This window comes from Pseudomonas sp. So3.2b (assembly GCF_019464415.1).
Lineage (GTDB): Bacteria > Pseudomonadota > Gammaproteobacteria > Pseudomonadales > Pseudomonadaceae > Aquipseudomonas > Aquipseudomonas shahriarae.
The window spans coordinates 5614818-5671269 of the sequence record NZ_CP080494.1 but is presented as its reverse complement, the minus strand read 5'-3'; the positions used below and the strand labels follow the sequence as shown (position 1 = coordinate 5671269).

General features: G+C 62.1%; 50 protein-coding genes and 3 pseudogenes (2 of these 53 only partly in view). 30 read left to right on the top strand and 23 right to left on the bottom strand.

The features are described from left to right. The 5 genes from K1X80_RS25580 to K1X80_RS25560 form a co-directional block, all read right to left on the bottom strand. Positions 1 to 631: the 5' portion of an OmpW family protein gene (locus tag K1X80_RS25580; RefSeq protein WP_057960754.1), read on the bottom strand. Its footprint begins 68 nt before the window's first position; 631 of the gene's 699 nt are visible here — the first part of the coding sequence; it begins with the start codon at positions 629 to 631; its stop codon lies beyond the left edge, outside the window. Between the two features lie 144 nt (positions 632 to 775). Then, on the bottom strand, positions 776 to 1294 hold the full coding sequence (locus tag K1X80_RS25575) for a DUF3299 domain-containing protein (protein ID WP_057438962.1): 519 nt from the start codon (positions 1292 to 1294) through the stop codon (positions 776 to 778). An 11-nt stretch (positions 1295 to 1305) separates the two neighbouring features. Continuing rightward, positions 1306 to 2571, bottom strand: coding sequence for an ABC transporter permease (locus K1X80_RS25570; RefSeq protein WP_057960753.1), 1266 nt, complete (start codon positions 2569 to 2571; stop codon positions 1306 to 1308). 1 nt (position 2572) lies between these two features. Then, positions 2573 to 3283 carry an ABC transporter ATP-binding protein gene (locus K1X80_RS25565; RefSeq protein WP_057438963.1) on the bottom strand — a complete coding sequence of 237 codons (711 nt, stop codon included), beginning with the start codon at positions 3281 to 3283 and terminating at the stop codon, positions 2573 to 2575. Positions 3284 to 3418: 135 nt separating this feature from the next. Then, a complete protein-coding gene (locus K1X80_RS25560; RefSeq protein ID WP_170059319.1) occupies positions 3419 to 4030 on the bottom strand; it encodes a DUF2796 domain-containing protein in 612 nt (203 codons plus the stop codon). A 135-nt stretch (positions 4031 to 4165) separates the two neighbouring features. Here K1X80_RS25560 and K1X80_RS25555 point away from each other — a divergent pair, with 135 nt between their 5' ends. Continuing rightward, a complete protein-coding gene (locus K1X80_RS25555; RefSeq protein WP_198792006.1) occupies positions 4166 to 4516 on the top strand; it encodes a hypothetical protein in 351 nt (116 codons plus the stop codon). On the opposite strand, the gene trxA is transcribed toward K1X80_RS25555, so the two are convergent. From trxA to K1X80_RS25535, 4 genes are all read right to left on the bottom strand, one after another. Next, entirely contained in the window at positions 4513 to 5385 is an 873-nt protein-coding gene (gene trxA, locus K1X80_RS25550) for a thioredoxin (RefSeq protein WP_057960749.1), read from the bottom strand. The two genes, K1X80_RS25555 and trxA, sit on opposite strands and share 4 nt — an antisense overlap. A 72-nt stretch (positions 5386 to 5457) precedes the next feature. After that, complete coding sequence (locus K1X80_RS25545) at positions 5458 to 6459, bottom strand: Abi family protein (RefSeq protein WP_198792007.1); 1002 nt, start codon at positions 6457 to 6459, stop codon at positions 5458 to 5460. Between the two features lie 263 nt (positions 6460 to 6722). Next, on the bottom strand, positions 6723 to 7376 hold the full coding sequence (locus tag K1X80_RS25540) for a methyltransferase (RefSeq protein ID WP_057960747.1): 654 nt from the start codon (positions 7374 to 7376) through the stop codon (positions 6723 to 6725). Beyond that, positions 7373 to 7828: a YbaY family lipoprotein gene (locus tag K1X80_RS25535; RefSeq protein WP_057960746.1), complete on the bottom strand. Its 456-nt coding sequence runs from the start codon at positions 7826 to 7828 to the stop codon at positions 7373 to 7375. The genes K1X80_RS25540 and K1X80_RS25535 overlap by 4 nt, the downstream gene beginning before the upstream one ends. A 139-nt stretch (positions 7829 to 7967) precedes the next feature. Here K1X80_RS25535 and nrdR point away from each other — a divergent pair, with 139 nt between their 5' ends. The 11 genes and pseudogenes from nrdR (at position 7968) to K1X80_RS25480 (ending at position 16184) form a co-directional block, all read left to right on the top strand. Beyond that, positions 7968 to 8432, top strand: coding sequence for a transcriptional regulator NrdR (gene nrdR, locus K1X80_RS25530; RefSeq protein WP_057439031.1), 465 nt, complete (start codon positions 7968 to 7970; stop codon positions 8430 to 8432). After that, positions 8429 to 9564: pseudogene (gene ribD / locus K1X80_RS25525) on the top strand (bifunctional diaminohydroxyphosphoribosylaminopyrimidine deaminase/5-amino-6-(5-phosphoribosylamino)uracil reductase RibD). Before nrdR ends, ribD begins: the two are co-directional and overlap by 4 nt. Positions 9565 to 9611: 47 nt before the next feature. Further along, a complete protein-coding gene (locus tag K1X80_RS25520; protein WP_120734218.1) occupies positions 9612 to 10274 on the top strand; it encodes a riboflavin synthase in 663 nt (220 codons plus the stop codon). 15 nt (positions 10275 to 10289) lie between these two features. Then, complete coding sequence (gene ribBA, locus K1X80_RS25515; protein WP_057438968.1) at positions 10290 to 11381, top strand: bifunctional 3,4-dihydroxy-2-butanone-4-phosphate synthase/GTP cyclohydrolase II; 1092 nt, start codon at positions 10290 to 10292, stop codon at positions 11379 to 11381. A gap of 90 nt (positions 11382 to 11471) precedes the next feature. Further along, entirely contained in the window at positions 11472 to 11948 is a 477-nt protein-coding gene (gene ribE / locus K1X80_RS25510; protein ID WP_003176356.1) for a 6,7-dimethyl-8-ribityllumazine synthase, read from the top strand. Next, the gene (gene nusB, locus K1X80_RS25505; RefSeq protein WP_057438970.1) at positions 11945 to 12445 is read left to right on the top strand and encodes a transcription antitermination factor NusB; all 501 of its coding nucleotides are present in this window, start codon (positions 11945 to 11947) and stop codon (positions 12443 to 12445) included. Before ribE ends, nusB begins: the two co-directional genes overlap by 4 nt. An 18-nt stretch (positions 12446 to 12463) precedes the next feature. Next, positions 12464 to 13429 carry a thiamine-phosphate kinase gene (gene thiL / locus K1X80_RS25500; RefSeq protein WP_220172558.1) on the top strand — a complete coding sequence of 322 codons (966 nt, stop codon included), beginning with the start codon at positions 12464 to 12466 and terminating at the stop codon, positions 13427 to 13429. Between the two features lie 66 nt (positions 13430 to 13495). Further along, positions 13496 to 14224 (top strand): ABC transporter substrate-binding protein, encoded by a 729-nt coding sequence (locus K1X80_RS25495; RefSeq protein WP_186625004.1) that lies wholly within the window; start codon positions 13496 to 13498, stop codon positions 14222 to 14224. A gap of 129 nt (positions 14225 to 14353) precedes the next feature. Next, positions 14354 to 14971, top strand: a complete 618-nt coding sequence (gene ribA / locus K1X80_RS25490) for a GTP cyclohydrolase II (RefSeq protein WP_057438973.1) — start codon at positions 14354 to 14356, stop codon at positions 14969 to 14971. Next, positions 14968 to 15387 carry a nuclear FMR1 interacting 1 family protein gene (locus tag K1X80_RS25485; protein WP_057960742.1) on the top strand — a complete coding sequence of 140 codons (420 nt, stop codon included), beginning with the start codon at positions 14968 to 14970 and terminating at the stop codon, positions 15385 to 15387. Before ribA ends, K1X80_RS25485 begins: the two co-directional genes overlap by 4 nt. Continuing rightward, complete coding sequence (locus tag K1X80_RS25480; protein WP_057439032.1) at positions 15387 to 16184, top strand: cobalamin-binding protein; 798 nt, start codon at positions 15387 to 15389, stop codon at positions 16182 to 16184. Before K1X80_RS25485 ends, K1X80_RS25480 begins: the two co-directional genes overlap by 1 nt. A 146-nt stretch (positions 16185 to 16330) precedes the next feature. On the opposite strand, the gene K1X80_RS25475 is transcribed toward K1X80_RS25480, so the two are convergent. The 5 genes from K1X80_RS25475 to K1X80_RS25455 all read right to left on the bottom strand — a co-directional run bounded on the left by K1X80_RS25475 (position 16331) and on the right by K1X80_RS25455 (position 22461). Beyond that, positions 16331 to 18226 carry a TonB-dependent receptor domain-containing protein gene (locus tag K1X80_RS25475; RefSeq protein ID WP_220172557.1) on the bottom strand — a complete coding sequence of 632 codons (1896 nt, stop codon included), beginning with the start codon at positions 18224 to 18226 and terminating at the stop codon, positions 16331 to 16333. 134 nt (positions 18227 to 18360) lie between these two features. Continuing rightward, positions 18361 to 20259 (bottom strand): 1-deoxy-D-xylulose-5-phosphate synthase, encoded by a 1899-nt coding sequence (gene dxs / locus K1X80_RS25470; protein WP_120734215.1) that lies wholly within the window; start codon positions 20257 to 20259, stop codon positions 18361 to 18363. A 110-nt stretch (positions 20260 to 20369) separates the two neighbouring features. After that, a complete protein-coding gene (gene ispA / locus K1X80_RS25465; protein ID WP_057444863.1) occupies positions 20370 to 21257 on the bottom strand; it encodes a (2E,6E)-farnesyl diphosphate synthase in 888 nt (295 codons plus the stop codon). Next, complete coding sequence (locus tag K1X80_RS25460; RefSeq protein WP_029299452.1) at positions 21254 to 21496, bottom strand: exodeoxyribonuclease VII small subunit; 243 nt, start codon at positions 21494 to 21496, stop codon at positions 21254 to 21256. The genes ispA and K1X80_RS25460 overlap by 4 nt, the downstream gene beginning before the upstream one ends. A 92-nt stretch (positions 21497 to 21588) precedes the next feature. Continuing rightward, the gene (locus K1X80_RS25455; RefSeq protein ID WP_120734213.1) at positions 21589 to 22461 is read right to left on the bottom strand and encodes a WYL domain-containing protein; all 873 of its coding nucleotides are present in this window, start codon (positions 22459 to 22461) and stop codon (positions 21589 to 21591) included. Between the two features lie 122 nt (positions 22462 to 22583). Between K1X80_RS25455 and K1X80_RS25450 the strand changes: the two genes are divergently transcribed. Next, positions 22584 to 22817 (top strand): hypothetical protein, encoded by a 234-nt coding sequence (locus K1X80_RS25450; protein WP_120734212.1) that lies wholly within the window; start codon positions 22584 to 22586, stop codon positions 22815 to 22817. 97 nt (positions 22818 to 22914) lie between these two features. Further along, positions 22915 to 24879 carry a hypothetical protein gene (locus K1X80_RS25445; protein WP_216311981.1) on the top strand — a complete coding sequence of 655 codons (1965 nt, stop codon included), beginning with the start codon at positions 22915 to 22917 and terminating at the stop codon, positions 24877 to 24879. Here K1X80_RS25445 and K1X80_RS25440 read toward each other — a convergent pair. The 3 genes and pseudogenes from K1X80_RS25440 to K1X80_RS25430 form a co-directional block, all read right to left on the bottom strand. Continuing rightward, positions 24876 to 25274: a MerR family transcriptional regulator gene (locus tag K1X80_RS25440; RefSeq protein ID WP_057438975.1), complete on the bottom strand. Its 399-nt coding sequence runs from the start codon at positions 25272 to 25274 to the stop codon at positions 24876 to 24878. The genes K1X80_RS25445 and K1X80_RS25440 overlap by 4 nt on opposite strands. Beyond that, positions 25261 to 25856, bottom strand: a pseudogene (locus K1X80_RS25435) (NAD(P)H-dependent oxidoreductase). Before K1X80_RS25435 ends, K1X80_RS25440 begins: the two are co-directional and overlap by 14 nt. Before the next feature lie 184 nt (positions 25857 to 26040). Further along, positions 26041 to 27060: an AraC family transcriptional regulator gene (locus tag K1X80_RS25430; protein WP_057960739.1), complete on the bottom strand. Its 1020-nt coding sequence runs from the start codon at positions 27058 to 27060 to the stop codon at positions 26041 to 26043. A gap of 228 nt (positions 27061 to 27288) precedes the next feature. On the opposite strand from K1X80_RS25430, the gene K1X80_RS25425 reads away from it, so the two are divergent. The 6 genes from K1X80_RS25425 (at position 27289) to K1X80_RS25400 (ending at position 36970) form a co-directional block, all read left to right on the top strand. After that, complete coding sequence (locus K1X80_RS25425) at positions 27289 to 28884, top strand: FAD-binding oxidoreductase (protein WP_169989760.1); 1596 nt, start codon at positions 27289 to 27291, stop codon at positions 28882 to 28884. A 4-nt stretch (positions 28885 to 28888) separates the two neighbouring features. Next, a complete protein-coding gene (locus K1X80_RS25420; RefSeq protein WP_057960737.1) occupies positions 28889 to 30478 on the top strand; it encodes a glycerol-3-phosphate dehydrogenase/oxidase in 1590 nt (529 codons plus the stop codon). 10 nt (positions 30479 to 30488) lie between these two features. After that, positions 30489 to 32078: an FGGY-family carbohydrate kinase gene (locus K1X80_RS25415; RefSeq protein WP_057438979.1), complete on the top strand. Its 1590-nt coding sequence runs from the start codon at positions 30489 to 30491 to the stop codon at positions 32076 to 32078. 107 nt (positions 32079 to 32185) lie between these two features. After that, a complete protein-coding gene (locus K1X80_RS25410; protein WP_198817879.1) occupies positions 32186 to 33496 on the top strand; it encodes a phospholipase in 1311 nt (436 codons plus the stop codon). 54 nt (positions 33497 to 33550) lie between these two features. Next, entirely contained in the window at positions 33551 to 35536 is a 1986-nt protein-coding gene (locus K1X80_RS25405) for a DUF1302 domain-containing protein (RefSeq protein WP_081044311.1), read from the top strand. Positions 35537 to 35596: 60 nt separating this feature from the next. Then, positions 35597 to 36970: a DUF1329 domain-containing protein gene (locus K1X80_RS25400; RefSeq protein WP_115129093.1), complete on the top strand. Its 1374-nt coding sequence runs from the start codon at positions 35597 to 35599 to the stop codon at positions 36968 to 36970. Between the two features lie 66 nt (positions 36971 to 37036). On the opposite strand, the gene K1X80_RS25395 is transcribed toward K1X80_RS25400, so the two are convergent. Beyond that, entirely contained in the window at positions 37037 to 37924 is an 888-nt protein-coding gene (locus tag K1X80_RS25395; RefSeq protein ID WP_057960733.1) for a GntR family transcriptional regulator, read from the bottom strand. Between the two features lie 207 nt (positions 37925 to 38131). Between K1X80_RS25395 and K1X80_RS25390 the strand changes: the two genes are divergently transcribed. The 3 genes and pseudogenes from K1X80_RS25390 to K1X80_RS25380 all read left to right on the top strand — a co-directional run bounded on the left by K1X80_RS25390 (position 38132) and on the right by K1X80_RS25380 (position 42711). Beyond that, positions 38132 to 40738 (top strand): aconitate hydratase, encoded by a 2607-nt coding sequence (locus K1X80_RS25390; RefSeq protein ID WP_220172556.1) that lies wholly within the window; start codon positions 38132 to 38134, stop codon positions 40736 to 40738. 31 nt (positions 40739 to 40769) lie between these two features. Next, positions 40770 to 41906: pseudogene (gene prpF / locus K1X80_RS25385) on the top strand (2-methylaconitate cis-trans isomerase PrpF); the annotation flags it as partial. Between the two features lie 67 nt (positions 41907 to 41973). After that, on the top strand, positions 41974 to 42711 hold the full coding sequence (locus K1X80_RS25380; protein ID WP_220172555.1) for a transporter substrate-binding domain-containing protein: 738 nt from the start codon (positions 41974 to 41976) through the stop codon (positions 42709 to 42711). 435 nt (positions 42712 to 43146) lie between these two features. Here K1X80_RS25380 and K1X80_RS25375 read toward each other — a convergent pair whose 3' ends face one another. Then, a complete protein-coding gene (locus tag K1X80_RS25375) occupies positions 43147 to 43758 on the bottom strand; it encodes a TetR/AcrR family transcriptional regulator (protein WP_029292295.1) in 612 nt (203 codons plus the stop codon). A gap of 116 nt (positions 43759 to 43874) precedes the next feature. Here K1X80_RS25375 and K1X80_RS25370 point away from each other — a divergent pair, with 116 nt between their 5' ends. The 7 genes from K1X80_RS25370 to K1X80_RS25340 all read left to right on the top strand — a co-directional run bounded on the left by K1X80_RS25370 (position 43875) and on the right by K1X80_RS25340 (position 53186). Beyond that, positions 43875 to 45653, top strand: coding sequence for an ABC transporter ATP-binding protein (locus tag K1X80_RS25370; RefSeq protein WP_198799905.1), 1779 nt, complete (start codon positions 43875 to 43877; stop codon positions 45651 to 45653). After that, complete coding sequence (locus K1X80_RS25365) at positions 45647 to 47374, top strand: ABC transporter ATP-binding protein (protein ID WP_220172554.1); 1728 nt, start codon at positions 45647 to 45649, stop codon at positions 47372 to 47374. The genes K1X80_RS25370 and K1X80_RS25365 overlap by 7 nt, the downstream gene beginning before the upstream one ends. Further along, entirely contained in the window at positions 47374 to 48306 is a 933-nt protein-coding gene (locus K1X80_RS25360; RefSeq protein WP_169989771.1) for an ABC transporter permease, read from the top strand. The genes K1X80_RS25365 and K1X80_RS25360 overlap by 1 nt, the downstream gene beginning before the upstream one ends. After that, positions 48303 to 49235 (top strand): iron chelate uptake ABC transporter family permease subunit, encoded by a 933-nt coding sequence (locus K1X80_RS25355; RefSeq protein WP_220172553.1) that lies wholly within the window; start codon positions 48303 to 48305, stop codon positions 49233 to 49235. The genes K1X80_RS25360 and K1X80_RS25355 overlap by 4 nt, the downstream gene beginning before the upstream one ends. Next, positions 49232 to 49996: an ABC transporter ATP-binding protein gene (locus tag K1X80_RS25350; protein WP_220172552.1), complete on the top strand. Its 765-nt coding sequence runs from the start codon at positions 49232 to 49234 to the stop codon at positions 49994 to 49996. The genes K1X80_RS25355 and K1X80_RS25350 overlap by 4 nt, the downstream gene beginning before the upstream one ends. Before the next feature lie 8 nt (positions 49997 to 50004). Continuing rightward, positions 50005 to 50937, top strand: coding sequence for a siderophore ABC transporter substrate-binding protein (locus tag K1X80_RS25345; protein ID WP_220172551.1), 933 nt, complete (start codon positions 50005 to 50007; stop codon positions 50935 to 50937). A gap of 65 nt (positions 50938 to 51002) precedes the next feature. Further along, positions 51003 to 53186, top strand: a complete 2184-nt coding sequence (locus K1X80_RS25340) for a TonB-dependent receptor (protein ID WP_408980316.1) — start codon at positions 51003 to 51005, stop codon at positions 53184 to 53186. Between the two features lie 443 nt (positions 53187 to 53629). On the opposite strand, the gene K1X80_RS25335 is transcribed toward K1X80_RS25340, so the two are convergent. From K1X80_RS25335 to K1X80_RS25320, 4 genes are all read right to left on the bottom strand, one after another. Then, positions 53630 to 54388 carry an XRE family transcriptional regulator gene (locus K1X80_RS25335; RefSeq protein ID WP_128593451.1) on the bottom strand — a complete coding sequence of 253 codons (759 nt, stop codon included), beginning with the start codon at positions 54386 to 54388 and terminating at the stop codon, positions 53630 to 53632. A gap of 224 nt (positions 54389 to 54612) precedes the next feature. Continuing rightward, positions 54613 to 55140: an inorganic diphosphatase gene (gene ppa / locus K1X80_RS25330; protein ID WP_003176323.1), complete on the bottom strand. Its 528-nt coding sequence runs from the start codon at positions 55138 to 55140 to the stop codon at positions 54613 to 54615. A gap of 111 nt (positions 55141 to 55251) precedes the next feature. Continuing rightward, positions 55252 to 56064, bottom strand: a complete 813-nt coding sequence (locus K1X80_RS25325) for a zinc-dependent peptidase (RefSeq protein WP_057438989.1) — start codon at positions 56062 to 56064, stop codon at positions 55252 to 55254. Positions 56065 to 56070: 6 nt separating this feature from the next. Next, positions 56071 to 56452, bottom strand: the 3' portion of a protein-coding gene (locus tag K1X80_RS25320) for a DedA family protein (RefSeq protein WP_038443607.1). 275 nt of this gene lie beyond the right edge of the window; 382 of the gene's 657 nt are visible here — the last part of the coding sequence; its start codon lies off the right edge, out of view; it ends in the stop codon at positions 56071 to 56073.

The following is a 56452-nucleotide window of genomic DNA, read 5'->3' as shown; positions in this document are numbered from 1 at the left end:
TGCCCGCCGCCAGGGCGTTGTTGTCGACGGTGGCCTTGGTGCTGATGTCGATGTAACGCACCTGACCGTTGATCATCCACTTGTCGTTGATCATGTAGTCCATGCCGACCTGTGCGGCCCAGCCCCAGGAGTTCTCGGCCTTGAAGTTGCTGAAACCTTCGCCCTGGGCGCGGCTGCCGACGTGTTCGTCATAGATCCAGGTGTAGTTGATACCGGCACCGATGTAAGGCTGGAACGGCGACTTGCTGTCCAGCGGGTAGTACACCACGCTCAGGGTTGGCGGCAGGTGCTTGAGGGTGCCGAGCTTGCCGTTGGCGGCGCCGAGGGCGGTGTTCTTGATCTTCACATCATGCTCGAACGGGGTGGCGGCCAGCAGCTCGATACCGACGTGGTTGGTCAGCATGTAGGCGAAGTTCAGACCCAACTGCGTGTCGCTGCTCATGGTCGCCTTGCCACCCAGGTTGGTGCCGGCCAATGGGCCCTGGTCAACCTTGACGCTGCCGCTGTCGGCCTTTGGGTTAACGGTGATAGCACCGGCGCGAACGAGGATGTCGCCAGCCTCGTGGGCGTGGGCGATAGGGGCGGCGAGTGCAAGCGCGAAGAGGGAAGCGCTGAGCAGTGACTTGTGCATGAGTGGCTCCAAAGGACGTTTTTAGTTGGCTGTGTCCAATGGTAAAGATCGTTGCGGCCGGGCCTTTGACTCAGCTCAATGAAACGGCGATCAGCCAAATACACCGCGCCCACATTGGGATTGCGGTGTTATTGCGGGCGGGGTTTAGTTCGGCAACTCGTAGATGTAGATCTTCTCGGCGTCCATCTGATAGCCAGCATCCGCCAGTTCGCTGGTAGACGGCTTGACCTGCATCTGGCCTTCGATCCAATACGGCTGGTACAACTCCTCCAGCTTCACACCAATCTCACTGCGCACATGCACGATCTGGTTCGACGGCGGGGGCGGCACGTGGATGCAGGCGCCGAAGTACGGCACCAGCAGAAACTCAGTGGTGCGGCCTTCCTCGCTGACCTCCAGCGGCACGATGTAGCCCGGCAGGCGGATATGCTGGCCGTTGAGGGTGGCTACCACCGGCGCGTTGGGCAAATCCTGTTTGGCCGCTGGCGCAGCTTCCGCCGCCAGGGCGTCGGCCATGTTCGACAGGTTGTGCAGCGGTGTCATGTTCGGCACCTCCACCGGGGCATCCGGCGGAATCATTTCTTGCCATGACAAGTCTCGGGGCGCCTCGGCCCAGGCGGGCAGGGCCACCATCAGTAACAGCGCAAGCAGGGCACGGCGCATCAAAGCCTTCCTTATAAACGGATCGACAGACCATCGGCCAACGATTGGCGATAGGCGCGCCAGGCCGGCACGCTGCCCATTAGCAGGGCGGCGACCAGAATACCGGCGAGCAGCGTCCATTCATACGGGCTGGGCAGCGCGAGCGGCAGATCCAGGCCGTAATTGGCCTGCAAATAGCCACGGGACGCGGCGATGCACACATACAGCAGGCCAACCCCCGCGACCACCCCGGCCAGCGCCAGGGCGAAGGCCTCGAAAATCAGCAGGCTCGCAATGTGCCACGGCCGTGCGCCCACCGAGCGCAGGATCGCCATTTCCCGACGGCGCTCATTGAGGCTGGTGAGGATCGCGGTGAGCATGCCGATCAATCCGGTCAGCACCACAAACAGCGAGATCACGAACAGCGCCTTTTCTGCGGTGCCCATCATGCTCCACAACTCTTGCAAGGCCACGCCGGGGAGGATCGCCAGCATCGGCTCGCCGCGAAATTCGTTGATCTGCCGTTGCAGGGCAAAGGTCGAGATCTTGTTATTCAAACCCAGCATAAACGCGGTAATGGCTTGCGGCGTGAGGTCCATATTGCGCGCCTGGTCGGCACTGATCCGGCCTTTGCCCTGGGCGGGCACGCCGTTGTGCCAGTCGATATGGATCGCTTCCATGCCGCCCAGGCTAATGTGCAGCGTGCGGTCCACCGGGGTGCCGGTGCGTTGCAGGATACCGACCACGGTGAAGGGTTTGTCATCGTGCTTGACCAGGCTGACCACCGCCACGCCGTGGGCCAGTACCAGCTTGTCGCCGAGCTTGTAATGCAGGGCGTCGGCCACTTCGGCGCCGAGCACCACTTCAAACGGGTCGGTATCAAACGCGCGGCCACTGGCCAGTTGCAGGTTTTGTTTGCGGCCGTACTGGTAGTGTTCGAAGTAGGCTTGGGTGGTGCCCATCACCCGGTAACCGCGATGGGAGTCGCCCAGGGACATGGGGATCGCCCATTTCACCTGCGGGCTGGCGGCAAAGTGCTCGAAGCTGTCCCAGCGGATGTTGTTAGTCGCGTTGCCAATGCGAAACACCGAATACAGCAGCAGGTTGACCGAGCCGGAGCGGGCGCCGACGATCAGGTCGGTGCCGCTGATGGTGCTGGCAAAGCTGGCGCGGGCCTCGGTACGCACACGCTCTACCGCCAACAGCAGGCACACCGACAGGGCGATGGCGAATGCCGTCAGGATCGCGGTAAAGCGGCGGTTTGCCAGGCTGGCCATGGCTAGACGGAACAAATACATCTCAAACCTCGAGCGGCGTGGCGGCGCGATTAAGCTCGGCCAACGACAGGTTGCGGTCAAACAGCGAAGCCAGGCTCTGGTCATGGCTGACGAACAACAGGCTGGCGCCCGCTTCGCGGCATTCGGCGAACAACAATTGAAGGAAGGCTTCCCGGGCGTCGTGGTCCAGGGCCGAGGTCGGTTCGTCGGCGATCACCAGTTCCGGCTGGCCGATCAATGCCCGGGCGGCGGCCACCCGTTGTTGCTGGCCGATCGACAGCGCATCGGCGCGTCGCCCAAGCAAATCAGGGTCCTTGAGGCCCAGGTGTGCGAGCAAGGTAGCGGCGGCCTGGTCGACACTGCCGTGGCGCTGGATCGCCCGCTGTGCGCGTAGCTTGGAGAAATGGCAGGGCAGTTCGACGTTCTCGCGGACTGAGAGAAACGGCAGCAGGTTGAACTGCTGGAAGATATAGCCGGTGTGGTCGACCCGAAACCGATCGCGGGCGCCGGCCGACAGTTTGGTCAACTCCTGGCCCAGCAGGCGAATGCTGCCGCGATTGGGGATCTGCACTCCACCCAGCAGGCCGAGCAAGGTGGTTTTGCCACTGCCGCTGGGGCCTTTCAGAAACAGGGTTTCCCCTGGCTCCAGGCGAAATGCCGGGATGTCCAGCAACTGGGGGTGACCGGGCCAGTTAAAGCCCAGGTCGGACAGTTCGATCAGTGCTTGGGTCATGGGAACTCAGTATCACCTGCAGAGCGCGGTCAACTGTGGAGGCGGGCTTGCCTGCGATGGTATCGACGCGGTGTCACTGATCCACCGCGTCGTCTGCATCGCAGGCAAGCCCGCTCCTACATCAACCGTGTGGAGTCAGAATTTCAGGGTCGCGGCCTGAGGCGTCGCTTCAACACCCTGCTGGCCGCTCGGGCCGATCAGTTGTACCTGAATTTTCTGGGTGGCGGGGAAGGTCTTGAAGATGTTCGCCAGATCGAGGTTTTTCAGCGCTGCGGGGCTGGCGCAGGTGAACTGGTAGTGGGCGTGGATTTCGCTGTGATCATGGTCATGGTCATGGTCATGGTCATGGGCGGCCGCGCCTTTGCCATCAGTGGCGTGGTCATGATCATCGTCTGGCTTGTCGCCAAACAGCGGGCTTTCCAGCTCCTGGCTACTGACCACGCAACCGGCGGCCTTGGGCAGGCTGAACAGCACTAGTGGTTGTTCCAACTGCTTGCGGGCGGCGGCGAGCTTGGCTTTGTCGGCGTCGGTGGTGGCCAGGTGCTCGAAGCCCACCAGATTCATCGCCGGGCTTTCCAGCTCCAGTTCCAGCGCCTTGCCGTCCAGCACCGCGTTCAGGCGGCCGACACCGTGCTCGTGGGCGTCCAGGCTGCCATGTTCATGGTCATGATCGTGGTTATGTTCGTCAGCGGCCTGGGCGGCCAGTGGCAACAGGGCAAACGGCAAAGCGAGCAACAGGCGGCGCATAGCGAGACTCCAGGGCGTGAATGAAGATTTTGTTATGTGATCTTATAACAAAAGAGTCGAGAGTTTGACCGCCTGCTTGGCGTTGCGCAAGGCACATGGGAGCATGCTCGTCAGAAAAGTGCTGGAGGACGAGCAATGATGCGAATTCGTGGAACCATCGGCGAGCTGCCTGTGGATTTGACCCTGGAACTGGACGACAGCGATTGGGCGCGGCTGGGCGTGCACCTGCAGACGGCCACGCCGGTGACGGGCGAAGTACCGGCTGCCCCGGCGCCGGTCAACCAGGACGAGAGCCTGTGGCAGGCCGCCCAGGACCTGCTGCGTGAGGCCGGGCAACTCAGCGGGTTGGAATTGTCGGATCGCCTCGAAGGGCTGGCCGGCAGCGCCCAGACGGGCAAGCGCCTGTTGGTGCGCCTGCGCCATAGCGCCAAGGTGAAGGTGTCCAGCGGCGGGGATACGCCGCAGTACAGTTGGATCGCTGATTAGTACAGCGCGGCGAACAACTTGCGGCGATACACCGTGACCAGCGGGTGGTCGTTGCCCAGCAACTCGAACACTTGCAGCAGCGTCTTGTGCGGCAGGCCTTCGTTGTAGCTGCGGTTGCGGATAAACAACTTGAGCAAGCCTTCCAGCGCCGCGTCGTATTGCTGGCGAGCCAATTGCTGCACGGCCAGTTGATACGCCGCTTCATCGTCCTGCGGGTTTTGCGCCAGGCGGGCCTTGAGGTCAGCGGTATCCGGCAGGTCGGCAGCCTGGCGCAGGAACGTGATCTGCGCCTTGGCGCCGGCGAGGGCGGCCTTGTGAGCATCGCTCTTGACCGCATCCAGCACGGCCTGCGCCTCGCCCAGTTCACCGCGTTCGGCCAGGCAGCGGGCGTAGAGGATCAGCGCGGCGGCGTTGGTGTTGTCTTCACCGAGCAAGGCCACCAGCACCGCCTCGGCCTCACTGATGCGGCCTTCGGCAAACAGCGCCTGGGCCTGTTCCAGCGGGTCCGCCTCAGCCGGTGGCGGCATCTGCACATGGGGCTCCAGCAGCGCGCGAATCTCAGACTCCGGCTTCGCCCCGGCAAACCCATCCACCGGCTGGCCGTCCTTGAACAGCACCACGGTCGGCAGGCTGCGAATGCCAAAGCGCGCGACAACATCCTGCTCGGCTTCGCAATCGACCTTGGCCAGCAGCAACTCGCCCTGATAACTCTCGGCAATCTGCGCCAGCAGCGGCATCAACGCCTTGCACGGCGCACACCACTCGGCCCAGAAATCCACCAGCACGGGTTTGTGGAACGAATTTTCGATGACAGCCTGGTCGAAGGTGGCGGTGGTGACATCGAAAATGTACGGCGTGGGCTCACTCATGGAGGTTCTCAATGACGCGTGGGATGGGGCAACTATAAAGACTGGCGGGCTCTATCGGAAGCAGCGCAAGGATCAAGCACGAGATACGTGCCAAAAAGGGTCCTGATACCAGTCACGAGGGAACCCCATCGCTTTTAGGTTGAGGTGGGGGAAGTCGCTGATCAGGTGATAAAGGTGCTGGTCCCAGTGAGTGTGGGAGCTTATCTGATGCATCAAATGGTTAAGCATGCAAAGTGTCGAAAAAATGCGGGTATGGGGCCCTGGCTGGAGCAGATGGTTTGGCCACGGGAAGTTGGCTTTCCTGGGTAATTCAGGACGAATACCCAGTTGCCGATTCCACATTCTTGAGTGATGGGCGCACATGTTTCGCACAGTGGTCAAGGTGTGAAGCCAGGACTGCAGCAGTGGCGCGGGGAGCCCCAGTCGCCTGGCAACGGCTTTTTTATCCGCGTCCTTGGCCAGGCCCTTGTAGAGATGGGAGAGGTCGCCCAGCGTCAACTCTTCCAGCATGGCCCAACCCGGCATGAGAGAGGGGTGGTCATAGGTATTTGGATAGTGGCGCGCGTAGCTTTCTTTGGCTCTTTGACGCTTGAGATGGTCTTTTCGATTGTCGTCTGTGTGTAGTCGGTCGACGCGCAAACATTCGCGTTCATAGTCACGGGTCGCCACAGACTGTCTGGTGTGTAGCGTTGCAAGCAGGCGCTGGTGGTCAAATGTCGGGTGAAAAGCCTGGCTGTCGATGTACCAATGGCTGCCGTAGGTGGGGCCCATGTGATTACTGATGACTGCACGGGAGGCGATCTCGACCCGCTCAATGGCATCCATGGTCAATAGGCGCAGGCGACGGTCAAAATCGTAGAGTCGTGCCAACTGGTGAAAATGGGTGCCGGCATGGAAGTGGTGGTCGATATCTTCCGACTGTTGGAAAGGCCGCATATAGGGGCTTAATCGAAAGAAACTGACCGATTGCAGGAAGCGCCGGGCGCCTGTTTCATCTTCAATGATCAAGCCCCGAGACTTGAGCAGCTCCAACTGGGCCGGGACATCAAGGGCTGGTTTGTCGAACGCCCTCATGCTGGAAAACCAGCAGGCATAAAAAACCCGCACAATTTGTGCTTGGTTGCTGGCGCAACCAGAGGCATGGCGGGTGTATTGCCAAGCAGATTATGCAACTGCCCAGGTTTTTGCAACGCCCTTGGAGGGGCGCTGAGCGGCGAAAAAACGGGGAAATGCATGCAGGTCGATCGTCCAGGCCGCGTGCGGGAGAACGCTATTTTCCATGTCCTGCCGGGCGCTGTCTTAGCCACTCTATTGCTGAAAATTTGTAACTGAGAGGCCTAGCGTCGTGAATGGTACAGACTCACCCTGCGAAACTCCCAAGGCTCCGCCAGGTCCGGCAGGGTCAGCGCCTCGAGGATGCCCAGCCGCTGATAATCCGCATGCTGGAAATCCCGTACCCGCGAGTCGGCGACCAGCGCTTCGCGCCCGCGGGTGAGGAATTGATCCAGCAGCGGCAGGTTCGCCCGGTCGTACAGCACGTCGGCCACCAGGATCAGGTCGAAACGATCGGCTTCGGCAAAGAAGTCCGCCGAATAGCCCAAGGTCACGCCATTGAGTTCAGCATTCGCACGGCAGGCGCCGAGCGCCAGTGGGTCCAGGTCACAGGCCACCACTTCCAGGGCGCCGGCTTTCACTGCGGCAATTCCCGCCACGCCGGAGCCGGCGCCAAAATCCAGGACGCGCTTGCCCGCCACCCACTCGGGGTTGGCGGCCAGGTAGCGGGCCAATGCCAGGCCGCTGGCCCAGCAGAAGCTCCAGTAGGGCGGCTCATGCAGGATGCGCCGGGTTTCCTCGGGGCTGAAGGCGCGGTCCATGTTGTCGGCGTCCAGCAGCCACAACGACAGGTCGGTGCCGGGCAACGGGCAGGGCAGCAGTTGCGCGTCGCCGATCAGTTCGCTCAAGGCCCGTTGCAGGTGCAGCGGTGGCGTCATGGGGCGCGCACGAGTTGCAGGGGCCCGGTGGTCTGGGTGATAGCTTGCTCGATACGCACCGCCGGCAGGTGCAGGATCAACTGCCCGGACTGGCTGGCGCGGCCACGCAGTTCAACGCGGGCGCCGGCGGGAAACGCTTGCGGGTTGAAGCGCAGGCGGAAGGCCAATGGTTTGTTGTTGCCGATCAGCACGCTGCTGGCGAGCAGTTGTTGCGGGCGGCTGCGCGCGTCGATCACCAGCAGTGCCAGCTCCACTTCAGCGCCGGCGGGCACACCCGTGAGGGTGCCGCTCACTTCACGCTGGTAGGCCGGCAATGGCCCCAGCGGTTCCTGGCCGGGGATTTTTTTCTCTTGCTGCGGCGTGGGTTGCGGGGCGGCTGGTTTTGGCGCTTCGCTGCTGCAGGCGACCAGAAAACTGAACATTGTGAGTAAAACCAGCGGTCGTAACGGCATGTACGGCTCCAAAAAGGGCAAAAATCCGTGAACTGAACATAAGAAACATAATAGTCAGCCTATATACCGTAAAGGCTATGGCTTGTCTTGCCACGGGGATGCGCTACCATGGCCCTCCCTTTTTTTGTTGCCTGCCACCATGCACTGTCCCTTCTGCGGTGCCAACGACACCAAGGTCATCGACTCGCGTCTGGTCGCCGAGGGCGACCAAGTGCGTCGCCGGCGCGAATGCCTGGCCTGCGGTGAGCGTTTCACCACCTTTGAAACCGCCGAACTGGTACTGCCCCGTCTGATCAAGTCCGACGGCAGCCGCCAGCCCTTCGACGAAGATAAACTGCGCGCCGGTATGCAGCGCGCCCTGGAAAAACGCCCGGTCAGTGTCGAGCGGCTGGAAGCGGCGCTGGCGCATATCAAGCACAAGCTGCGGGCGACCGGTGAGCGCGAGGTCAAGAGCCTGGTGGTTGGAGAACTGGTAATGGGCGAGCTGCAAAAGCTCGACGAAGTTGCCTACATTCGTTTCGCCTCGGTGTATCGACGCTTCCAGGATCTCAATGAGTTCCGTGAAGAGATCGACCGCCTGGCCCGTGAGCCGGTCAAAGAATGAACCCTCCTTCTGCAGAACAGGCCGTGCTCGACGCCCATTACATGGCTCGTGCCCTCGAACTGGCGCGCAAGGGCCTGTACACCACCCATCCCAACCCTCGGGTCGGCTGCGTGATTGTGCGCGACGGGCAGATTGTCGGTGAAGGCTGGCATGAACGCACCGGCGAACCCCATGCCGAGCCCAACGCCTTGCGCGCCGCGGGCGATAAAGCCCGAGGCGCCACGGTATATGTGACGCTCGAACCGTGCAGCCATTATGGCCATACGCCGCCCTGCGCCGATGCGCTGGTGACCGCCGGCGTGGCACGGGTGGTCGCGGGTATGCAGGATCCGAATCCGGAAGTGGCCGGGCGTGGCATGCAGCGTCTGGCCCAGGCCGGCATCGAGGTGCTCAGCGGCGTACTGGAAAGCCAGGCACGCGCCCTGAACCCCGGCTTCCTCAAGCGCATGGAGCATGGCCTGCCGTTTGTGCGGGTCAAGCTGGCGATGAGCCTGGACGGGCGCACCGCGATGGCCAGTGGCGAGAGCCAGTGGATCACCGGCCCCGCCGCCCGCGCCGCCGTGCAGCGCCTGCGGGCCGAGGCCAGTGTGGTGCTGACCGGCGCCGATACTGTGCTGGCCGATGGCGCGCGCCTGACCGTGCGTGCCGCCGAACTGGGCCTGGATCCGCAAACCACCGCCCTGGCCATGTCGCGCCCACCGTTGCGCGTGCTGATCGACGGCCGCCTGCGGGTGCCGCTCAACGCGCCGTTCTTCAAGGCCGGGCCGGCCCTGGTTATCACCTGTGTGACTGCGGAAAACCAGTTCCCCGTGGCCCCGAATGCCTGGTGGTGCCGGGTGTCGACGGCCAGGTCGACCTGCGCTCGGCGCTGGTGGCACTGGCGGCCCGTGGCGTCAACGAGGTGTTGGTGGAAGCCGGGCCAAGCCTGGCCGGCGCGTTTGCCCAGCAAGGCCTGGTGGACGAGTACGTGATTTTCGTCGCCGGTAAATTCCTCGGTTCCGCCGCCCGCCCCTTGCTGGACTGGCCGCTTGAGAAACTGGCCGACGCCCCCCAACTCAAGATCATTGAAATGCGCGCTGTAGGCGACGACTGGCGAGTCACTGCCATTCCGCTCCCCCCAGCGAGCGTATAATTGCGACCGGTCGCCCCGGCGCCCGCACTGTTTTCCAGGAGAAGGCCATGTTCACCGGCATTATCGAATCCATCGGCAGCATCCGCGCCATGACCCCCAAAGGTGGCGACGTGCGCCTGCTGGTTGAAACCGGCAAGCTGGACCTCGGCGACGTCAAGCTGGGCGACAGCATCGCCGTCAGCGGCGTATGCCTGACGGTCGTCGAACTGCCGGGCAATGGCTTTGCCGCCGATGTCAGCCGGGAAACCCTGGACTGCACCGCGATGAATGACCTCAAGGCCGGCAGCCCGGTCAACCTGGAGAAAGCCCTGACCCCGACCACCCGTCTGGGCGGCCACCTGGTCAGCGGCCATGTCGACGGCGTCGGCGAAGTGGTGGCACGCAGCGAAAACGCGCGGGCCGTGGAATTCCGCATCCGTGCGCCGAAAGAACTGGCCAAGTACATCGCCCACAAAGGCTCGATCACCGTCGATGGCACCAGCCTGACCGTGAACGCCGTAAATGGCGCCGAATTCGAACTGACCATCATTCCCCACACCCTCAGCGAAACCATCATGGCCTCGTACCAGCCGGGTCGCCGGGTGAACCTGGAAGTGGACTTGCTTGCCCGTTACCTGGAGCGCCTGCTGCTGGGCGAAAAGGCCGCAGAGCCTGCAGCCGGTAACATCACCGAAAGTTTTCTGGCCGCTAACGGCTACCTGAAATCCTGACCAAGGGGGTGCCGCGTGGCGCTCAATAGCATCGAAGAACTGGTTGACGATATCCGCCAAGGCAAGATGGTCATCCTGATGGATGACGAAGACCGCGAGAACGAAGGCGACCTGATCATGGCCGCCGAGTTGTGCCAACCTGAGCACATCAACTTCATGGCCAAGCACGCCCGTGGCCTGATCTGCATGCCCATGAGCCGCGAGCGCTGCGAACTGCTCAAGCTGCCGCTGATGTCGCCGCGCAATGGCTCGGGGTTTGGCACCAAGTTCACCGTCTCCATTGAAGCGACCACCGGCGTGACCACCGGCATCTCTGCCGCTGACCGCGCCCGCACCGTGCAGGCTGCTGCCGCGAAAGATGCCAAGGCCGAAGACATTGTCAGCCCTGGCCATATCTTCCCGCTGATGGCCCAGCCGGGTGGCACCCTGGCCCGTGCCGGCCACACCGAAGCCGCCTGCGATCTGGCGCGCATGGCCGGGTTCGAGCCGAGCGGGGTGATCTGCGAAGTGATGAACGACGACGGCACCATGGCCCGTCGCGCTGAACTGGAAGCCTTTGCCGCCGAACACAACATCAAGATCGGCACCATCGCCGACCTGATTCACTACCGGATGATCCACGAACGTACCGTTCAGCGGATTGCCGAGCAGCCGCTGGACAGCGAACTGGGGCATTTCAACCTGGTGACCTACCGTGATTCGGTGGAAGGCGACGTGCATATGGCCCTGACCCTGGGCAACATCTGCGCCGAAGAGCCGACCCTGGTGCGGGTGCACAACATGGACCCGTTGCGCGACCTGTTGATGGTCAAGCAGCCGGGCCGGTGGAGCCTGCGAGCCGCCATGGCAGCGGTTTCCGCGGCGGGCAGCGGTGTCGTGCTGTTGCTGGGCAACCCGGTGGATGGTGATGTGCTGCTGGCGCATATCCGCGAAAGCGCTGACCAGGTGCCGGTGAAAAAACCGACCACCTACAGCATCGTCGGCGCCGGCTCGCAGATCCTGCGTGACCTGGGCGTGCGTAAAATGCGCCTGATGAGCGCACCCATGAAATTTAATGCGATATCCGGTTTCGACCTGGAAGTAGTAGAATACGTGCCCTCCGAATAAAGGCCGGCGATTATCGCTCCTTGTTCGCGGTTCAAATATCACTAAGGGGCGCGTCATATACGCGTCCCGGCTCTTTAAGAGATTTGTCGAATGACCCTGAAGACCATCGAAGGTACCTTCATCGCCCCCAAAGGCCGCTATGCCCTGGTGGTTGGCCGCTTCAACAGCTTCGTGGTTGAAAGCCTGGTAAGCGGTGCCGTGGACGCCCTGGTTCGCCACGGTGTGAGCGAAAGCGATATCACGATTATCCGTGCCCCTGGCGCCTTCGAAATTCCACTGGTTGCGCAGAAAGTTGCCCAACAAGGCGAATACGCAGCAATCATCGCCCTGGGCGCGGTCATTCGTGGCGGCACCCCGCACTTCGAATACGTGGCTGGCGAGTGCACCAAGGGCCTGGCCCAGGTGTCCATGGAGTTCGGCGTGCCAGTGGCCTTCGGCGTACTGACTGTTGATTCCATCGAGCAAGCCATCGAGCGTTCCGGCACCAAGGCCGGTAACAAAGGCGCTGAAGCTGCCCTGTCTGCCCTGGAAATGGTCAGCCTGCTGTCGCAGTTGGAGGCCAAGTGATTTCCGACGAGAGCGATCGTTTCAACCCGCGCGACCCCCGTCCTGCAGACGCCGGCAAGCCATCGAAGAACGAAAAGCGCCGTGCTGCCCGTCAGTTGGCGACCCAGGCGCTGTATCAGCGTCAGATGGCAGGTACTTCGTTGAACGAAATCGAAGCACAGTTTCGCGTCGACAACGATTTTACCTTCGCCGACCTGCCGTACTTCCACGACATCCTGCACGGCGTGCATGCCAACCTGACCGAGATCGACACGGCCCTGGCGCCTTGCCTGGACCTGACCCTCGAAGAGCTGGACCCGGTTGAACTGTGCGTGATGCGCCTGTCCACCTGGGAACTGCTCAAGCGCGTTGACGTGCCGTACCGCGTAGTGATCAACGAAGGTATCGAACTGGCGAAAGTCTACGGTTCGACCGACGGTCACAAGTTCGTCAACGGCGTGCTCGACAAGCTGGCCCCGCGCCTGCGTGAAGCCGAAGTGAAGGCGTACAAGCGCTAACCTGCGCTTGACTCCCTGATGGGCGAGTTCGAGCTGATCCGCACCTACTTCGCCGCCGCGCCCTGTGCGCAAGGCGGCGAGGGCGTTGCCCTGGGGATCGGCGACGACTGCGCCTTGCTGGCAGTTCCCCCCGGGGAACAGCTGGCGATTTCAACCGATACCCTGGTGGCCGGCGTGCACTTTGCCGACCCCTGCGACCCGTTTTTGCTCGGCCAGCGCTCGCTGGCGGTGGCAGTCAGCGACCTGGCGGCCATGGGCGCCCATCCCCTCGCATTTACCCTTGCACTCACTACACCGACGGTCGCGGCCGATTGGTTGCAGCGCTATGCCCAGGGTTTGAATGCCATGGCCCAGCGCTGTGGTGTGGGCCTGGTGGGCGGCGATACCACCCGTGGGCCGCTGAGCCTGACCGTCACCGTGTTCGGCCGTGTCCCGGCGGGGCTGGCGTTGACCCGCAGTGGCGCGCAGCCCGGCGACCTGCTGTGTGTCGGCGGCGAGCTGGGCAATGCGGCCGGGGCCTTGCCGTTGGTGTTGGGGCAGCGTAGCGCTGCTGCGCAGATCGCCGAGCCGCTGCTGGGCCATTACTGGTCGCCGCAGCCGCAACTGGCCCTGGGCATGGCGTTGCGTGGCAAGGCTACGTCTGCGTTGGATATTTCCGACGGTCTGCTGGCAGATTGTGGGCATATCGCCAAGGCTTCAGCCGTAAGCCTGGTGATCGAGCGGCACCGTTTGCCGCTGTCGGCGGCGTTGCTGGCCTTTCTGGGGGATGATCAAGCACGCTCCGCAGCCTTGAGCGGTGGCGACGATTACGTCCTGGCGTTCACCTTGCCGCCCGCTGAGCTGGCGTCATTGCTGGCCGACGGTTGGCCGGTGCATATTGTCGGGCGGGTAGAAGCGGGGGCCGGCGTGAAATTGCTGGATGCCGGCGGCCATGACATCACTCCCGCCGTGCGCGGTTATCAACATTTTCGCGAGACTCCGTGACCCGCCGGGCTGCGCTACCCTTTACAGCGTTGTAGAAACGATCGCTTTACTCTGGAGGGCGTCATTATGGAGCTACGACGCTGGTTGCTGATTCTGCTGTGTGTGGTCGCGTCTCCCGTGTGGGCCGATGACACCCCCGAAGTGCCCGGCCAGATCCGTCTGGCCAGTGAAACCTGGAATGACTACACCAACGCCGATGGCAGCGGCCTGGCCTGGGATGTGTTGCGGGAAATCTTCGAGCCGGCCGGGGTCAAGGTCAAGATCCGCAGCGTGCCCTACACCCGTTCGGTCGGTCTGGCCCGGCGTGGCGAAGTGGATGCCTGGGTCGGCTCCTATCATGATGAGACCGAGGGCGTGCTGTACGCCCGCTGGCACTACGACTCCGACCACATCTACGCCCTGGGCCTGGCGGGCAGCCCGGCGCCGACCCTGGTGACCCTGGGCTCTTACCGCCTGACCTGGGTACGTGGCTACAAGTACGAGGAATACCTGCCCAATATTCATCGTTTCAACCAGATCGAACGACGTAGCGGGATTTTGCCGATGCTCCAGCATGGGCGGGCCGACTTCTACATTGATGCCCTGGCCGAACTGCAGTACATCCTCGGCCAGGCTGACGACCCATCGGCGTTCAAACTCACGCACATTGCCGAATTGCCGTTGTTCCTGGGGTTTACCGACAGTGAGAGAGGGCGGTCATTGCGGGGGGTATTTGACCGGCGCATGGAGTTGTTGGTGAAAAGCGGCGAGTTGAAACCGATTTTCCAGCGCTGGAACCAACCGTATCCGTTTTGACGCCCATAGAACCAAGGCAAAGGCCAATCGAACCTATTGATCTTTATCAGCGATAATTCAGCTTAAGCGTCTGTAGGAACGTGCTGTTACAATGCCCGCCTCTGTGAAATCTGAAATCAGGAGCACACGGTGCCCGTCGTTTTCGTCGCTGCTTCCAAGCTGCCTACCCCTTTTGCCACGTTCACCATGCATGGCTTTCTTGAAAAAGCCTCCGGGCGCGAGCACGTCGTGCTCAGCCTGGGCGATGTGGCCGATGGCGCCCCGGTCCTGGGCCGCTTGCACTCTGAGTGCCTGACCGGTGACGCACTGTTCAGCCAGCGCTGCGACTGCGGCTCGCAACTGGAAGCCGCCATGCAAGCCATTGCCCGTGAAGGCCGTGGCGTGCTGCTGTATCTGCGTCAGGAAGGCCGTGGCATTGGCCTGCTGAACAAGATCCGCGCCTACGAACTGCAAGACGGTGGCGCCGATACCGTCGAGGCCAACGAGCGCCTGGGTTTCGCCGCCGATCAGCGCGACTACGCCATCTGCCTGCCGATGCTTGAGCATTTGGGCATCCAGTCCCTGCGCCTGATGACCAACAACCCGCGCAAGGTCAAGGCCTTGACCGAGATGGGCATCACCGTCGCCGAGCGTGTGCCGCTGCACACCGGGCATAACCCGCACAACAAACTCTACCTGGCGACCAAGGCCAGCAAGCTCGACCATATGATGGGCAACGAGCATCAGGGCGAGGCAGACCGGGCGTGACGCGCGGTCAGGTCAAGCGGCGCCTGTCCTTCAGTTGGTGGCAGTACCTGGCGCTGGCGTTGTTGCCGTTGTTCGTGATCAATCTAGTATTTGGCCAGGGCGAGCCGTTGTTGCCGGTGCTGGCAATGCCATTCTTTATCGCCGGCGTTGCCTCGATGTTTGCCAGCCTGCGTTACTTCCATGCCTATAAACATGCACTGATCGCCACCTCCAAGGCCCTCGATACGCCTGAAGAGCCGGCCGCGTGGATCACCCTCGCGGCCCGTCGGCGTACGGCGCTGCTGGTCGCGGCGTTTCCCGCCTGGATCGGTGCACTGGCAGTGTTCGTCGGCCTGGAAGCGGTGCCGCTGTTCCTGCTGGCATTGTCGACCCTGGTGCTGTTCTACCTCTATCGCATCCCGCGTCAACTCGGCTGATGCGCCTCTGGCTGGCGGGTCTGCTGCTGGCCGCCAGTGCGTCGGCGATGGCGGTCGAGCGGGTGGTCAGCCTCGCACCTTCCTTATCTGAAATCGTCGTTGAACTGGGCGCCAGCGATCTGCTGGTGGGCGTACTCGACGGCGGTGAACGGCCTGACGCGCTGCGTAGCCTGCCCTCGGTGGGGCGTTATGGGCAGTTGGATCTGGAACGACTGCTCAGCCTGCAGCCTGACTTGCTGCTGCTCTGGCCCGGCAGCGTCGGCCCGGCCCAGCGCGAGCAGCTCAAGCGTTTGAACATCCCTGTTTACGTCGCCGAACCCCATAGCCTTGAACAACTGAGCAGCCAGGTCGAAGCCATCGCCCGACAGCTAGGCCGCGCTGATGAAGGTCGCCAATTGGCTGCCCGCTTGCGTCAACGCTTGGCCGAGTTGCGCCAGCGCTATCAGCGCAGCCAACCGTTGCGGGTGTTCTACCAGGTGTGGAACCAGCCGCTGTACACCGTGGGCGGTGGGCAGATCATCAGCGATGCGCTTAGCGTGTGTGGCGCGCGCAATGTGTTTGATGACCTCAAGCTGCCAGCCCCGCAGGTCAGTATCGAATCGGTGTTGCAGCGTGATCCCGAAGTGATCCTCGCGGCGGATCAAGCGCAACTGGACGATTGGAAGGCCTGGCCCCAGGTGGCGGCGGTGGCTCAGGGGCGTTTGCTGATCGTGCCGGATAAAGGGCTGGAGCGGCCCAGTGGGCAGATGGTGGAGGCGGTGGGCCGGCTGTGTCAGGTGATTGCGCCGAACCGTTGAGAGCGCTATCGCAGGCAAGCCAGCTCCCACATTTGACTGTATTCACACATCAAAAGGTGGGCGCTCGGCAGTGCAGAATATTTTGGCCACACCACAGAACACATGTGGGAGCTGGCTTGCCTGCGATGGCGTCGGCCCGGACAACCTCAGAGCTGCGGCGTCCACGTCACCCCAAGCATCCACGTCCGGCCTTCTTCTCGATATGGCTGATTGCTCTGGAAGGTCGGATCGTTATAGCTGTAACGCGCCCGTGTATAGCGGCGATCCAGCAGGTTATCGACCTTCAGCGACAGCGCCACTTCCCGATTCAGCGCCCAACCGCTGCGCAATCCCACCAGGTAATAGCCAGCGAGCCGATTTTTATTGTACTCGTCGTCGTAGCTGCTGCTGATGCCCTGCCAGCTGGCGCCCAGGCTCAGTTGATCGAACTGCCGATCCAGGTCCAGGTTCAGGGTGCGCCTGGCACGACGGGCCAGGGTGTGGCCGCTGCTGCGGTCGCGCGGGTCGATGATCGACAGGCCGAGGTTGCCTTGCCAGCCGAAGAACTCTTGCTTGAGGGCGGCTTCGAAGCCGTTGATGCGGGCGTTGGCGACGTTGTACGGAATGTAGTTATTCTGCTGCTGCGCGATGATGGCGTCCTTGAGGTCAGTGCGATACAGAGAGGTTTCCAGGCGTGTGGTGTCGGTCAGCTGGCTGCGCCATTGCAACTCATAGCTTTTCGAGTGCTCGGGCTTGAGGTTGGGGTTGCTGCCGCCCGGGTAGTACAGATCGTTGAAGCTCGGCGCACGAAAGCCTTCGCTGTAACTCAGTAGTAAGTCGTTATCGCTATTGACCGGCAAGGTCAGCGTACCGCTCCAACTGTTCTGCCCGCCAAATTGCTGGTTCTGGTCGCGGCGTAGCCCCAGTTCGGTGGAAAACCACTCCCCCTTGAAACGATGCTGAATAAACGCGGCACGGTTCCACCGGCTGTTTTCGTTGTACGGTTTGTCGCTGTGAATGCGGTCCTCATACCAATCGCCGCCCAGGATCAGGCTGTTTTGCTGGTTGAGCGTCAGGTCGTTCTGCCAGTTAATCGAGTCGCGATAGGTGCTGAACACACTGAAGTCAGTGCTGAGCTTGTCGCGCTTGGTGTCGCGGTTTTCACTGTGGCCCAGTTCCACACGGGTCTGCCATGCCTCGTTGAGTTGGGCGTCGATATAAGCGCTGGCACTGCTGACGGTGTAGTCGGTATAGGGTTTTTGGCCGAAAGTTTGTTTGCTGACGTCGTCGTAGCGCCCGGCGCTGTTATCAAATTCCGACTTGCCCCGGCTATCCAGCAGGTTGAAACCCACCTCCAGCTCATCGCTGAACTCATGGCTCAGGTTCAAGCTCAGCGACTTATTGCGATAGGCATCATGGTCGCGGTCGCTGGGGAAGGAGGTGTGGCTCCAGTCGATACCGGCGGTGTCATCCAGGCTCGCGCCCAGGTTGAAGCGCGTGCGTTCATCGCCGCCCGACAGGCCCAGGCTGCGTTCCCAGGTGTTGTGGCTGCCAAAGCCCAGCTTCAAGCGCGGCAGCAGGCCTGGTCCGGCATTGCGGCGGGTAAATACCTGGATCACCCCGCCAATCGCATCGCTGCCGTAAATCACCGAGCGCGACCCGCGCAGCACTTCTACCCGCTCAATCTGATCAATATTCAGGTATTGCAGGCCGCTGTCGCCGGACGTGCTATTGGCAATCCGCTGGCCATCCACCAGCACCAGGCTTTGCGCGGACTTGGTGCCGCGTATGAAAATCCCCGGCAAGCTGCCCCGGCCACCGGTGCGCGCCACTTGCACGCCGGGCACGCGGCTGAGCAGGTCGGTCAGGCTGGAGGGTTGCAGGCGGTCGATATCGTCCCGGGTAAACACGGTGTTGGCAGCACTGCTGTCATTGCGTGCCTGCACCTGGCGGTTGGCGCTGATCACCACATCGGGGAGCTTCAGGGCGGCGTCGCGGGTGTCGGCGAGCAGGTCCGCAGTGGGCAAGAGCAGGAGTGGCAGGGCAAGTCGAAGGTGTTTCATGGGCCGTCCATGGATTCCAAGGCAATACAAAACAAATGTGGGAGCTGGCTGGCCTGCGATCGCATCACCCGGTCTCTCTGAAAGACCGAAGTGTTTGCATCGCAGGCCAGCCAGCTCCCACAGTTTGGTCCGGTTTACAGGCCGAGCAAAGCCATGCGATGGCGAACCGCAGCCTCGATCCCCGCTTCATCCAGCCCACACTCAGCCAGCATCTGCGCGGGTTTGGCGTGCTCCACATAAATGTCCGGCAAGCCTAGGTGCAGCACCGACTTGAGGATGTTCTCCCGCGCCAGGAATTCGCTGACGGCCGCACCGGCGCCGCCCATGATGGCGTTTTCTTCAACGGTCACCAGCAATTCATGGCTGCCGGCGATCTCGCGCACCAGGGCTTCGTCGAGGGGTTTGACAAAGCGCATGTCAATCACGGTGGCGTCGATTTTCTCCGCCACTTTCAGGGCTTCGGCCAGTTGCACGCCAAACACCAGGAACGCGGTCTTGCTACCCTGGCGCCGCACGATGCCCTTGCCGATCTCGATCGGTTCCAGGTCTTTCTCGATCACCGCATCCGGGCCGTTGCCACGGGGGTAACGTACCGCTGCCGGGCCGTTGTACAGGTGGCCGGTGCTGAGCATCTTGCGCAGCTCGTTCTCGTCGCTCGGGGTCATCACCAGCATGCCGGGGATGCAGCGCAAGTACGACAGATCGTAGCTGCCGGCATGGGTCGGACCGTCTTCGCCCACCAAGCCGGCGCGGTCGATGGCGAACAGCACGTCGAGGTTCTGCACCGCCACATCGTGAATAAGCTGGTCATAACCGCGCTGCAGGAAGGTCGAGTAGATCGCCACCACCGGTTTGGCGCCTTCGCAGGCCATGCCGGCGGCAAAGGTCACCGCATGTTGCTCGGCAATCGCCACATCGAAGTAACGCAGCGGGAAACGCTCGCTGAACGCCACCAGGTCCGAGCCTTCCTTCATCGCTGGGGTAATGCCCACCAGGCGCGGGTCGGCAGCGGCCATGTCGCACAGCCATTCGCCAAATACACCGGAGTACTTCGGCCCGCTGGCCTTTTTTGGCGCCGCCACGGGCGCGTCCAGCGGTTCGAGCTTGGTGATGGCGTGGTAACCAATCGGGTCGACTTCCGCCGGGGCGAAGCCTTTGCCTTTCTTGGTGACGATATGCAGGAACTGCGGGCCCTTGAGGTCGCGCATATTGCGCAGGGTGGCGATCAGGGTCGGCAGGTCGTGGCCGTCGATCGGGCCGATATAGTTCCAGCCCAGCTCTTCGAACAGGGTGCCGGGGACCAGCATGCCCTTGGCGTATTCTTCGGTGCGGCGGGCAATTTCCCACGCGCCGGGCAGGCGTGAAAGCACTTTTTTGCTGCCTTCGCGCATGCTGGCGTAGGTGCGGCTGGACAGAATCTTTGCCAGGTAATTGGACAAACCACCGACATTGCGCGAGATCGACATGTCGTTGTCGTTGAGGATCACCAGCATATTGGCGTCCACTTCCGGCGCATGGTTCAACGCTTCAAACGCCATGCCGGCTGTCAGCGCGCCATCACCGATCACGGCAATTGCCTTGCGATCGCTGTTTTGCAGACGGGCGGCAATCGCCATGCCCAGGGCTGCGCTGATCGAGGTGCTGGAGTGGCCGACGCCAAAGGTGTCGTATTCGCTCTCGGAGCGGCGCGGGAAGGCGGCGATGCCGTCCTTCTGGCGCAAGGTAGCCATGCGCTCGCGGCGTCCGGTGAGGATTTTGTGCGGATACGCCTGGTGACCCACGTCCCACACCAGCCGGTCGTCCGGGGTGTCGAATACGTAATGCAGCGCGATGGTCAGCTCGATGACGCCCAGGCCTGCACCAAAATGCCCACCGGTCTGGCCGACCGTGTAGAGCAATTCCAGGCGCAACTCATCGGCCAGGGTTTCCAGCTCGGCTTCACCCAGACGGCGCAAGCCGGCCGGCGTGTTGGCACGGTCCAGCAGCGGCGTGGTCGGGCGCTTGCGGGGAATCTCTTGAAACGTCGTGGGCATCAGGCGAATCGTTATAGGTATAGAAGAGGCGGCAGTTTACCTCAAGCATCGCAAACTGCCCACGCAGAGCACCGAACTTGGCCGATATGCGGCGGTAATCGCCGCCGTAATCAGTGGCGGCGTTCGACGATGTACCGCGCCAGGTCACGCAGCGGCTCGGCTGCCGCGTCGAATGGTCGCAGGGCGGCCAGGGCCTGGTCGCGCAACTCCAGGGCATAGGCCTTGGCGGCATCCAGCCCTAACAGCGACGGATAAGTCGGCTTGTCACGGGCAATATCGGCGCCCTGGCGCTTGCCGAGGGTCGCGGTATCGCTTTCCACGTCGAGAATATCGTCCTGTACCTGGAACGCCAGGCCGATGGCCCGGGCATAGATCTGCAAAGCGGCCAACTGCGCCGCTTCGGCGCGACCACTGGCCAGGGCGCCGAGGTGCACGGCAGCCTCGATCAGCGCCCCGGTCTTGTGCCGGTGCATATATTCCAGGGCTTGCTGGTCCAGCTTGAGGCCGACCGAGCCGAGGTCAATTGCCTGGCCGCCGACCATACCGGCCGGGCCTGCGGCGGCGGCCAACGCAGTGACCATGCGCAGGCGAATCTCGGCATTCACGCCGCTCAAACGCGGGTCGAGCAGGGCACTGAACGCCAGGCTTTGCAGGCCGTCGCCGGCGAGGATCGCACAGGCTTCGTCAAAAGCCTTATGGGTAGTGGGCTGGCCGCGACGCAGATCGTCATCGTCCATGGCCGGCAAATCGTCATGCACCAGCGAATAGGCATGAATCAATTCCACCGCACACGCCGCGCCATTGGCTTGCGCGGCGTCCACGCCCAGCGCTTCACAGGCCGCATAGGCGAGCAAAGGCCGTACGCGCTTGCCGCCGTTCATCACGCTATAACGCATGGCCTCATACAGCCTGGCCAACTCCGGGCTTGGTGCCACAAACAGCGGTTCCAGCGCAGCATTGACCCGGGCCTGACTGCTGGCCTGATAAACGTCGATCATTGCGCTTGTTCCGCGTCGAAAGGTTCTTCGGCCAACTCCCCATCCCGTTCCAGCAACACCTGGACCTTCTGCTCCGCCTGCGCCAGAGCGCTCTGGCAATCGCGGGTCAGGCCAATACCTTGCTCAAACGCCGTCAACGAGTCTTCCAGCGACAACTCGCCGTTCTCCAGACGCTCGACCAGGGTTTGCAGATCGGCGAGGGATTGTTCGAAATCGAGTGCAACTTTTTTGCGGGCCATGGCGGCTATTCCGGTTGACGGTAAACGGGCGCGACACTAGCAGATAGGGGGGGGAGGGGCAAATGAGGGGCGCTTGAGCGCACCGGGGTTTTTCAGTCATACAGCCAAGGCTTCAGCTCCTGCAGGTTCTTCACCACAATCTGCTGGGCCTCGGGTTTGGGGTCGAGGTTCTTCGGATCAATCTGGTAGCGCTGCAGGACGTACTTCACCAGGGCCTGGCGACTGGGGATCACCAACTGCCCATCGAGCATGCCGAAATCCGCCTCGATGATTGCACGTTGCGCCGCCGCCAGGCGCTGGTCCGGGGTGATCACCAGGTTCACGGCGGTTTCCCAGACGTGGTCATCGCCGATCAGGTTTTCGGATTTGCCCAGCAACTCCGGTTCGCCGCGCAGGCGGCTGAGCACAAAGTCGCGGTATTTGCCGTTCTTCTCACAGTAGGCCCGCACGTGCCAGCGCATGCCGGTGTACACCAGGGTGTGCGGGGCAATCAGGCGCACCTCCGGCTCGGGGTTGGCCAGGGACACGTACTCGGTTTCCAGGCGCAAACCTTCGCGGCAAGCCTTGAGCAGTGGGCGCAGGATTTGTGGGCGGATGCTGCGGTCCGGCACCTCCAGCACCTTGGTATGGGCATAGGCCAGCGCTAGCCCTTCAATGTGTGGTGCGCGTTCGTTGTTCTGGTACAGCAGGTGTAAATAGGCGCTGGCGCTGTCGTCGATAAAGCGCGGCTTGAAGTGCTTGCTCGGGATGTAGCCCTTGAGCTGCTTGTCATATGTCAAGTTTCGGGGCGCATGTTCGGTGATGTAGGTGTTGATGTCTTTCGAGGCCTGCTGGCGGCTGATGCCAAAGCTCTGGATCAAGTGCCCCGTGGTCAGGCGGCCCTCCCACCAGGCGACGGTCTCGATCAAACGATAGCGAAGTGCCAGGTCCCAGCGTACCTGTTCGACGGATTGTTTGCGTTTCATGACCCCTCCCATATGTGCGATTACTTTACCTGTATCTGTCTACAGTGTAGACCTGTAATAAAACACGACATATCTTTTGGCTGTCTTCGAGATCGCTCGAACTCACTAAAAGGAAGCAGGACATGGGGATGTCGGAGGTTATTTCGACAAGTGCGTTGGTACTCATTGGCGTGATTTTGCTGGTGCTGTTGATGCAGTACCTGCGCCTGCGGGAAATCTGGACGTTCGTTGCAGGGTGCCGTTCGGCGGCACGCTGGGCAAAGATCCGCGAGATGGAAAACCGTGAGCTCAAGCGCGCTTTGCGGGCAGAGCGGGCGCGGGTCCAGGAGCTGAAGGTAAGGCTGGAGCTGTCTTGAAGGGTGATCGGGATAGTGGCCTAGTGCTATTCTGCCGCGCAACCTCCGATGGCCAGGCGCAATGACGCTGAAAAAAATCAGAAAGGGAGATAGGGATATGTCGTTGTTGGAGTTTTTGCAGGCCCAAAAATATTCAAGCTCGGGACGGGTTCATGTCGCACCCAACATCCCGAAAAAACTCTTGAGCAACGCCCTTTCTGCCTACGGCCTGACCGTGGACCCCAGCGAAGTGGTCGTGCTGATTGATGACACCATGTTCGCCAGCGGCAAGGACGGTTGCTTGATCGGCCAGCAATACCTGGCCATCCGCGAGAGCTTCAGCGACGCGGTGGCCTACGCCTATGACGAAGTGGACGCCCTGGAGCTCAAGGGCAGCAAACTCTTCCTCAACAAGCGTCAGGCGATTGCCTTCAACATGCCGGACAAAGACGATCTGCACGATTGCTTTTCCCTGTTGCAGGAATGGCTGCGGACCCGGGGCGGCGAGCAATCGGCCCCGGTGGCGAAGCCTGCGGCGGTAAAGGCCTCGGCCGGCAACCAGGAGCTGTCGGCGGCCCAGGTTGATTCAATTGTGCACATGACCCTCAGCCTGGCTGAGCGGCTGGGGCTGGAGCGCGTGTACGTGCGCCCGCACATCCCGCAGAAAAAGCTGCAGGCGGCGCTGGACTCCTACGGCGCCAACATGCGCGAAGACGAGGTGTTGGTGCTGATTGACGACACCCTGTTTGGCGGCGCCAAGGAAGGCGTGTTGATGGGCGAGAGCAAGCTGGCGGTGAAGATGGTCTTCGACACCCCGCGCCTGTTTTTCTGGCGCCACCTGGATTCGTTGGCAGTGGAAAAGCGCGACCTGTTCGTCAACTCGCGCAAGGTCGGAACCTTTACCCAGGTGGGTGAGAAAGAGCTGGGTGAGTTCTTCTCGGTGATCAACGAGGCACTGGGGGATGCCCGCCGTGGGCTGGTTGATCAGCCGGTGGTGGCGGTGGCGCAACCTGCCGTCGCAGTGGTCGTCGCCAAGCCCGAAGCCGAGCCTGTGCTTGTAGAGCCGGTTGCCGAAGAAATCCTCGCCTTGGCGGTCATCGAACAGACAACGCCTGACGATCCGCAGAAAAAAGTCAGCGGCAAGGACAAGCTGTTGGGCTACGTGGCCGTGGCCATCGAGCAGAACAAATCGAAGATCCTGCCGTTCATCAAGGACAAGACCGGCGAGGCATCCCTGGCGGCCCTGCGCGATGACGGCAATGTCGAGAAGCTCGGCGCATTTATCTACGCCTTTCTGCCCGGTGTCGTGCGCCTGGCCCTCAAGGAAGAAACCTTCGTGCGTTTCGTCCTCGACAACCGCAACAAGCTCCTCGATAAACTGTTGGCCGGCGAAGCCGAGCGGGTTGCGGCGCTGCAAGACATCACCCCGACGGCGCGTCTGGCCCCGACCTACCATGCCGAACTCGATGACTTGCTGATGGACGACGAGCCGGTGGTGCAACCGGGGCAGCGGGCCATTGAAAAGATGCAGGCGATCCTTGCCGACCTTAAGCAGGAACAGCGTGACGACCCGGATTCAGCGGTTATCTGGCAGTTGCCGATTAACTACCTGGGGGCGGTGATTCCCAAGGCGCAAAAACTGATCGGTTTTCCGGATGAGGAGATTGAAGAACAGATCTTCTACGTGCTGGCCTTTATGTACGGGTTTTCGTTTCACAAGATTCCCGAGTCGATCCGTCAGCAGGATGGCCTGCTCGAGGGCTTTCTGACCGGGTTCCTGATGATGTGCGAGAACTACCAGGAGCGCAGCCCCCACAGCAAGGTAAGGCCGGAGGACGACCAGATGCTGATGGCCATGGCCATGGCCAAAATGGCTACCAAGCAGCAACTCAATGAAATGGTCAGGAAGCTGCTGGATGAGCACAAGGGGGCCGCCAAGCCCGGCGACTTTGAAGTCGACGACATCATGCTGCTGCTGCGTGAAGCCAATGGGTTTGCCCAGCAATGGGTCGACCACCTGACGCGGGAGATCATCGCTGATGAACGCGCCCTGCAAAAAAAATGGGGCGATCTGCTGAACTAGCCGTTGCGCGCAGTGCCGGTTTCCACCAGACGTGCAAACTGGCACTGACCCTGGGCCTGCTCCAGGCTGCCCTCAAACGCCACCAGCCCTGCATGCACCTGTTGCAGGGCTTGGATCTGCGTCATCAACTCGAGCTTCTTTTGCGCGATCGCCTGGTTGGCGCGCTGCCACGGCAGCTCATCGCCACGGTGCCCGTGGAGAATTCCCTGCAACTCCTTGAGCTTGAAGCCCAACTGCTGCGCGCACTTGATAAACGTCAGCAGCTCCACGCTCTGCGCCGAGTAAACCCGATACCGCCCCTCGCGTTGCGGCGGTGGCAGCAAGCCGATGTCCTCATAGTGACGAATCGCCTTGATCGTCGTGCCTGACAACTGCGCGGCTTTACCGATGTACATGCAGATCCATTCCTAAAAGAGTGTGCCAGCCTTTTTCAGCCACTTGTCGCGCTGCGCCGCAGTAGAGCCCAGCACAGGCCCGAACATGATTGTCTTGATCGGCTTGATACCACACAACTCAAGGGTGGTCTTGCGCATCTGGTGCAGGCCGGGCATGTGGTAGAACCAGCGGTAATACCACGGCGGCGTATCCAGGGCCACCAGCAGATGGGCGGTACGGCCCTTCAAGAGCTTGTCGGGGAATGCTTTGCCCTTGCGGTATTTGAAGGCGAAACCGGGCAGGAACACGCGGTCGATGAAGCCTTTCATCAATGCTGGAATTCCCCCCCACCAGATAGGGAAAATAAACGTCAGATGATCGGCCCAAAGGATGTCGGATTGCGCCATGAGCAAGTCCGGCTCCAAGGCTTGTACCTGAGCGTAACCGTGGTGCAGGACAGGATCGAAGCTCAACTCGCCCAGATACAAGGTGCGCACTTCGTGGCCGGCGCGGCTGGCTGATTCGCGATAGGCAGAGGCTAAGGCGTAGCAGAAACTGGTGCTGGCGGGGTGGCCAAGAATGAGCAGGATGCGGCGGGTCATGGGTGGGGAGTCCTGAGGTCGGGGCCCGCAGGATGGCGTGTGACCCTAGGGGGAGAGTCAAGTACCCAGGAATGGCCTGATCGGGCGCTATCGCAGGCAAGCCAGCTCCCATATTTGATCTTCGTTGTGTTGAATACCGGGTTCACTCTGTTTGGTCAGGACCTGAAATGCAGTCCCCCAAACCCTAACTGCCCCGATGGGTCTGCCGATACTCGCCCGGCGGCACACCGGTGCGGCTCTTGAAGGTGCGGTGGAACGAGCGGGGTTCGGTGAAGCCCAGGTATTGGGCGATGTCCTGGATCGGCAGGTCGCTGTGCAGCAGGTAGTGCTCGGCCAGTTCCTGGCGCAGGTCGTCGAGGATCTGCTGGTAGGACGTGCCGGCCTGCTGCAGTTGGCGTTGCAGGGTGCGCACCGACATGGCGAACTGTTCGGCCACCTGTTCTTTGCGCGGCAGGCCTTCCTTGAGCAACTGGCGCAGGGCGTTTTTCACCCGCAGCGCCAGGCTTGAATCGTCCAGCGAGGCCATCAGGGCCAGGGCATGTTCTTCCAGGGTGCGCAGCAACTGCGCATCGGCCTGGCGCAGGGGTGTCTGCAGGTAACTCAAGGGCGCCACCAGGGCCGAGCAGGGTTGCTCGAACAGCACCGGGCAACCGAAGAAGTCCTCGTATTGGCTGAGCTGCGCGCCGTCCGGCAACGGGTGTTCGAGCAACACCTGGCTTGGCGACAGTTCGGTGTCGGCGATCCAGCGGGCATACACCAGCCAGGACGCCAGCACGTTCTCCACCATATGCCGGCGGATGCGCGGCTGTTGGTGGCGGCAGTTCCAGATCAGGCGGACTTGGTCATGGACCATTTCGGCGCGGCTGGTGCCCATGTCGCCCACCAGTTTTTCGAACGGCATGATGCGGTTCATTGCCTCGCCCAGGGTCGCGCAGTTCATGGTGATGTAGCCGAGCACGCTCCACGAGTTGGGCAACACGAAGCGCGCTGAATTGAGCCCGAACAGCAGGTCCCCGGAATGTTCGCAGAAATACTCCAGCAGTCGTTCGTGGGCTTCCACAGGCAGGCGCAGGCTGTTGTCGTCCAGTTGGCCAGCAGTGATCCCGGCCGCCTCCAGTGCGGGGGCGGTTGCCATGCCGAGCTGTTCGGCATGGCGCAGGTACTTCAGCAGAGGAGGGACGGAGGTAGAGCCGAGTGTCTGCATGATCGGGTTCCTGGCGGGGTGTTGCCGGCGGCAGTGCCTTGCGCGCGTCGATGGCACGCAAGGTAATTTGAAATCGTGACTAAAGTAAATGCTCCCGTGGATACATCCGGTAATACAGCGAGTGACCCAATTGGCTACTCCATCTGTCCCGATGCGACCGTGACAGCCCGCGCCGGCTGATTAGTATGGGAGCACTGAAAATCACAAGATCTGCTGGGAGAAACAGGCATGCGACGCTGGAACGGCTGGGGCGAAGAAACCACGCAGATGGAGATGCCCGCCCATGGGGCAGCGTTTCTGCGCGAGCGATTGGGCGACGGGCACACCCTGCCGGACGCCAGCCTGGACAGTGCCCTGGCCGCAGTGCCCGCGTCGCGGCTGGCGCCCCACGCGCTTTACAGCATCGAGCCCCGGGACCGCCTGATGCATGCCCGCGGTCAGAGCCTACCGGACTGGCTGGCCCTGCGTGAAGGTGCGCTGGGTCGGTACCCGGATGCTGTGGCCCTGCCGGAAACTGTCGAACAGATCCGCCAGCTGCTGGCCCTGGCCGACAGTGCCGACCTGTGCCTGATTCCCTATGGCGGTGGCACGTCCGTGGCCGGACATATCAACCCGCCGGCGTCCACGCGCCCGGTGCTGACGGTGTCCCTGGCCCACATGAACCGCCTGCTCGACCTCGACGAACAAAGCCTGATCGCCACGTTCGGCCCCGGTGCCAGTGGCCCCCAGGTGGAGAGCCAGTTGCGTGCCAAAGGCTACACCCTGGGGCACTTCCCGCAGTCCTGGGAGTTGTCGACCCTGGGCGGCTGGGTGGCCAGCCGCTCGAGCGGCCAGCAATCGCTGCGCTACGGGCGGATCGAGCAACTGTTCGCCGGCGGCACCCTGGAAACGTTCGCCGGGCCCCTGGAAATCCCGAGCTTCCCGGCCTCGGCCGCCGGCCCTGACCTGCGGGAAGTGGTGTTGGGCAGCGAAGGGCGCTTCGGCATCATTTCCACGGTCAAGGTCCGGGTCAGCGCGCTGCCCGAGGACGAGCGTTTCTATGGCGTGTTCCTGCCCGACTGGCCACAGGCCCTGCAGGCGATCCGCCGACTGGTGCAGGCACGGGTGCCGCTGTCGATGCTGCGTCTGTCGAATGCCATGGAAACCCAGACCCAACTGGCGCTGGCTGGCCATCCCCATCAAATCGCCTGGCTGGAGCGCTACCTGGCACTGCGCGGGGCTGGCGAGGGCAAATGCCTGCTGACTTTCGGCGTCACCGGCAATCGTCGGCAGAATGCCTTGTCGTTGCGCCAGGCGCGCCAGCACCTCAAGGCTTTTGGCGGGGTGTTCACCGGCACCCTGCTGGGCAAGAAATGGCAACAGAACCGTTTTCGCTTCCCCTACCTGCGGGAGAATCTCTGGAATGCCGGCTACGTGGTCGACACCCTGGAGACTGCGACCGACTGGTGCCATGTCGACGCCTTGTTGCACGCGATCGAGGCCAGCCTGCGTGACTGCCTGGCGGCCGAGGGCGAGCGGGTCCATGTGTTTACCCACCTGTCCCATGTCTATGGCGAAGGTTCGAGCATTTACACCAGCTACGTGTTCCGCCCGGCGACGGACTACCCGGCCACCCTGGAGCGCTGGAAGGCCCTGAAGCAGGCGGCCAGCCGCACCATCGTCGACAACCACGGCACCATCAGCCACCAGCATGGCGTGGGCAAGGACCACGCGCCCTACCTGCCGAGGGAGAAGGGCGAACTGGCGATGGCTGCGCTGCACAGCCTGAGCCGGCATTTCGATCCGGCCGGGCGTCTGAACCCCGGCACCCTGCTGGAAGACTAGGCCCATGAGCGATGACTGGAATGCCCAGTGGCGCGCGGCCGTGCTGCCGCAACTGGCGAATGAAACCTGGGACTTGATCGTGATTGGCGGTGGTATCAGCGGCGCCGGGATCCTGCGCGAGGCGGCCCGGCGCGGTTGGCGCTGCCTGCTGTTGGAGCAACGGGATTTTGCCTGGGGCACCTCCAGCCGCTCGTCGAAAATGGTCCATGGCGGCCTGCGCTACATCGCCAAGGGCCAGTGGCGCCTGGCCCGTGATTCGGTACGCGAGCGCCAGCGCCTGATGGGCGAAGCACCGGGGTTGGTGGAGCCCTTGAGTTTCCTGATGCCGCACTATCGCGGCGGGTTCCCCGGACCGCGGGTCTTCGGCGGCTTGCTGCGCCTGTATGACGCCCTGGCCGGTTGTCGCAGCCGCCAGTTTCATAAACCTGCACAACTGCGCTACCTGGCGCCGGGGTTGATGGAGCCGGGGCTGCTGGGGGCGTCGCAGTTTCGCGATGCCCTGACCGACGATGCGCGCCTGGTCATGCGTGTGTTGGCCGAGGCCCGCGCCGATGGCGCCTGGGCGCTGAACGGCCTGCGGGTGCGCCAGTTGCTGCGCGAGGGCGGGCGGGTGTGTGGGGTCGAGGTCGAGGACACGCAAGGCGCTGCCGTTATGCAAGTGCGTTGCGCGGTGCTGGCAGTGGCCACCGGCGCCTGGGCTGAACGCCTGCAACCGGATGGTGGGCAGCGGCAGTTGCGGCCCTTGCGAGGCAGCCACTTGTTGTTGCCGGGCTGGCGCTTGCCGGTGGCCCACGCCTTCAGTTTCATGCATCGGCGCGACGGTCGCCCGGTATTCGTCTTTCCCTGGGAAGGGGCCACTGTGGTGGGCACCACCGACCTGGATCATCGCGAGGACCTGGACCTCGGGGCGAGCATTACCCGCGAAGAACTCGACTACCTGCTGGAGGCCTGCGCCCAGCCGTTTCCCAAGGCCGAGGTAACGGCGGCGGACGTGCTGTGCACCTGGTCCGGGGTGCGTCCGGTAGTGGGCGCCGCTGACTCCCAGGCCAAGCCCTCCAATGAAACCCGCGAGCATGTGCTGTGGCAGGAGCCGGGCTGCGTGACGTTGGCGGGGGGCAAGCTGACCACCTTCAGGCCCCAGGCCATCGAGGTGTTGCGGGCCTGTGCCGGGATGCTCGGGAAGACCCTGGAGGATGACGGTGCGCCAGTGTTCCAGGCCGTGCCACTGCAGGCGATTCCTGGGCTGAGCGCCGCCGGCCTGCGGCGTCTGGCCGGGCGCCATGGCCGCGACCTGCCACGTTTGGCCCGGCTGATACGCAGCCTGGGCAGCGAGTGTGTCGGCGCCAGCGATACCTTGTGGGCGGAGCTGGCGTTTGCCGCCGAGGCCGAGATGGTCCTGCACCTGGACGACCTGTTGTTGCGCCGCACCCGTCTGGGGTTGCTACTGCCCGACGGCGCCGCTCACTACCTGCCAGACATCCGCCGGCTATGTCAGCCGCGCCTGGGCTGGGACGACACGCGCTGGGAACAGGAACAGCAGCGCTACCTGCAACTCTGGCAACGCCATCACAGCGTCCCGTCCGCCTCGATCTGAAGAGCGCGTCATGAATAAAGAGAGCTTCGTGGATAACAATTCCCCCGACAAACACTATGTGCTGGCGATCGACAACGGCACCCAGAGTGTCCGCGCGCTGTTGTTCGACTTGCAGGGCAATCTGCTGGGCAAAGGCAAGGTCGAGTTGCAGGCCTACTACTCCACGCAGCCCGGCTGGGCCGAGCAGGATCCGGATTACTACTGGCGCAAACTGGGCGAAGCCTGCCAGCAGTTGTGGGCGCAGACCGGCATCGACCGCAGCCTGATCCGTGGCGTGTCCCTGACCACCCAGCGCGGCACCTTGATCAATGTCGATGCCCAGGGCCAGGCCTTGCGCCCGGCGATCCTCTGGCTCGACCAGCGTCAGTGCGAGCCCGAGGGCGGGATCAAGGGCCCGTGGGGCTGGCTGTTCAAGTTGATCGGCGCCGAGGCCACGGTGGACTATTTTCGCGCCCAGGCCGAGGCCAACTGGATCGCCCAGCATCAGCCGGATATCTGGGCCGCCACCGACAAGTTCCTGCTGCTCTCGGGCTTTCTCAGCCATCGCCTGACCGGGCGTTTTGTCGACTCGGTGGGGTGCTGCGTGGGCTACTTGCCCTTCGACTTCAAGCACCTGCGCTGGGCCGCGCCCCGGGACTGGAAATGGCAGGCCCTGGCGGTGCGTGCGCAGCAGTTGCCGCGCCTGTATAAGCCAGGAGAAGAACTGGGCCGCATCACCGCCGAGGCCAGCCGCCACACCGGGATCCCCGAGGGCCTGCCACTGATTGCCGCCGGCTCCGACAAGGCCTGCGAGGTGCTCGGTTCCGGCGTGGTGGAGGCGACGACCGCGTGCCTGTCCTACGGCACCACGGCGACCATCACCACTACCCGCTCGCGCTACCTGGAGATAGTGCCGCTGATCCCGCCGTATCCGGCGGCGATCCCCGATCACTACAACTGCGAAGTGATGATCTATCGCGGCTACTGGATGGTCAGCTGGTTCAAGAACGAGTTCGGCCTGCGGGAAATGCAGCAGGCCCGGGAGCAGGGCCTGGAACCGGAGCAACTGTTCGATGCGCTGGTCAACGCGGTGCCGCCCGGCTCCATGGGCCTGACCCTGCAACCCTACTGGTCGCCGGGCATCCGCGAGCCGGGCGTAGAGGCCAAGGGCGCGATGATCGGCTTTGGCGACGTGCACACCCGTGCCCATATCTACCGGGCGATCCTCGAGGGGCTGGCCTATGCCTTGCGCCAGGGCAAGGAGCGTATCGAGCGCCGGTCGAAACTGTCGATCAAGCGCTTGCGCGTGGCCGGTGGCGGCTCCCAGAGCGACGCGGCGATGCAACTGACCGCCGATATCTTCGGCCTGCCCGCCGAGCGTCCGCATGTCTACGAGGCGTCCGGGCTGGGGGCGGCGATTGCCTGTGCGGTGGGGCTTGGGCTGTACCCGGACTTCGATACCGCCATCGCCGCCATGACCCGCACCGCCGAGGTGTTCATGCCCCAGCCCGAGGCGCAACAGATGTACGACCGCTTGTACCGCGAGGTCTACCTGCACATGTATCGCCAGCTCAAGCCGCTATACCAAAGCATCCGCGAGATTACCGGCTACCCGGCGTAGGCCCAGGCTGTATGGCGCTATTGGAGAGTCGTTTTGGCAAGATCGGACAGTGTCGGGGGATACCCGGATTGTTAGGCTGAACGCATCTACAAAAAGAGCGTAAAGCCATGAAGTTGCCGTCGTTGCTGCTGTGCCTGGGGCTGTGCAGTCTGTCGCCTGGGGCCGGTGCATGGTCCAATCACAGCGTGGGCAGCTACCTGGCCCTGCGGGATTTGCCCGCGTTGCGCGAGGCGCCCGAGGTGGCGGTCGAGTCCCTTGAGCAGTTTGTGTCCGAGCAGTACCCAGGGCTGGTGGCCTTGCTGGACGAGCAGGAAAACTTCGCCCGCAAGCACTTTCCCGACTACCCGCCGCGCCCCGACAACCTGCGTCTGGCGCCGCAGCCTGGGGCCGATCTGCGCCGGGACTTGCTCATGGCCCTGCGGGTCAACCCACAGATCCACCTGGCCCAGGTGATCCAGCCTATGCCCGGCGAGGACCTGGCTGGGCGCCCGCAGCTCAAGGCCACCGAAGTGATGGTCGAACAGACCCTCTCGCCGTGGAATCGCCAGCGCTTTATCCAACTGCAGCCGGGGCAGACGGTCGCGCCGCTGGCCGTGCTGGCAACCGCCGCGGACGAGCCGGACTACGGCCACGATATCAACCTGTTCAGCGATAACCCAGGGGCGGTCGGCGCACTCTATGGCTTCGGTGTGCAGTCGTTTGGCGACGCGCGCTTCCAGTACAGCTCCCAGGCGCCGTTTCATATGGGCTTCTTTCACGAGAGCGCGGTGGTCTATGTCGCCGCGCCTTTCCTGTTGCGCAACTGGCCGGACTGGCGGGCCTACCAGTACTTCGGTCTGGCGCGTTTTGCCTTCGCCAATGGCCATCCCTACTGGGGCTATCGCTTCCTCGGATGGGGCATGCACTACCTGCAGGACCTGACCCAGCCGTATCACGCCACCACTCTGCCGGGCGATGACTTGACCAGCATGCTGCTGATGGAAGGCAAGGCCCTGGCCGGCTACGACAGCGACAAGCGGGCGGCGATCGAACGTGCCGCCACGCGCCACAATGAGGTGGAGCGCTACCAGTTCGCCTGGCTGCGCCACCTGCTGCTGACGGGGGCGGATAACCCGATGCTGACGGCCTATGCCGACGCCACTCAGGACGCCGATTACCCGGCTTACTCGACGGACTACCTGCGCCAAGTGGTCAGTGCCCAGGCGGATGCCCAGGCCGTGGCGTTCGACGAGGCCATCGGCCAGTGGCTGACCACGCCCGGGGCGATCCAGAGCTTCAGTGCCGGCAACCAGTTGCCCGCCGAACGCTACGACCATGCCCGGCTCAACGAACAGTTGGTGCAGTTGCTACGCCACTTTGGCGCCCACAGTCGCAACTACGTCAGGGCTGGTCTCGACCGCCCGGCGCCGGCGCCGTAACAACAGACAACGCAGTGCAATAACAACAAAAAAGGTTGCAGGGGAGAGACGGTAATGAGCACCACAGTGCGCGCGCAAGGCTCGGGATCCGAGGGTAAATGGTCCATCACATCCACTGGGGCGGGCGTCGGCCTGGTAGGTCTGTTGCAACTGTGCAGCGGCGGGACCGTGCAGGCCATGGAGTTCAGCGTGCTGGACAACCAGGTCACCGGCTCGTTCGACAGCACCCTGTCTTATGGGCGTCTGTGGCGGGTCCAGGGGCGTGACAAGGGCAACGACGACGTCAACACCAACGACGGCAATCGCAACTTCGATACCGGGCTGGTTTCCGAGGTGTACAAGATCACTTCGGAGCTGGAAGCCAACTATCAGAACTACGGGCTGTTCGTGCGTGGCACGGGGTTCTATGACACCCAGATCATGGACAAGCGCAACGACTACTACCGCAACAACAGCCCGTCGCAACCCAGCCAGAGCCATCCCCAGGATGACCACTTCACCGACCAGACCCGCGACATTGCCGGTAGCCGTGTGGAGATTCTCGACTCCTACATCTATGGCAACTGGGACGTTGGCCAGATGCCTCTGACCGCGCGACTGGGGCGCCAGGTGTTCAACTGGGGCGAGGGCATTTTCTATCGCGGCGGGGTCAATACCACCAACCCGGTGGACGCGGCCAAGTACCGCCTGCCGGGCGCCGAGGTCAAGGAAGTGCTGATGCCGGTGGAAGCCATCAGCTTCAATATCGGCTTGAGCGACAACCTGTCGATGGAGAGCTTCTATCAGTGGAACTGGAAGGAGACCCGCATCGACCCGGTCGGCACCTTCTATTCCCAGAGCGACCTGTTCGCCGATGGCGGCCGCACGGGGTATAACAACTTCACCGGCAGCGCCCTCGACACCCCGACGCCCATCGGCGGCAACGTCATCGGGTTATACGACGCCCTGGGCAACAACCCGATGTTCGGTGGCATGCTGCGCAGTACCGGGCTGTATGCCAACGGCATGACCCCGGCCTACGGCAACACCCTCAAGGTGGCGTCCATCGGCAAGGACTACAACGCGCGCAACGATGGCCAGTACGGCTTTGCCTTCCGCTACATCGCCGAGGAACTCAACAGCACCGAGTTCGGCCTGTACCTGGTCAACTACCACGCCAAGGAGCCGACCATCGCCGCAGACCTGGCGGGCTACAAGGGCATCGACATGGCGGCGCTGACCAGCATGCTGTCGTCGGTGGCCGGCAGCCAGGCCGCGGCCTTGGCCAATGGCCTGGCGACGGTGGATGTAATGGGCAATATCCAGGCGCACCGGCGTTATGCCGAAGACATCCGCATGTATGGCTTCAGCTTCAACACCACCCTGGGCAAGGCCTCGGTGTTTGGCGAGCTGGCCTACCGGCCGAACCTGCCGATTGGTATCGCCGCCACCAACGACCTGATCGGCGACCTGGCCAATGGCGCCGGCGCGGCGGCGGGCGGGCAGTTCATCAATGTCGGCGGGCAGATGGTCAACCTCAACAGCCAGATCGACAACTCCGAGCGCGTCGAGGCCTTCAACACCTCGCTGGGCAGCATCTACAACTTCGGCCCGGGCCTGAGCTTCGACTCGCTGTTCGGCGTGTTCGAACTGGCCTCCGAGCACCTGCGCGGCAGCAGCCTGAAGTACCAGGCCTACGATGGCAGCACCCGCTACTACGCGGGCAGCGGCAACACCTCTTATGTGTCGGGTGGTGAGCGTGATGACCAGGTCAGCCGTGATTCCTACAGCTATACAGTGATGTTCAACGGCACCTGGAACGACGTGTTCGCCGGGGTCAACCTGTCGCCCTACGCGGTCTACAAGGACGACTTCAAGGGCAACTCCTATCAGGCCGGCAACTACATCGAGGGACGCAAGGCTTACACCCTGGGGCTCAAGGCCAACTACCAGAACAAGCTGGAAGCCGAGCTGCAATACACCGAGTTCTTTGGTGGCGGCCAGAACAACGTGATCCGCGACCGCGACAACATCGGTTTCAACCTCAAGTACTTCCTGTAAGCCGCTGCCGTGCTGCGGCGCGAGGGCGGCTGCCCGCCCTCGTTTTTTTGGAGATTTGCCATGTTCCACACACCTCGAATACTCACCGCCAGCCTGGCCCTGGCCCTCGGCCTGGCCGCCGGCAATGCGCTTGCTGCGCTCTCGCCCCAGGATGCGCAACAGCTCAAGGCCCAGCTCACACCGCTCGGCGCCGAGCGCGCGGGCAATGCCGCCGGCACCATCCCGACCTGGGAAGGTGGGATCACCCAGGCCCCCAAGGGCTATGAAAAGGGTAAACACCATGTCGACCCTTTTGCCGGCGACAAGCCGCTGTTCACCATCACCAAGGCCAACCTGGAACAGTACAAGGCCAACCTGACGGCGGGCGAGATCGCCTTGTTCAACAGCTACCCCGACACCTTCCAGATGCCCATCTACCCAAGCCGGCGTTCTGGCTCGGCGCCCCAGTGGGTGTATGACAACACCTTCAAGAACGCCACCAGCGCCAAGCTGCTGGACGGCGGCACCGGCTTCGCCGACGCCTTTGGCGGCGTGCCATTCCCCATTCCGCAAAACGGTGTGGAAGCACTGTGGAACCACATCACCCGCTATCGCGGCACCTACGTGGTCCGCCGTGCTTCGGAAGCGCCCGTGCAGCGCAATGGCAGCTTCGCCCTGGTCACGTCGCAGCAGGAAGGGTTGTTTAACTATTACCGGCAGGGCGGGCAGTACGCCGACCTGAAGAACATCCTGTTCTACTACCTGACCTTCGTAAAAAGCCCGGCCCGCCTGGCCGGTGGCGCGACCCTGGTACACGAGACCCTCGACCAGATCAAAGACGCGCGCCAAGCCTGGATCTACGACGCCGGCCAACGCCGCGTACGCCGCGCGCCGAACCTGGCGTACGACACGCCGATCTCGTCCTCCGATGGCCTGCGCACGGCAGATGACACCGACATGTTCAACGGCTCGCCGGATCGCTACGACTGGAAACTGCTGGGCAAGAAGGAAATCTACATCCCCTACAACAACTACAAAGTCGCCAGCGCCGACGTGAAATACGCCGACCTGCTCAAGGTCGGACACCTCAACCCGCAATACACGCGCTACGAACTGCACCGTGTGTGGGTTGTCGAAGGCACCCTGAAACCGACGGCGCGTCACCTGTACTCCAAACGCGTGCTGTACCTCGATGAAGACAGCTGGGGCGCAGCGGTGGTTGACCAGTACGACGGTCGTGGCGAACTGTGGCGGGTGTCGATGGCCTACCTGAAGAACTTCTACGACCTGCCCACGACCTGGAGTGCATTGGATGTGTTCCATGACCTGCAGGCGCGGCGTTATTACGTGCAGAACCTGGATAACGAAGAACCGCAGACGGTGGATTTTGGCCAGGCGATTCCTGAGGACTCTTACTTTATGCCGTCGGCGTTGCGCTTGCGGGGCACGCGGTAGGTCTATCGGGATTTGAGAGAGCTGCGCAGGCGAGCGCAGCTCTGTGAGGGACCGCCCAGGCAGGGGCTATTCGAACAGCGCGGGATCTACTTTCTTGCGCCGAGCCTGTTCCAGGTGTTTGCGCATTTGGTCGGCTGCTGCAAGGCGGTCTCCTCGTTCGAGGCAATCGAGAATGGCCAGATGCTCCTGGGCCTGGCCTTTGCGTGGCGCTCGCGTGCTGGCTTGGCGGTATTCCACAAGCCTACGCAATTGGTTTAAACGGCGGACCGTTTGCTGCAGGAAGCGATTGCCGGAACACCCCGCCAGTGTCTCGTGAAACTGGGCGTTTGCTTCGAACAACTCCTGAGGCGTCATGCTCAAGTACCCACCGCCGGCAATGAACTCTTGCTGCTTGCGACAGGCCGCCAGCGTTTCACCATCGATCAGGAATGCGGGGGAGAGCAGGCCGGATGGCTCGATGGTCGCGCGCAAAGCATAGCTTTCTTCATACGCCTCCACTGAGTCGATCATGGGGAGAAAACGCCATCCTTGGCCGGCACGCTGTTCAATCCATCCTTCCTGTTGGATGCGTGATAGAACGGCCCTCAGCGCCGCCCGTGACACATCGAACTGACGCATGAATTCAATCTCGGTGAACAGCTCCGGGAGCTGCCTGCCCAGACGCAATTCGGCAAATTTCAGGTACAGCGGATCGTCACTGCCTTCCATGACTTGCGAGGCCAGATCGACGAGATCCTCGCTGGACCTGGCCAAGAAAAAGCCGCGATTGCGGTCGTAAGTGAGCATGCCTTTTTCGACCAAATGGCCCATCGCAAACTTTACCGGCGTGCGCGAGACGTTCAGCGCCGCCGCCAACTGCGACTCAACCAGGTGATGTCCGATAGCAAAGCGTTCACGACGCACGAGAGAAACAATGTCACGCGCAATGCGTGCTTGCAGCGGGCTTAGGGGCATCGGATCGAGACCAAGTAGAGCTGACCATGGAAGCCCCATTCTAGCGTGACGGTAAGCTTAACCACACCGTAGAAATCGTGGGCGTGGGTGGGCGCCCGATTTGACCGGTACGATGAAGCGGATAAAGCTTGGATTGATCTATATCGCGATAAAGTTCAATATGCGCCTCACAAAAACATTGCCCGTGCAGCCTGTGAGGATTAGCCAATGCCTATGTCAAAGCGTCGAACCGTTAGCGCCAACGGAGTCGAGTACCGTGTCAGCGATATCCGCGGGGTTGTAACTGATCTGGGGGGTGATTACGCAACGCTGCCCTACAGCTTGCGAATCCTGGCCGAGAACGTTTTGCGTGGCGAGACTGATCCTGAAGCCGCACTGAAAGTGATTTGTGCACGCTCCAAAGAATTCGACATTCCGTTTCGACCGGCCAGGGTTGTGCTGCAGGATTTGTTGGGCACGCCGGCACTGGTCGACCTTGCCGGGTTGAGAGATGCCGTCGCCGAGAAAGGTGGCAACCCGCGCCTGGTGAACCCTGTCACCCCCACTCACCTTGTTGTGGATCACTCACTCAATGTCGAGCGTTGGGGCGATGCCAGCGCGCAGGCCGATAACGAGGCCATCGAGCGCGTACGCAATGCCGAGCGTTTCCAGTTCCTGGACTGGTGCAACAAGGCGTTCAGCAATCTTTCGATCATTCCCTCGGGCAAAGGCATCCTGCACCAGATCAACCTTGAGCGCCTGACCACCGTCGTGGGTACTCAGCGCCGTGGCAATGAGCTGTGGGCTTTCCCGGATACGCTGGTAGGTACCGACAGCCATACAACGATGATTAACGCCATTGGCGTGTTGGGCTGGGGGGTTGGGGGGATCGAAGCCGAAGCTGCGATGCTGGGCAAATCGCTGATGCTGCGATTGCCGGACATTGTCGGGGTACGCCTGGAGGGCAACTTGCCTGGGGGCTATCTTGCGACGGACATCGCGCTGGCGTTGACTGAGCAACTTCGTAAAGCGGGGGTTATCGGTGCTTTCCTGGAGTTCTTCGGCCCGGGTGTCGCGCAACTGTCGCTGGCAGACCGGGGAACCTTATCGAACATGGCGCCGGAATTCGGTGCGACAGCGGCAATGTTCGCAATTGATGATCGCACGCTTCACTACCTTCGTATGACCGGGCGTGGCGGTGAGATTTCCGGCCTCACCGAGGCGTATGCGCGTGCACAGGGTCTGTGGCATGACAGTCTCGCGGACGCTGAATACAACCGGGTCGTGACCCTTGATCTCAGCACCGTCGCGCGCTCGATTGCCGGGCCGAAGCAACCTCACCAGCGTATTGTCCTGGGGCAAAAGGCGCCTGCTACCCAACTGCCTGGCGGCCTGGACAATGGCTCTGTGGTGCTCGCCGCCATCACCAGTTGCACCAATACGTCCAACCCCCGTGGAGTGATTGCTGCTGGGCTGGTTGCACGTAACGCCCGCAAGCGTGGACTGAAAAGAGCGCCTTGGGTTAAGACGTCCTTCGCACCGGGCTCGAGGGTGGTGTCGGACTATCTTGAGCGGTCTGGCTTGAATGAGGACCTGGATGCGTTAGGTTTCAACCTGGTCGGCTATGGCTGCACGACCTGCAACGGTATGTCCGGCCCGTTGCTCAGTACCGAAATCGAAGACGAAATTCGGGCTCGCAAGCTGGAAACCGTGGCCGCTACTTCCGGCAACCGTAACTTTGAAGGGCGTGTTCACCCGTTGGCCCGCGAAGTCTTCATCATGTCTGCGCCGCTGATCGTTGCGTACGCGATTGCAGGTACCTACCTGATCGACCCGGAAAAAGATGCATTGGGTCTCGACGACGATGGCGTGCCGGTCTATCTCCACGAACTGTGGCCGAGCGATGAGGAATTGACGCAAATCGAAGCCGATAATCTGACTGCCGATTTGTTCGACAAGGCCTATGAAGATGTTCCCCGTGAAGCGGGCTTGATTGCCAGCGACCTGCGCGCCGGCGTCAGCGATCAGTATCCCTGGCAGGCCAACAGCACCTACATCCGCAAACCTCCCTACTGGAGTGATGCGGTGAGTGCGACAGACACCACTCAGGACCTCAGCAACATGCGTGTGCTGGCCATGCTCTCGGACAACATCACCACCGATCACATCTCGCCCTCTGGCGCGATTCTTCCAGAAAGCGATGCGGGTCAATACTTGCAATCCCACGGCATCGCGGTACAGGACTTCAACTCTTATGGCACTCGCCGTGGCAACCATGAGGCCGCGCAGCGTGCGACCTTCGCAAGCCCCCGCCTGAAAAACGAACTGCTTGAAGATGGCCGTGAAGGCCCGTGGACATTGCTTCTGCCCGAGAAAAAAGTCACCACGATTTTCCAGGCCGCGCAGATTTACGCACAACGCAAGCAGCCGCTGATCGTTGTGGCCGGCAAAGAGTACGGCAGCGGTTCTTCCCGTGACTGGGCGGCAAAGGGCCCGCGCCTGTTAGGCGTGCGGGTGGTCGTGGCCGAAAGCTTCGAACGCATTCACCGCACCAACCTGGCGGGTCTCGGCATTTTGCCTTTGCAGTTTGAAGACGGTGTTTCTCGCCAGAGCCTGGGCTTGAACGGACGCGAATTATTCAGCGTTGAAGGCATCACCCAAGACTTCCAGCCGGGCGCAACAATCACCCTGGTGATCGAGCGTGAGAATGGCGAGAAAGAGCGGGTGTCGGTCTTGAGCCGCCTGGACACCTTCGAAGACGTTCGCTACTTGCGCAGCGGTGGTTTGCTGCCGCAGCTGCTGATCGAAAGTATGCAGAGCGCCTCCCTCAACTGATGCAACGCTGATTCGCTGGAGTAAAACTAGAATGACCCAAAGACGTATTCCTGCCGTTTACATGCGTGGTGGCTCGAGCAAGGGCGTTTTCTTTCTTGAGGAGCACCTGCCGCCCGCAGGTGCTGAGCGGGATGCCATCCTTCTGCGGGTGATCGGCAGCCCCGATGTGTATGGCAAGCAGATAGATGGCATGGGCGGCGCCACTTCCAGTACTAGTAAGGTGGTGATCATCGGTCAATCCAGGCGTGACGACTGTGATGTCGACTATCTGTTTGGTGCACCCGCCATCGAGACGGCGGTCATCGACTGGTCTGGTAACTGTGGAAATCTGAGTGCGGCGGTTGGCCCCTACGCGATATCCCAAGGTCTCGTCGAGGCACCGCTTGATGGCATGGCCGTTGTTCGTATCTGGCAGGCCAACATCCAGAAAAGAATCATTGCTTATGTTCCGATGCGCGACGGCGAAGTCCAGGAAGAGGGCGACTTCATGCTCGACGGCGTGGCATTTCCGGCAGCGGAAGTCGTTCTGGAGTTTCTCAACCCCGGTGGTGCAGACGGCAGCCTTCTTCCAACGGGGAATGCCGTCGACGAACTGCAAGTACCTGGCCTCGGTAAACTTGCAGTGACATTGCTGAATGCCGGCAACCCGACAATCTTTATAGGCGCGCAGCAGGTGGGCTTGAAGGGAACCGAGACACAAGACCAGGTCAACGGTGATACGCAGTTACTTGCCCGGCTGGAGACCATTCGCGCGCATTGCACTGTAGCCATGGGCTTGGCCGAGAGTGCTGACGAAGCAACACGGTGGCGTCCTCATACGCCGAAGCTTTGTCTGGTTGCCAGGCCGCAACCCTACAAAGCCGCCGGGGGTAAGCAGGTTGAGCCTGAGGACATCGATGTGATTGCGCGAATACTTTCAATGGGCAAGCTTCACCATGCGATCACTGGCACAGGAGCGGTTGCCGTGGCAGTTGCCGCAGCGCTTGATGGCACCTTGGTCAATCGCATCGTCGGCAATATCGGCGATCACCAGGTGCGCATGGGGCATACCGCCGGCAGCGTCGCGGTCGGCGCGAAAACCGTCCTGGAAGATGGCGCCTGGGTGGTTGAAAAAGCAGTAATGAGCCGGAGTGCACGCCGACTGATGGAAGGCTGGGTATGCCTCCCCGAACTCCTTGTTGACCCTATGCATCGACGTGCTCAGCCATGTTCCATGGCGGCTAAGGCGAGCAACCATGAACGTTGATATGGCTGCAGTACGAAATGATTTAGCGCCAAGTGGTGAACTGCGAGTGGCGATCAACTTGGGTAATCCCGTTTTGGCCCAGCGCGATGCGGTCACTGGCCGATTGGGAGGCGTCTCGGTTGCACTCGCGAACGAGTTGGCGAAGGAGTTGGGGATTGCAGTCAACCTGATGCCATACGACGCGGCTGGGAAAGTGTTCGCGGCCTTGGAGGAGGGGATTTGGGATTTGGCGTTTCTGGCTATCGAGCCTGTACGAGCGCAAAAGATCTGCTTCTCCAGTCCCTATGTGAGCATCGATGGCACCTACCTCGTTCATGCAGCAAGCCCTTTCGAACGTGCATCTGATTTGGATATGCAAGGCCACAGAATTTCTGTCGGCCGAGGTGCTGCGTATGACCTGTACCTGTCACGCACGCTGCAACATGCTGAGCTTGTTCGAGCGGACACCTCTGCAAGTGCCGTCGACCTCTTTTTACAGCAGGGGCTGGAAGCAGCGGCCGGGGTCAGACAGCCTTTGGAGCGGTTTGCAAACTCAACCACAGGGGTCAGGGTACTGAAAGACAACTTCACGGAAATTCGCCAGGCGATGGCTGTTCCGAAGGCACGCAGAATTGCGGCTGAATACATCGAAGACTTCATCTGCCGTCTCGTGAGGCGTGGTTTTGTGGCCAAGTTGTTAGCTGACAGTGGGCAAGGCGATGTACGTGTTGTGGTGCCGACTATTTGAACTGTGGCTAGTTAGCGAGGGCATCTTTGTTGGCGCCAAGGGGGTGGGCAAATCGAGGTTTGGGGGGAGGCTGAATGTCTCGGAGGAGGGGATAGGTACGCGCTTCTCGGTGCGGCGACACCGACGCAATCACTGCGTTTGCAACGCGAAGCTTCGCGCAAACTCATCCGCTCAACGCAAGTACTTCGTTCCGAACAGGACTTGATGTGGCCGCAAACACTGGATGAACATGTCGAACTGTTTATCCAGCATTTCCCGTGTATGTGCATGCAGATCTGCTTTTTCTTGTCCCAGGCAAGGAGCCCGGACGCCAAGTCGAAAGAATTTATCGCGCAACTACGTAGTTTTCTGATCTGGACGGCCTCAGAAACCGGTTAAGTCCAGATTGGAACGATTACATCCTATCGGCCTGCCCAAGGCAGGCCTTGGCAACGCTCAGGCAACGCCCTCCACCAATACCAACGCCCCCACCACCAACGCCTCCATCCCCCGCGCCAACTCCACCTCCATCTCCGCTTCTTCCGTATCCCGCGCCGTTTCCACCACTGGCTCCCGCTGCGTCACCGTATACACCGTATCCGCCACCGCCATGCAGTGAAACGCCACCGTCGCCAGTAGCCACCGCGCCTGTTCCTTGCTCACCCCAAACCCCTGCGCAATCAACGCTTGGTGCCCATCAATCTTGGCCAGCATCGGCGCGGTCGCTGCCGCGCGGCGGATCACGTAGGGAGTCAGCCCGGGGTGGGTTTTGACGAACTCGCGTACCGAGGTGGCGAACACGATCAGGTAGTCCTTCAACCCACCGTCGGCCTCGCCGCAGTCCTGGGGGATCTGCCAGCGGGTGAAGATTTCTTCAGCAACCATGGCCTTGAGCGCTTCGAGGTTGGCCACGTGTTTGTACAGCGCCATATGGCTGACCCCCAACGCCGCCGCCAGGCCGACGAAGGTGATGTTGGGCAGGCCCATCTCGATGCCGGCGTCGACGATGCGCTCGCGGGTGATGCTCGGCGGGCGGCCGCGGGTGGCGGTTTTTTTTGCGGGTTCCATGGGTATTCCTTAATCACTGAACACAAGGTTGTAGCTGTCTTGTCGGCTTTGCGCAAATTAGTTTATAGTCATGCAACTAAATATGATTCTGATTCTCAAACGGACTTTTTCTGTCAATGGACTCTCCTGAAGCGGCTTCGGCCAACCCTCAAGTCGCAGGCACGCTTAGCCGGATTCTGACGCCTATCCGTGGGCGTCTGTGTGTCGCCGCAGGGCTTGCCGCTGTCGGCGGCATGCTGACGCTGGTGCCGCTGGCGGCCATCGCCCATATCGCCGCACGTGTCCTCGGTGCTGGCGGTCAGCTGTCGAGCGAAGTGTGGTGGGTTGTTGGCCTTAGTGCTTTAAGCCTTTTCGCGGGGATGGCATTGATTTTTACCGCTGAGCTACTCGCCCACCTGGCCGACAATCGCCTCACTCACCATTTACGCCGCGCGATCACCCAGCGCCTGAGTCGTGTGCCGCTGGGTTGGTTCAGCAGCCGAGCATCGGGCGAAGTGAAACGGGCGATGCAGGACGATATCAATACGCTGCACAGCCTCACCGCGCATTTCTACACCACCGCCGGGCGCGCGGGCGGAGCGGTGTTGGTGTCGATGGTTTACCTGTTTGCGATGGACTGGCGTTTGGCGCTGGTGTCGCTGTTGCCGTTTGCCGGGTATTTCCTGTTTTTCTCGCGGGCCATGCGCGCCAGCGGCGCGAGTATGCAGGAATTTGTCAGCGGGATGGCTCGCATCGACAACGCGGTGGTGGAGTTCGTCAACGGCATTCCGGTGGTCAAGGCTTTCGGCGCCAGTGGCAAAGCGCACGGGGCTTATCGCAGCGCCATCGACACCTTTGCCACGACCTTTATCGACTTCACCCGCCCGCTGGTGGCGTCGATGGCGAATGCCAACGCGATGATCGCGCCGGTCACTGTGCTCGGCGTAGTGCTGGCAGCGGGCACGCTGTTTGTTAGCCTGGGTTGGATCGCGCCAGTGGACGTGCTGCCCTTCGTATTGGTGGCGCCGGGTCTGAGCGCGCCGTTGCTGCTGTTGCACTACATCACCCACGATTTGAACAACGCCACCGGCGCTGCGCAGCGCGTGCAGGGGTTGCTGGACACGCCGACGCTGACGCAATCGGCCGTGCAGTTGCCGAGCGGCAACGCAATCTGCTTTGAGCAGGTCGGCTATGCCTATGAGCGCGACCACGCGGTGTTGAGGGACATCAACTTCACCCTGCAACCGGGCACCACCACGGCCATCGTCGGCCTGTCCGGCGCCGGCAAGTCAACGCTGGCGCGCCTGCTGCTGCGGTTTTTCGATCCCAGCAGTGGGCGCATCACTTTGGGCGGTGCGGACCTGCGCCATATCGATACGCCGCTGTTGTACCAGCGCATCGGTTTTGTGCTGCAAGAGGTGCGCCTGATCAACGCCAGCGTGCGCGACAACATCGCCCTCGGCCGACCGTCCGCCACCGCGCAACAGATCGAAGACGCCGCCCGCGCGGCGAATATCCACGAGCGCATTCTGCGCCTGCCGCGTGGTTACGACTCGGTGATCGGCGAGGACGCCCAGCTCTCCGGCGGCGAGCAACAGCGCCTCAGTATCGCCCGTGCAGTGCTGCTGGACCCGCCAGTGCTGGTGCTCGACGAGGCCACCGCCGCTGCCGATGCCGACAACGAAGTGGCGATCCAGGAAGCACTGTCACGCTTCGCCCAGGGCCGCACATTGTTGGTCATCGCCCATCGGCTCGACACGGTGATGCACGCCGATCAGATCCTCGTGATCCACGACGGCACCCTGCACGAGCAGGGCCGTCACGCCGACCTGCTGGCCCATGGCGGGCTCTACGCGCGGTTATGGCAACTGGGCGATTACGCCCGCAGCGAATCACAGGTGGTGCAACCATGCTGAAGACTTTTGTGCGCCTGCTCGGTGAAGACGCGCCCACGCTGCGCCGCTATGCCGTGATGGCGGTGTTCTACGGCCTGCTCAGCGGGCTGACCCTGATCACGCTGGTGCCGCTGATCAGCCACCTGTTGGCCGGTGATGCGCTGGAGGCAGGGCGTTGGTTGGTTGCGCTGCTGTCCGGCGTGACCGCTTGCGCGCTGTGGCGTCGCACCCTCGACAAAGCCGGTGTAGCCGTCGGCGTGGCGGTGCTGCAAGGTGCGCGACAACGCGTCGGCGATCACGTGGCGCGCCTGCCGGTGGGCTGGTTCAGCGCGCAAAACAGTGCGCGGCTCGGCCATCTGATCACCCAGGGCATGATGGCGCTGGCGCAGTTGCCGGCGCATGTGTTCACCCCGGTGATCAGCGGCGCGGTGACGCCGTTGGTGCTGGTTGCCGCGCTGTTTGCCTTGCACTGGCCCTTGGGTGTTTTGGCGTTGCTGGCGCTACCGGTGTTGGTGGGCGTGATGCTGCTCACCGCGCGCCTGGGCCACAGTGCCGACAACACCTATCAGCAGAACTTCGCCCAGACCAGCCAGCGCATGGTCGAGTTCGCGCAGGCCCAGTCGGTGTTGCGCGCGTTCAATGGTAGCGGCGGCGCCACGCGTTTGCTGGACCAGGCCATCGACCAGCAACGCCAGTCCGGCCAGCGTTTGATCTATCGCTCCTCATTGTCGGCGGTGTTCAATGCCTGGGCGGTGCAAGGGATCTTCTGCGCGTTACTGGTGGCGGTCGCGCTGTGGTGCGACGCCCTGGATGCCCACGAAGCCATCGCCGCCTGCGTGGCCTTGGTGCTGGTGTGTCGTTATATCGAACCGCTGCTGGAAGTGGCCAGTTATGGCGAGATCCTGCGCAGAGCCAACGCCCAGCTCGATGAGGTGCACAGCATTCTTGCCGAGCAGCCGTTACCGGTCGCCGCGCAAGCGAAAATGCCCATGGATAGTTCGGTGGAATTGCGCAACGTCAGTTTTCGTTATGCCCCCGACGAACCCCAGGTGCTGCGCGGGGTGAGCCTGCGTATCGAGCCGGGCAGCATGACCGCGCTGATCGGCGCGTCGGGCTCGGGAAAGACCACGTTGGTGCGGCTGCTGGCGCGCTTCTTCGATGCGAACCGGGGCCAGGTGTTGATCGGTGGCGTGGAGGTGCGCGAGATGTCCGAAGCGGTGCTGGCCGCGCAGATCAGCCAGATTTTCCAGGACACCTACCTGTTCCAGGGCAGCATTGCCGACAACATCCGCCTCGGTAAACCGGGCGCCAGCCTGGCCGAGATTGCGGCGGTGGCGCAGCAAGCCGGCGTGGCCGAGATCATTGCGCGTTTGCCCCAGGGCCTGCACACGCCGGTGGGCGAGGGCGGGGCGCGGTTGTCAGGGGGCGAGCGCCAACGTATCTCCATTGCCCGTGCGTTGCTCAAGGACGCGCCGATCCTGCTGGTGGACGAAGCCACCGCCGCCCTCGACACCTACAACCAAGCCGCCATCGCCGATGCGCTGGCCAGGTTGCGCGGGCGCTGCACGTTGATTGTTATCGCGCATCAGTTGTCGACGGTGGCCATGGCCGATCAGATTCTAGTGCTGGATGACGGCGAGATTGTCGAGCAGGGCACGCCAGCGATCCTGGCGGCCAGCGCTGGGCGGTACGCGCAGTTTCTCGCCCAGCGCCGGGCGGCCCGTGGTTGGCGGATTGCATGATGCGTCTAGTGGGCTGCGGCGTGTTGCTGGTGCTGTGCGGCGTGTCGCTGCTGGTTGGCGCCCGCGAGATCGACCTGTTGGCAATCGACGGCGACGCGTGGCTGACGCTGACGGCCAGCCGCTTGCCGCGCTTGGCCGCGCTGGTGCTGACCGGCGTGGGCTTGGCGGTGTGCGGGGTGATCTTGCAGCACATCCTGCGCAACAAGTTCGTGGAGCCGGGGACCACCGGCGGCCTGGACGCGGCCAAGCTTGGCATCCTCGTCTCGCTGGGCGTGGCGCCGGCCGCCAGCGCCGGCGTGCGCATGCTGTTTGCGCTGCTGTGTTGCTTCGCGGCGAGCCTAGTGTTCCTGGCGATCATCCGGCGCCTGCGTTTTCACCATACCTTGCTGGTGCCGGTGATTGGCCTGATGTACGGCGGTGTGCTCAGCGCCATTTCCGAGTTTTATGCGTACCGCCACAACATCCTGCAAAGCATGCAGGGCTGGCTGCTGGGGGATTTTTCCAAGGTGGTGCAGGGCAACTACGAGATCATTTATCTGATCCTGCCCATCGTCGCGCTGGCGTACCTGTATGCGCAGCGTTTTACCGTGATGGGCATGGGCGAGGGCATGGCCACCAGCCTGGGCCTGAACTACGCGGCCACGGCGGCGCTGGGCCTGTTGCTGGTGGCCGTGACCGTGGCGGCGACGGTGATCACCATCGGTTCGATCCCCTTTGTCGGCCTGATGATTCCCAATTTGGTGGCCTTGTATTACGGCGAAAACCTCAGCCGCACTCTGCCCATCGTCGCCCTCGGCGGTGCCGCGTTGCTGCTGGCCTGCGACATTCTCGGGCGCCTGCTGATCTTCCCGTTCGAAGTGCCGATTGGCCTCACCGCGGGCATCGTGGGTGGCGGGTTGTTCCTCGCGTTGATCGTCTGGAGGCAGCGATGAAGCGGCTGTGGGCCTTGGTATTCGCCCTGGCGTTGGGCTTTGTGCTGTTCCGTTCGGGACTGGATTTTGACTACGTGATCCCCAAGCGGCTCGCGCGGTTGGCGGCGATGTGTATCGGCGGGGTGTGCGTGGCGTGGTCGTCGATCATTTTCCAGACCCTCACCGGCAACCGCATCCTCACGCCGGCGATCATGGGTTATGAAGCGGTGTACCTGTTGTTCCAGGCGTTGTTGGTGTTGTTGTTGGGCACCGCCAGCCTGATGCTGCTGGGCAGCCAGGGCAACTTTGTGCTGTCGGTGCTGCTGATGCTCGGCTACTCCTGGGCGCTGCAACGCTGGTTACTGCGCGAGGGCAACAGCAACGTGTACTTCCTGTTGCTGCTGGGCCTGGTGTTGAGCCTGGTGATCGGCACGGTCACGCAGTTTGTGCAGTTGAAGATCAGCCCCGGCGAGTTCTCGATCCTGCAAGACTTCAGCCAGGCCTCGTTCAACCGCGTGCAGCCGCAGCAACTGCTGTTCTCGGGGTTGTTGGTGGCGGCGCTGTGCGTGGGCTTTGCACGCACGTTGCCGACCCTCGATGTGCTCGCCCTGGGCCGCGACCAAGCCATGTCGCTGGGGGTGGATTACCCGCGTGTGGTGCGCCTGCAACTGGCATTGGTCGCGGCGTTGGTGGCGATCTCCACTGGGCTGCTGGGGCCCACGGCGTTCATGGGGGTGCTCGTGGCCAACACCACCTATGCGTTGGCGCGCACGTTCCGCCATCGGGTTACGTTGCCCATGGGCAGCACGATTGCCATCGCGATTTTTATCACGGCGCAACTGCTGGTCGAACACGTCTTCAACTACAAGACCACCGTCAGCATTCTTGTGAACCTGCTGTGCGGCACGTATTTCCTGGCGCTGATGCTGCGCACCCGAGGCACCCGATGATCACTGTGCACAACCTCCACAAAACCTACGGAACCCAGACCGTGCTGGCTGGCGTCAACGCGAACTTTGCCGCTGGGCGCCTGACCTCGCTGATTGGCCCCAATGGCGCCGGCAAGACCACGCTGTTGATGATGATCGCGAGGCTGATGGCACCGAGCGGCGGCGACATTCGCCTGGATGGCCGCCAGGTCGGCGATATCCCGCTGCGCGACTACGCCAAGCGCGTGGCCACCTTGCGCCAGGCGCCGGATTTCAACCTGCGCCTGACCGTCGAGGAACTGGTGGCCTTCGGGCGCTTCCCTTACAGCCGTGGCGCGCTGACCGGCGAAGATCACCGCGTGATCGATGACGCGCTGAGCTTTCTCGCGCTGCAACCCCTGCGCCGCGCCTACCTCGACGAGCTCAGCGGCGGCCAGCGGCAAATGGCGTTCCTGGCCATGACCATCGCTCAGCAAACCGACTGCCTGCTGCTAGACGAGCCGTTGAACAACCTCGATATCAAACACGCCGTGCACATCATGCGTGCGCTGCGCCGGCTGTGTGACGAGCAGGGCCGTACGGTGATCCTGGTGGTGCACGACATCAACTTCGCCGCCCATTACTCCGACCACATCCTCGCGATGAAAGGCGGTGCCGTGCATTGCGCCGGCAGCGTGGCCGAGGTGGTCAACGAAACCCGCCTGGGCGAACTGTACGAACTCGACTTCGAGATCACCCACGGCGCCCGTGGCTGCCTGTGTAACTACTTCAACCCCGCATGAGAACTCCCATGAACCGGACACACACAGCCTGGGCCTGCGCCCTGTTACTGGCCGCGCTTGGCGCAGGGCCGGCTTCGGCCGCCGCCCCGATCAGCGTGACCCACGCGTTGGGCAGCACACTGATCCAGCCGCCCGTACGGCGCGTGGTGGCCCTGGACATGAACGAAGTGGATTTTCTCGACCAACTGGGCGTACCGGTGGCCGGTATGCCCAAGGACTTCGTGCCGCAGTTCCTGCAACGCTACAAGAACGACGCGGCGGTGGTGGACACCGGCGCCATCGTCCAGCCGAACCTGGAGCGGGTGCACGCGGCCAAGCCGGACCTGATCCTGATCACCTCGCTGCAGGCCCCGCACTACGGCGAACTCAGCGAGATCGCGCCCACCGTGCATTTCGACGTGGATTACCGCGACAGCCAGAAGCGCCATATCGAAGTAATCAAGCAGCACCTGCTGACCCTCGGGCAGATCTTCGCCAAGCCGGCCCTGGCACAACAACAGGTTGCCGCCCTCGACGCCAAGGTTGCAGAAGCGAAACGCATCACCGCCGACCGCCCCGAACGCGCCCTGGTGGTGCTGCATAACAACGGCGCGTTCAGCTCGTTTGGCGTGCAATCGCGCTACGGCTTTGTGTTCACCGAGCTGGGCGTGAAACCGGCCAGCCCGACCGCCGAGGCCGGCTTGCATGGCCAGCCGATTTCCAGTGAATTCATCCAGCAGGCCAACCCGGACATTCTCTACGTAGTTGATCGCACGGCCGTCATGGAGCATCGCCCGTTGCTGAATGCGCAAACCCTGGGCAACCCGTTGTTGCGCCAGACCAAGGCCTGGAAAACCGGGCGCGTGGTGTTTGTCGATGCCGATGCCTGGTACGTCATGGCGGCCAGCCCTAGCTCGATCAAGCAAGTGATCGCCGATGTGATCCAGGGCTATCAACCCTGATTCCAGGCGTTAACCCCGCTTCAAGCTGCCAATACTAAAAAACATTCCACCTTACGGAGCCTTCCATGACTCACCGTACACGTACCCCTGTGCCCGCTCGTCCGGGCTTTACCTCCATGGCCTTGCTCGGCCTGGCAATCAGCAGCGCCCCCGCGTTCGCCGAAGAACTCGCGCAAGCCGAAGAAAACCGCGTGTCCACCTTGCCGGCGATTCGCGTCGAGGGTGAAATGCCGGCCGCTGACTTGCCGCTGAGCTACGCCGGTGACCAGGTGGCGTATGGCAGCCGGCTCGGCCTGCTGGGCAACAAGGACTTTATGGAAACGCCGTTCAGCACCATCAGCTACACAGAAAAGTTCATTGCCGACCGCCAGGCCCAGACCGTCACCGATGTGATCGCCGCGACCGACCCTGCGGTGTTCAGCAATGGCCTGAAGGGCACCTACAGCGAGAACTATTCGATCCGTGGTTTTGCCACCAGCATCAGCGACGTGACCATCGACGGCCTGTTTGGCGTGGCGCCGTACTACCGCATTTCGCCGGAGATGTACGAGCGCATCGAAGTGTTGAAAGGCCCGTCGGCGCTGCTCAACGGCATGCCGCCAGGCGGTTCGGTGGGAGGCATGGTCAACCTGGTGCCCAAGCGTGCCGGTGCTGAGCCGCTGACGCGCTTTACCACCACCTACATGTCCGAGGCGCAGTTTGGCGGCCACCTCGACGTAGGCCGTCGCTTTGGCGATGAGCAGCAATTTGGCGTGCGCTTCAACGGTGTGTACCGCGATGGCGACACAGCGACCGAGCAGCAACAGCAGAAAGCGCAGTTGAATTCGTTGGGCCTGGATTGGCGCGGTGAGCGGGCGCGGCTGTCGGCCGACCTCTACAACAGCGAAGACCGCGTGCGTGGGCAAAACCGTGGGATCAGCCTGGCGGCGAATGTGGCCGTGCCCAAGCCACCGAAGTCGGACACTTTGCTCAACCCGGACTGGGCGTTTGTCGATACCAAGGATCAGGGCGCGATTGTGCGCGGCGAATTCGACCTGACTGAGCAACTGTTGGCCTATGCGGCGTTCGGCGCCAGCGAGACCCACTACCGCTACAGCGGCGCGATGTCGGCCCAGGTGATCAACAATGCGGGGGGTTTGAAGACCAGCATGGGCCAACTGAAGATGGACATTGAGAAAACCTCGGGCGAGGCGGGGCTCAAGGGCAAATGGCAGACCGGGCCGATCGGACACCAGTGGGTGGTCAATGCCACGCGGTATGCTGACAAGCAAAAGGACTATGGCCGGCGTTGGGTGCCCGGTGCGGATTGGCTGACCAATATCTATCACCCGACCTGGGGGCCGGAGGCGCCGCGCAGCTTTGCGCCGGTGGCACACACCGAATCCACGCTGACCAGCTACGGCGTGGCGGACACCTTGTCGGTCCTTGACGACAAGGTGCAACTGACCCTTGGCGTGCGCCGCCAGAACGTGGTCACGGACACCTTCAATACCACCACCGGCGCGCGTAACAAGCCCGGCTATGACGAAAGCGCAACAACACCCGCCGCAGCCGTGGTGGTCAAGCTCACGGAACAGGTTTCGGTGTATGCCAACTACATCGAGGGCCTGAGCAAAGGCGCGATGGCGCCGATGACGGCAGCTAACTACGGCGACGTTTTTGCCCCGTACAAATCCAAGCAGAAGGAAATCGGCCTCAAGCTCGACCTGGGCACGTTCACCCACACCCTCAGCCTGTATCAGATCGAGCGCCCGGGCAGCTCGACCGATCCGGTGACCAACGTGTTCTCCTTTGGTGGCGAACAGCGCAACCGAGGCATCGAGTGGGGCTTCTTCGGCTCGCCCATCGACGACGTCCGCCTGATGGGCGGCGTTGCCCATGTTGATCCGAAGATCACCAAATCGCCAGGCGGCGATGACGAAGGCAAGACGGCCACCGGGTTGCCCAAGCTGCAAGGCAAGCTCGGCGCGGAATGGGACACGCCACTGGTGCCGGGCCTGACCCTGACCGCCAACGCGACGGCGGTTTCCCAGCAATACATCAGTGATGACAACTCGCAGTCGATCCCCGGCTACACCATTTTCGACCTGGGCTCGCGGTATGCAATGCAGGTCGCCGGGCGACCGGTGACCCTGCGTGGCACGGTGACCAACGTCACTGACAAGGCGTACTGGGGCATGCCGCTGACGTCCAGCCTGGGCCTGGGCGCGCCGCGCACGTACGAGTTGTCGGCGACCGTGGATTTTTGATGCTTTAGCAAGAGTAAAACTTCAACCTGTGGCGAGGGAGCAAACTCCCTCGCCACACAGCTATTCAGAATGCGACTCTTTTTCCCCCCATTTGTCCCCCCCGCTTCATCGTCGGATGAGGTCAAATGGCGTTGAACGCCATTGGACAGGGACGAACCTGAAACGCCCGTTATAGCTAAGTTATCGGCAGGACTCTCGGATGGAATAGGTTTATTTCGGACAATTAAAAAGCCGGCTTGTGGCCGGCTTCTCGGGGACTGGTTAAGTCTATTTTTGGTAAACCTCACCAGCCTTCAATCGTTCACTCAAGCGCTCGCCCAAGTGATAGAGGGGGGCATCAGCGGGAACTCCTCCGCATCGCCGGGTAGGGTGTGCTGGCTTCACGCCAACCCCTGCCAAATGTGCCGCGCATGATACTCACATTCCCCGCAGTTTCCCAGCGTCTAGTCTGATTTAGAGCCGTCGTAGCCTGTCAAGTGTTCGTCCAGCGGGACCGGTGGGCGGCGGTTGTTGAGGGTGGACCACCAGAATACCCAGCCCAGGATGTGTACGTTTTGCTCGAAGCGCTGGTCGTAGGTCAGGAATTCGTCGGGGTGTTCGCTGTTGTTGTGGCTGCGCATGCGCAGGCCGCCGCCGGGGCGGTTGTAGAGGTATTTGATGCGTAGCATGCCGTGGTGTTCGAGGGCGTAGATTTCGCCGTCGATGATTTGGGTGCGGCCGCGGTCGATGGCGAGGATGGCGCCATCCTGGATGATGTCGATCATGCTGTTGCCGACCATGTAGGCCCCCAGGGCGCGGTCGGCGGTGACGTTGAGTTGTTCCAGGGTGCGCAGGGAGAGGCGCAGGCTTTCCTGGGAGTTGAATGAGGCGTGGAGGGGGATCTCCACGTCGATCTTTTCCGGGCCGCTATTGGGGCCGCAGAGGTAATGGCCGCAGTCTTCACGGGCGGTAGCGCTGTTTCCGTGGTTGGGGCCTTCCAGCTGGAGGTTGGTCGGCGGGTGTTTAGGGCCTTCGCCGGTACGTAGCCAGCGGCTGGTGACACACAGCAGTTCTGCTATTTCGTCGAGCCGGGCCAAGGGCACGCCGCGCTTGAACCAGTTGTTCACATGCTGGGGCGTGACGTCGCGATTCTTGGCGAAGTCGGATGCGGAAAGATGAACTTCCCGAAGTAACATTCTTAAGCGATCACCTGATGTATTCATAAACGCAGAGTTTACTGTCCGGAAAACAAGATCAAATAAACCATGCGTTGAGTTGGTGTATGTAGGTGTTTCCTTATTGCAAGTAAAATCTTGGCTAGATTCTGTCTAGTTAAACGTTAGTTGTTGTTTTGTTTATTTAATTGAACTTGTTGTTTATTTTTTCCCACAAAAAAGCCCCGAGTGATCGGGGCTTTTTTAGATTGCCGTGGCAATGAGTAGCGGTATCAGCCTTTGTAGGCAGCTACCGACTTCATGATCTCGGCACGGGCGGCGTCTGCGTTGCCCCAACCGTCGATCTTCACCCATTTGCCTTTTTCGAGGTCTTTGTAGTTCTCGAAGAAGTGCTTGATCTGCTCCAGCAACAGCGGCGGCAGGTCGGTGTATTCCTTCACATCGACGTACAGTTGGGACAGCTTGTCGTGTGGCACTGCGATGACTTTGGCATCGCCGCCGCCGTCGTCGGTCATGTTCAGGATGCCAACCGGGCGGGCGCGGATGACCGAGCCTGGGGTGACCGGGTAAGGGGTCACGACCAGCACGTCGAGGGGGTCGCCGTCGTCAGCCAGGGTGTTGGGGATAAAACCGTAGTTGGCCGGGTAGAACATCGGGGTGGCCATGAAACGGTCAACGAACAGGCAGTCGCTGTCTTTGTCGATTTCGTACTTGATCGGCGCATGGTTGGCCGGAATCTCGATGGCGACGTAGATGTCGTTCGGCAGGTCTTTGCCAGCCGGAATCTTGCTATAGCTCATTGGGCGTTGCCCCCGTAGTTGGCCAAGTAAATTGGCCGGATTGGCCTAAAAGTGGCGGCGATTATAGGCATATTCCTGCGCCGATGCCACGCGCCAGACGTCGTACGGTACTTAGCCTTCAGTCTGATAGCGCGGGTCGCTGGCTTGCAGATGTTTCAGGCGTGCCAGTGGATCCTGGCGGTAAAACTGGCTCAGTTGCCCGTAGACCTGTGGATAACTGTCCACCAGCAAATCCGGGGCGCTGAAAAAATATTCGCTGGTGACCGCAAAAAACTCTGCCGGGTTTTCCGCGGCATACGGGTCGATGGCGGTTTCGGCGTCGGGGTTGTGGTCGAGCTGGCGGTTGAGGTCATCAAACGCGCTCTGCATCACGCTGGCCCACTCCTGGACGCGCATGTCGCTGTGCAGCGGCGGCAGGCCGTTGGCGTCGCCATTGAGCATGTCGAGCTTATGCGCCAGTTCGTGGATCACCAGGTTGTAGCCTTCCCAATTGCCGCTGGCCAGTACGCCCGGCCAGGCGAGGATCACCGGGCCTTGCTGCCAGGCTTCGCCGCTGTGCTCGCCATCCCATTCATGTTCCACGCCGCTGGCGTCGCGATGGCGCTGGGGGCTGCGAAAGTCATCGGGGTAGAGAATGATTTCATGGAAGCCCTGGTACCACTCCAACTCGCCCAGGTTCATCAGCGGCAGTTGGGCCTGGGCGGCGAGCAGTAGGCGTTGTTCCTGGTGCAGATCGACGCCGGGCAGGGCAGTCAGGTGTTTTTCGGCGAGGAACAGCACGCTGGCCTCACGTAACCATTGGTCCTGTTCGGCGCTGATGCCGTCGAGGAAGGTCAGGTGATGGCGCACCCGTTGCCACGTTTCATCGGCAACCGGGTGCTTGGCCAGGAGGCGCCGGCGACGCCAGGCGCTGAGGGACCACATGGCCGATCAGTGCGGCTTGGCTTCGGAGGAGGTGCGGCCAAAGCGGCTGCGGGCCACGCCAATGATCATTGGCACCAGCGACAGCAGGATGATGAACACCACCAGCAGCGACAGGTTTTTCTTGATGAACGGTACGTTACCGAAGAAGTAGCCGAGGGTGACCAGGCCACCGACCCAGAGGATGGTGCCCAGCACGCTGAAGCCGAAAAAGCGCGGATACGGCATTTTGGCGACACCGGCGACGAACGGCGCGAAGGTGCGCAGGATCGGCAGGAAGCGCGCCAGGGTCACGGTTTTGCCGCCGTGCTTGTCGTAGAAGTCGTGGGTCTTTTGCAGGTAGTCGCGGCGGAAGATTTTCGAATTGGGGTTGCTGAACAAGCGTTCCCCG

Bases quoted from the DNA above. Each gene is read 5' to 3' on its own strand.
- K1X80_RS25455 (WP_120734213.1), bottom strand. From the start codon at position 22,461: ATGAAACGCAAACAATCCGTCGAACAGGTACGCTGGGACCTGGCACTT.
- K1X80_RS25520 (WP_120734218.1), top strand. From the start codon at position 9,612: ATGTTCACCGGCATTATCGAATCCATCGGCAGCATCCGCGCCATGACC.
- K1X80_RS25450 (WP_120734212.1), top strand. From the start codon at position 22,584: ATGGGGATGTCGGAGGTTATTTCGACAAGTGCGTTGGTACTCATTGGC.
- K1X80_RS25340 (WP_408980316.1), top strand. From the start codon at position 51,003: ATGACTCACCGTACACGTACCCCTGTGCCCGCTCGTCCGGGCTTTACC.
- K1X80_RS25405 (WP_081044311.1), top strand. From the start codon at position 33,551: ATGAGCACCACAGTGCGCGCGCAAGGCTCGGGATCCGAGGGTAAATGG.
- K1X80_RS25360 (WP_169989771.1), top strand. From the start codon at position 47,374: ATGCGTCTAGTGGGCTGCGGCGTGTTGCTGGTGCTGTGCGGCGTGTCG.
- K1X80_RS25350 (WP_220172552.1), top strand. From the start codon at position 49,232: ATGATCACTGTGCACAACCTCCACAAAACCTACGGAACCCAGACCGTG.
- thiL (WP_220172558.1), top strand. From the start codon at position 12,464: ATGGGCGAGTTCGAGCTGATCCGCACCTACTTCGCCGCCGCGCCCTGT.
- K1X80_RS25375 (WP_029292295.1), bottom strand. From the start codon at position 43,758: ATGGAACCCGCAAAAAAAACCGCCACCCGCGGCCGCCCGCCGAGCATC.
- K1X80_RS25475 (WP_220172557.1), bottom strand. From the start codon at position 18,226: ATGAAACACCTTCGACTTGCCCTGCCACTCCTGCTCTTGCCCACTGCG.
- dxs (WP_120734215.1), bottom strand. From the start codon at position 20,259: ATGCCCACGACGTTTCAAGAGATTCCCCGCAAGCGCCCGACCACGCCG.
- K1X80_RS25560 (WP_170059319.1), bottom strand. From the start codon at position 4,030: ATGCGCCGCCTGTTGCTCGCTTTGCCGTTTGCCCTGTTGCCACTGGCC.
- K1X80_RS25345 (WP_220172551.1), top strand. From the start codon at position 50,005: ATGAACCGGACACACACAGCCTGGGCCTGCGCCCTGTTACTGGCCGCG.
- trxA (WP_057960749.1), bottom strand. From the start codon at position 5,385: ATGAGTGAGCCCACGCCGTACATTTTCGATGTCACCACCGCCACCTTC.
- K1X80_RS25390 (WP_220172556.1), top strand. From the start codon at position 38,132: ATGCCTATGTCAAAGCGTCGAACCGTTAGCGCCAACGGAGTCGAGTAC.
- K1X80_RS25535 (WP_057960746.1), bottom strand. From the start codon at position 7,828: ATGCCGTTACGACCGCTGGTTTTACTCACAATGTTCAGTTTTCTGGTC.
- K1X80_RS25540 (WP_057960747.1), bottom strand. From the start codon at position 7,376: ATGACGCCACCGCTGCACCTGCAACGGGCCTTGAGCGAACTGATCGGC.
- K1X80_RS25410 (WP_198817879.1), top strand. From the start codon at position 32,186: ATGAAGTTGCCGTCGTTGCTGCTGTGCCTGGGGCTGTGCAGTCTGTCG.
- ppa (WP_003176323.1), bottom strand. From the start codon at position 55,140: ATGAGCTATAGCAAGATTCCGGCTGGCAAAGACCTGCCGAACGACATC.
- K1X80_RS25565 (WP_057438963.1), bottom strand. From the start codon at position 3,283: ATGACCCAAGCACTGATCGAACTGTCCGACCTGGGCTTTAACTGGCCC.
- ispA (WP_057444863.1), bottom strand. From the start codon at position 21,257: ATGATCGACGTTTATCAGGCCAGCAGTCAGGCCCGGGTCAATGCTGCG.
- K1X80_RS25325 (WP_057438989.1), bottom strand. From the start codon at position 56,064: ATGTGGTCCCTCAGCGCCTGGCGTCGCCGGCGCCTCCTGGCCAAGCAC.
- K1X80_RS25395 (WP_057960733.1), bottom strand. From the start codon at position 37,924: ATGCCCCTAAGCCCGCTGCAAGCACGCATTGCGCGTGACATTGTTTCT.
- K1X80_RS25440 (WP_057438975.1), bottom strand. From the start codon at position 25,274: ATGTACATCGGTAAAGCCGCGCAGTTGTCAGGCACGACGATCAAGGCG.
- K1X80_RS25370 (WP_198799905.1), top strand. From the start codon at position 43,875: ATGGACTCTCCTGAAGCGGCTTCGGCCAACCCTCAAGTCGCAGGCACG.
- K1X80_RS25545 (WP_198792007.1), bottom strand. From the start codon at position 6,459: ATGAGGGCGTTCGACAAACCAGCCCTTGATGTCCCGGCCCAGTTGGAG.
- K1X80_RS25570 (WP_057960753.1), bottom strand. From the start codon at position 2,571: ATGTATTTGTTCCGTCTAGCCATGGCCAGCCTGGCAAACCGCCGCTTT.
- K1X80_RS25480 (WP_057439032.1), top strand. From the start codon at position 15,387: ATGCGCCTCTGGCTGGCGGGTCTGCTGCTGGCCGCCAGTGCGTCGGCG.
- ribE (WP_003176356.1), top strand. From the start codon at position 11,472: ATGACCCTGAAGACCATCGAAGGTACCTTCATCGCCCCCAAAGGCCGC.
- K1X80_RS25400 (WP_115129093.1), top strand. From the start codon at position 35,597: ATGTTCCACACACCTCGAATACTCACCGCCAGCCTGGCCCTGGCCCTC.
- K1X80_RS25445 (WP_216311981.1), top strand. From the start codon at position 22,915: ATGTCGTTGTTGGAGTTTTTGCAGGCCCAAAAATATTCAAGCTCGGGA.
- K1X80_RS25495 (WP_186625004.1), top strand. From the start codon at position 13,496: ATGGAGCTACGACGCTGGTTGCTGATTCTGCTGTGTGTGGTCGCGTCT.
- K1X80_RS25430 (WP_057960739.1), bottom strand. From the start codon at position 27,060: ATGCAGACACTCGGCTCTACCTCCGTCCCTCCTCTGCTGAAGTACCTG.
- K1X80_RS25425 (WP_169989760.1), top strand. From the start codon at position 27,289: ATGCGACGCTGGAACGGCTGGGGCGAAGAAACCACGCAGATGGAGATG.
- K1X80_RS25555 (WP_198792006.1), top strand. From the start codon at position 4,166: ATGATGCGAATTCGTGGAACCATCGGCGAGCTGCCTGTGGATTTGACC.
- K1X80_RS25420 (WP_057960737.1), top strand. From the start codon at position 28,889: ATGAGCGATGACTGGAATGCCCAGTGGCGCGCGGCCGTGCTGCCGCAA.
- K1X80_RS25365 (WP_220172554.1), top strand. From the start codon at position 45,647: ATGCTGAAGACTTTTGTGCGCCTGCTCGGTGAAGACGCGCCCACGCTG.
- K1X80_RS25575 (WP_057438962.1), bottom strand. From the start codon at position 1,294: ATGCGCCGTGCCCTGCTTGCGCTGTTACTGATGGTGGCCCTGCCCGCC.
- K1X80_RS25335 (WP_128593451.1), bottom strand. From the start codon at position 54,388: ATGAATACATCAGGTGATCGCTTAAGAATGTTACTTCGGGAAGTTCAT.
- K1X80_RS25460 (WP_029299452.1), bottom strand. From the start codon at position 21,496: ATGGCCCGCAAAAAAGTTGCACTCGATTTCGAACAATCCCTCGCCGAT.
- nrdR (WP_057439031.1), top strand. From the start codon at position 7,968: ATGCACTGTCCCTTCTGCGGTGCCAACGACACCAAGGTCATCGACTCG.
- K1X80_RS25380 (WP_220172555.1), top strand. From the start codon at position 41,974: ATGAACGTTGATATGGCTGCAGTACGAAATGATTTAGCGCCAAGTGGT.
- K1X80_RS25415 (WP_057438979.1), top strand. From the start codon at position 30,489: ATGAATAAAGAGAGCTTCGTGGATAACAATTCCCCCGACAAACACTAT.
- K1X80_RS25355 (WP_220172553.1), top strand. From the start codon at position 48,303: ATGAAGCGGCTGTGGGCCTTGGTATTCGCCCTGGCGTTGGGCTTTGTG.